The sequence below is a fragment of the Inquilinus limosus genome, assembly GCF_002195995.1.
GTDB classification, from domain to species: Bacteria; Pseudomonadota; Alphaproteobacteria; order DSM-16000; family Inquilinaceae; genus Inquilinus; species Inquilinus limosus_C.
Map to the genome: position 1 here is coordinate 1 of NZ_NHON01000012.1, position 54042 is coordinate 54042.

The 54042-nt window shown below is 69.9% G+C and carries 56 protein-coding genes (1 of these 56 only partly in view); 27 read left to right on the forward strand and 29 right to left on the reverse strand.

Annotation, left to right across the window (positions count from 1 at the left end; genetic code table 11):
* Nucleotides 1-377 precede the first annotated feature (377 nt).
* Nucleotides 378-683 carry a YkgJ family cysteine cluster protein gene (locus BWR60_RS08745; RefSeq protein WP_088150627.1) on the reverse strand — a complete coding sequence of 102 codons (306 nt, stop codon included), beginning with the start codon at nucleotides 681-683 and terminating at the stop codon, nucleotides 378-380.
* A 26-nt stretch (nucleotides 684-709) separates the two neighbouring features.
* Nucleotides 710-955, reverse strand: coding sequence for a hypothetical protein (locus tag BWR60_RS08750; RefSeq protein WP_034847433.1), 246 nt, complete (start codon nucleotides 953-955; stop codon nucleotides 710-712).
* Between the two features lie 371 nt (nucleotides 956-1326).
* Here BWR60_RS08750 and BWR60_RS08755 point away from each other — a divergent pair, with 371 nt between their 5' ends.
* The gene (locus tag BWR60_RS08755) at nucleotides 1327-1539 is read left to right on the forward strand and encodes a hypothetical protein (protein ID WP_034847434.1); all 213 of its coding nucleotides are present in this window, start codon (nucleotides 1327-1329) and stop codon (nucleotides 1537-1539) included.
* A 43-nt stretch (nucleotides 1540-1582) separates the two neighbouring features.
* Nucleotides 1583-1843: a hypothetical protein gene (locus BWR60_RS08760; RefSeq protein WP_088150628.1), complete on the forward strand. Its 261-nt coding sequence runs from the start codon at nucleotides 1583-1585 to the stop codon at nucleotides 1841-1843.
* On the opposite strand, the gene BWR60_RS08765 is transcribed toward BWR60_RS08760, so the two are convergent.
* Nucleotides 1840-2796, reverse strand: a complete 957-nt coding sequence (locus BWR60_RS08765; protein WP_088150718.1) for a threonine dehydratase — start codon at nucleotides 2794-2796, stop codon at nucleotides 1840-1842. The two genes, BWR60_RS08760 and BWR60_RS08765, sit on opposite strands and share 4 nt — an antisense overlap.
* An 88-nt stretch (nucleotides 2797-2884) precedes the next feature.
* Here BWR60_RS08765 and BWR60_RS08770 point away from each other — a divergent pair, with 88 nt between their 5' ends.
* Complete coding sequence (locus BWR60_RS08770) at nucleotides 2885-4306, forward strand: PLP-dependent aminotransferase family protein (protein ID WP_088150629.1); 1422 nt, start codon at nucleotides 2885-2887, stop codon at nucleotides 4304-4306.
* On the opposite strand, the gene BWR60_RS08775 is transcribed toward BWR60_RS08770, so the two are convergent.
* Nucleotides 4243-4725, reverse strand: coding sequence for an LEA type 2 family protein (locus BWR60_RS08775; protein ID WP_088150630.1), 483 nt, complete (start codon nucleotides 4723-4725; stop codon nucleotides 4243-4245). The genes BWR60_RS08770 and BWR60_RS08775 overlap by 64 nt on opposite strands.
* Nucleotides 4726-4822: 97 nt before the next feature.
* On the opposite strand from BWR60_RS08775, the gene BWR60_RS08780 reads away from it, so the two are divergent.
* Complete coding sequence (locus BWR60_RS08780; protein WP_088150631.1) at nucleotides 4823-5344, forward strand: cupin domain-containing protein; 522 nt, start codon at nucleotides 4823-4825, stop codon at nucleotides 5342-5344.
* A gap of 15 nt (nucleotides 5345-5359) precedes the next feature.
* Here the strand turns inward: BWR60_RS08780 and BWR60_RS08785 are convergent, their stop codons facing one another.
* Nucleotides 5360-5716 carry a YciI family protein gene (locus BWR60_RS08785; RefSeq protein ID WP_218823413.1) on the reverse strand — a complete coding sequence of 119 codons (357 nt, stop codon included), beginning with the start codon at nucleotides 5714-5716 and terminating at the stop codon, nucleotides 5360-5362.
* Nucleotides 5717-5773: 57 nt separating this feature from the next.
* Nucleotides 5774-6148, reverse strand: coding sequence for a GFA family protein (locus tag BWR60_RS08790; RefSeq protein ID WP_088150632.1), 375 nt, complete (start codon nucleotides 6146-6148; stop codon nucleotides 5774-5776).
* Between the two features lie 293 nt (nucleotides 6149-6441).
* On the opposite strand from BWR60_RS08790, the gene eda reads away from it, so the two are divergent.
* Genes eda through BWR60_RS08805 form a run of 3 tightly spaced genes read left to right on the forward strand, consistent with a single transcriptional unit; the run spans nucleotide 6442 to nucleotide 8095 of the window.
* Nucleotides 6442-7074 (forward strand): bifunctional 4-hydroxy-2-oxoglutarate aldolase/2-dehydro-3-deoxy-phosphogluconate aldolase, encoded by a 633-nt coding sequence (gene eda / locus BWR60_RS08795; protein ID WP_275542373.1) that lies wholly within the window; start codon nucleotides 6442-6444, stop codon nucleotides 7072-7074.
* Complete coding sequence (locus BWR60_RS08800; RefSeq protein WP_088150634.1) at nucleotides 7071-7592, forward strand: GNAT family N-acetyltransferase; 522 nt, start codon at nucleotides 7071-7073, stop codon at nucleotides 7590-7592. The genes eda and BWR60_RS08800 overlap by 4 nt, the downstream gene beginning before the upstream one ends.
* On the forward strand, nucleotides 7589-8095 hold the full coding sequence (locus BWR60_RS08805; protein ID WP_088150635.1) for a GNAT family N-acetyltransferase: 507 nt from the start codon (nucleotides 7589-7591) through the stop codon (nucleotides 8093-8095). Before BWR60_RS08800 ends, BWR60_RS08805 begins: the two co-directional genes overlap by 4 nt.
* A 138-nt stretch (nucleotides 8096-8233) precedes the next feature.
* Here BWR60_RS08805 and pgmG read toward each other — a convergent pair whose 3' ends face one another.
* The 7 genes from pgmG to BWR60_RS08840 form a co-directional block, all read right to left on the reverse strand.
* Complete coding sequence (pgmG, locus tag BWR60_RS08810) at nucleotides 8234-9625, reverse strand: phosphoglucomutase/phosphomannomutase PgmG (RefSeq protein WP_088150636.1); 1392 nt, start codon at nucleotides 9623-9625, stop codon at nucleotides 8234-8236.
* 34 nt (nucleotides 9626-9659) lie between these two features.
* Complete coding sequence (locus BWR60_RS08815) at nucleotides 9660-10982, reverse strand: UDP-glucose dehydrogenase family protein (protein WP_088150637.1); 1323 nt, start codon at nucleotides 10980-10982, stop codon at nucleotides 9660-9662.
* A gap of 45 nt (nucleotides 10983-11027) precedes the next feature.
* Entirely contained in the window at nucleotides 11028-11897 is an 870-nt protein-coding gene (locus BWR60_RS08820; RefSeq protein WP_088150638.1) for a UTP--glucose-1-phosphate uridylyltransferase, read from the reverse strand.
* A gap of 103 nt (nucleotides 11898-12000) precedes the next feature.
* A complete protein-coding gene (locus BWR60_RS08825; protein WP_088150639.1) occupies nucleotides 12001-12573 on the reverse strand; it encodes a hypothetical protein in 573 nt (190 codons plus the stop codon).
* Between the two features lie 181 nt (nucleotides 12574-12754).
* A complete protein-coding gene (locus BWR60_RS08830; protein ID WP_088150640.1) occupies nucleotides 12755-13645 on the reverse strand; it encodes an Hsp33 family molecular chaperone HslO in 891 nt (296 codons plus the stop codon).
* A gap of 2 nt (nucleotides 13646-13647) precedes the next feature.
* On the reverse strand, nucleotides 13648-14574 hold the full coding sequence (gene argF / locus BWR60_RS08835) for an ornithine carbamoyltransferase (RefSeq protein ID WP_088150641.1): 927 nt from the start codon (nucleotides 14572-14574) through the stop codon (nucleotides 13648-13650).
* Nucleotides 14567-15757, reverse strand: a complete 1191-nt coding sequence (locus tag BWR60_RS08840; RefSeq protein WP_088150642.1) for an aspartate aminotransferase family protein — start codon at nucleotides 15755-15757, stop codon at nucleotides 14567-14569. Before BWR60_RS08840 ends, argF begins: the two co-directional genes overlap by 8 nt.
* 199 nt (nucleotides 15758-15956) lie before the next feature.
* Here BWR60_RS08840 and rpmI point away from each other — a divergent pair, with 199 nt between their 5' ends.
* The 4 genes from rpmI (at nucleotide 15957) to pheT (ending at nucleotide 20159) form a co-directional block, all read left to right on the forward strand.
* A complete protein-coding gene (gene rpmI / locus BWR60_RS08845) occupies nucleotides 15957-16157 on the forward strand; it encodes a 50S ribosomal protein L35 (protein WP_034836893.1) in 201 nt (66 codons plus the stop codon).
* Nucleotides 16158-16175: 18 nt separating this feature from the next.
* Entirely contained in the window at nucleotides 16176-16541 is a 366-nt protein-coding gene (gene rplT / locus BWR60_RS08850; RefSeq protein ID WP_034836891.1) for a 50S ribosomal protein L20, read from the forward strand.
* Between the two features lie 116 nt (nucleotides 16542-16657).
* Entirely contained in the window at nucleotides 16658-17734 is a 1077-nt protein-coding gene (gene pheS, locus BWR60_RS08855; protein ID WP_088150643.1) for a phenylalanine--tRNA ligase subunit alpha, read from the forward strand.
* Nucleotides 17735-17756: 22 nt separating this feature from the next.
* On the forward strand, nucleotides 17757-20159 hold the full coding sequence (gene pheT, locus BWR60_RS08860) for a phenylalanine--tRNA ligase subunit beta (protein WP_088150644.1): 2403 nt from the start codon (nucleotides 17757-17759) through the stop codon (nucleotides 20157-20159).
* A 104-nt stretch (nucleotides 20160-20263) separates the two neighbouring features.
* On the opposite strand, the gene BWR60_RS08865 is transcribed toward pheT, so the two are convergent.
* Nucleotides 20264-21385 carry a D-alanyl-D-alanine carboxypeptidase family protein gene (locus BWR60_RS08865; RefSeq protein ID WP_088150645.1) on the reverse strand — a complete coding sequence of 374 codons (1122 nt, stop codon included), beginning with the start codon at nucleotides 21383-21385 and terminating at the stop codon, nucleotides 20264-20266.
* Between the two features lie 330 nt (nucleotides 21386-21715).
* On the opposite strand from BWR60_RS08865, the gene BWR60_RS08870 reads away from it, so the two are divergent.
* From BWR60_RS08870 to clpA, 3 genes are all read left to right on the forward strand, one after another.
* Nucleotides 21716-22249, forward strand: a complete 534-nt coding sequence (locus BWR60_RS08870) for a phasin family protein (RefSeq protein ID WP_179221687.1) — start codon at nucleotides 21716-21718, stop codon at nucleotides 22247-22249.
* 169 nt (nucleotides 22250-22418) lie between these two features.
* Nucleotides 22419-22757, forward strand: a complete 339-nt coding sequence (clpS, locus tag BWR60_RS08875; protein ID WP_179221688.1) for an ATP-dependent Clp protease adapter ClpS — start codon at nucleotides 22419-22421, stop codon at nucleotides 22755-22757.
* Between the two features lie 39 nt (nucleotides 22758-22796).
* Nucleotides 22797-25145 (forward strand): ATP-dependent Clp protease ATP-binding subunit ClpA, encoded by a 2349-nt coding sequence (gene clpA, locus BWR60_RS08880; RefSeq protein WP_088150648.1) that lies wholly within the window; start codon nucleotides 22797-22799, stop codon nucleotides 25143-25145.
* Nucleotides 25146-25400: 255 nt separating this feature from the next.
* Here the strand turns inward: clpA and BWR60_RS08885 are convergent, their stop codons facing one another.
* Nucleotides 25401-26816, reverse strand: coding sequence for a PLP-dependent aminotransferase family protein (locus BWR60_RS08885; protein WP_218823414.1), 1416 nt, complete (start codon nucleotides 26814-26816; stop codon nucleotides 25401-25403).
* Between the two features lie 113 nt (nucleotides 26817-26929).
* On the opposite strand from BWR60_RS08885, the gene BWR60_RS08890 reads away from it, so the two are divergent.
* Entirely contained in the window at nucleotides 26930-27805 is an 876-nt protein-coding gene (locus BWR60_RS08890) for a DMT family transporter (RefSeq protein WP_088150649.1), read from the forward strand.
* Here the strand turns inward: BWR60_RS08890 and BWR60_RS08895 are convergent.
* The 6 genes from BWR60_RS08895 to BWR60_RS08920 form a co-directional block, all read right to left on the reverse strand.
* Nucleotides 27802-28695, reverse strand: coding sequence for a LysR family transcriptional regulator (locus tag BWR60_RS08895; protein ID WP_088150650.1), 894 nt, complete (start codon nucleotides 28693-28695; stop codon nucleotides 27802-27804). The two genes, BWR60_RS08890 and BWR60_RS08895, sit on opposite strands and share 4 nt — an antisense overlap.
* A 195-nt stretch (nucleotides 28696-28890) precedes the next feature.
* Nucleotides 28891-29151: an antitoxin gene (locus tag BWR60_RS36920; protein ID WP_088150651.1), complete on the reverse strand. Its 261-nt coding sequence runs from the start codon at nucleotides 29149-29151 to the stop codon at nucleotides 28891-28893.
* 38 nt (nucleotides 29152-29189) lie between these two features.
* Complete coding sequence (gene corA, locus BWR60_RS08905) at nucleotides 29190-30167, reverse strand: magnesium/cobalt transporter CorA (RefSeq protein WP_088150652.1); 978 nt, start codon at nucleotides 30165-30167, stop codon at nucleotides 29190-29192.
* A gap of 265 nt (nucleotides 30168-30432) precedes the next feature.
* Nucleotides 30433-30936, reverse strand: coding sequence for a universal stress protein (locus tag BWR60_RS08910; protein WP_230982999.1), 504 nt, complete (start codon nucleotides 30934-30936; stop codon nucleotides 30433-30435).
* A 25-nt stretch (nucleotides 30937-30961) separates the two neighbouring features.
* Nucleotides 30962-31714 (reverse strand): TIGR02186 family protein, encoded by a 753-nt coding sequence (locus tag BWR60_RS08915; RefSeq protein ID WP_088150654.1) that lies wholly within the window; start codon nucleotides 31712-31714, stop codon nucleotides 30962-30964.
* A 4-nt stretch (nucleotides 31715-31718) separates the two neighbouring features.
* A complete protein-coding gene (locus BWR60_RS08920) occupies nucleotides 31719-32639 on the reverse strand; it encodes a sulfite exporter TauE/SafE family protein (protein WP_088150655.1) in 921 nt (306 codons plus the stop codon).
* 250 nt (nucleotides 32640-32889) lie between these two features.
* Between BWR60_RS08920 and BWR60_RS08925 the strand changes: the two genes are divergently transcribed.
* Both BWR60_RS08925 and BWR60_RS08930 read left to right on the forward strand, forming a co-directional pair.
* Entirely contained in the window at nucleotides 32890-34068 is a 1179-nt protein-coding gene (locus tag BWR60_RS08925; protein ID WP_179221689.1) for an efflux RND transporter periplasmic adaptor subunit, read from the forward strand.
* 24 nt (nucleotides 34069-34092) lie between these two features.
* On the forward strand, nucleotides 34093-37194 hold the full coding sequence (locus tag BWR60_RS08930; protein ID WP_088150657.1) for an efflux RND transporter permease subunit: 3102 nt from the start codon (nucleotides 34093-34095) through the stop codon (nucleotides 37192-37194).
* Nucleotides 37195-37220: 26 nt separating this feature from the next.
* Here the strand turns inward: BWR60_RS08930 and BWR60_RS08935 are convergent, their stop codons facing one another.
* A complete protein-coding gene (locus tag BWR60_RS08935; RefSeq protein WP_088150658.1) occupies nucleotides 37221-37667 on the reverse strand; it encodes a GNAT family N-acetyltransferase in 447 nt (148 codons plus the stop codon).
* A gap of 319 nt (nucleotides 37668-37986) precedes the next feature.
* On the opposite strand from BWR60_RS08935, the gene BWR60_RS08940 reads away from it, so the two are divergent.
* Complete coding sequence (locus BWR60_RS08940; protein WP_179221690.1) at nucleotides 37987-38232, forward strand: acyl carrier protein; 246 nt, start codon at nucleotides 37987-37989, stop codon at nucleotides 38230-38232.
* On the opposite strand, the gene BWR60_RS08945 is transcribed toward BWR60_RS08940, so the two are convergent.
* A complete protein-coding gene (locus BWR60_RS08945) occupies nucleotides 38229-38657 on the reverse strand; it encodes a DUF2000 domain-containing protein (protein ID WP_088150660.1) in 429 nt (142 codons plus the stop codon). The genes BWR60_RS08940 and BWR60_RS08945 overlap by 4 nt on opposite strands.
* A 129-nt stretch (nucleotides 38658-38786) precedes the next feature.
* Here BWR60_RS08945 and BWR60_RS08950 point away from each other — a divergent pair, with 129 nt between their 5' ends.
* Entirely contained in the window at nucleotides 38787-39260 is a 474-nt protein-coding gene (locus tag BWR60_RS08950; protein ID WP_088150661.1) for an Lrp/AsnC family transcriptional regulator, read from the forward strand.
* A 6-nt stretch (nucleotides 39261-39266) separates the two neighbouring features.
* Here the strand turns inward: BWR60_RS08950 and BWR60_RS08955 are convergent, their stop codons facing one another.
* Nucleotides 39267-39830, reverse strand: a complete 564-nt coding sequence (locus BWR60_RS08955) for a helix-turn-helix domain-containing protein (RefSeq protein ID WP_088150662.1) — start codon at nucleotides 39828-39830, stop codon at nucleotides 39267-39269.
* Between the two features lie 108 nt (nucleotides 39831-39938).
* Between BWR60_RS08955 and BWR60_RS08960 the strand changes: the two genes are divergently transcribed.
* Nucleotides 39939-40460: a GNAT family N-acetyltransferase gene (locus BWR60_RS08960; protein ID WP_088150663.1), complete on the forward strand. Its 522-nt coding sequence runs from the start codon at nucleotides 39939-39941 to the stop codon at nucleotides 40458-40460.
* Nucleotides 40460-40909, forward strand: coding sequence for a DMT family transporter (locus tag BWR60_RS08965; protein WP_088150664.1), 450 nt, complete (start codon nucleotides 40460-40462; stop codon nucleotides 40907-40909). Before BWR60_RS08960 ends, BWR60_RS08965 begins: the two co-directional genes overlap by 1 nt.
* A gap of 10 nt (nucleotides 40910-40919) precedes the next feature.
* Here BWR60_RS08965 and BWR60_RS08970 read toward each other — a convergent pair whose 3' ends face one another.
* Together BWR60_RS08970 and BWR60_RS08975 are read right to left on the reverse strand one after the other, a co-directional pair.
* Nucleotides 40920-41489: a precorrin-2 dehydrogenase/sirohydrochlorin ferrochelatase family protein gene (locus BWR60_RS08970; RefSeq protein ID WP_088150665.1), complete on the reverse strand. Its 570-nt coding sequence runs from the start codon at nucleotides 41487-41489 to the stop codon at nucleotides 40920-40922.
* A complete protein-coding gene (locus BWR60_RS08975; RefSeq protein ID WP_088150666.1) occupies nucleotides 41489-43207 on the reverse strand; it encodes an NADPH-dependent assimilatory sulfite reductase hemoprotein subunit in 1719 nt (572 codons plus the stop codon). Before BWR60_RS08975 ends, BWR60_RS08970 begins: the two co-directional genes overlap by 1 nt.
* A 122-nt stretch (nucleotides 43208-43329) precedes the next feature.
* Between BWR60_RS08975 and BWR60_RS08980 the strand changes: the two genes are divergently transcribed.
* Genes BWR60_RS08980 through cysC form a run of 3 tightly spaced genes read left to right on the forward strand, consistent with a single transcriptional unit; the run spans nucleotide 43330 to nucleotide 46769 of the window.
* Nucleotides 43330-44073, forward strand: a complete 744-nt coding sequence (locus BWR60_RS08980; protein ID WP_088150667.1) for a phosphoadenylyl-sulfate reductase — start codon at nucleotides 43330-43332, stop codon at nucleotides 44071-44073.
* A gap of 3 nt (nucleotides 44074-44076) precedes the next feature.
* Entirely contained in the window at nucleotides 44077-44871 is a 795-nt protein-coding gene (gene cysD / locus BWR60_RS08985) for a sulfate adenylyltransferase subunit CysD (RefSeq protein WP_088150668.1), read from the forward strand.
* A gap of 2 nt (nucleotides 44872-44873) precedes the next feature.
* Entirely contained in the window at nucleotides 44874-46769 is a 1896-nt protein-coding gene (gene cysC / locus BWR60_RS08990) for an adenylyl-sulfate kinase (protein WP_088150669.1), read from the forward strand.
* 270 nt (nucleotides 46770-47039) lie between these two features.
* Here cysC and BWR60_RS08995 read toward each other — a convergent pair whose 3' ends face one another.
* The 3 genes from BWR60_RS08995 to murJ all read right to left on the reverse strand — a co-directional run bounded on the left by BWR60_RS08995 (nucleotide 47040) and on the right by murJ (nucleotide 49899).
* A complete protein-coding gene (locus tag BWR60_RS08995; RefSeq protein ID WP_034837498.1) occupies nucleotides 47040-47300 on the reverse strand; it encodes a TfoX/Sxy family protein in 261 nt (86 codons plus the stop codon).
* Nucleotides 47297-48301 carry a tryptophan--tRNA ligase gene (gene trpS, locus BWR60_RS09000; protein WP_088150670.1) on the reverse strand — a complete coding sequence of 335 codons (1005 nt, stop codon included), beginning with the start codon at nucleotides 48299-48301 and terminating at the stop codon, nucleotides 47297-47299. Before trpS ends, BWR60_RS08995 begins: the two co-directional genes overlap by 4 nt.
* A 62-nt stretch (nucleotides 48302-48363) precedes the next feature.
* The gene (gene murJ, locus BWR60_RS09005; protein ID WP_088150671.1) at nucleotides 48364-49899 is read right to left on the reverse strand and encodes a murein biosynthesis integral membrane protein MurJ; all 1536 of its coding nucleotides are present in this window, start codon (nucleotides 49897-49899) and stop codon (nucleotides 48364-48366) included.
* A 649-nt stretch (nucleotides 49900-50548) separates the two neighbouring features.
* Here murJ and chvE point away from each other — a divergent pair.
* The 3 genes from chvE to mmsB form a co-directional block, all read left to right on the forward strand.
* Nucleotides 50549-51610 (forward strand): multiple monosaccharide ABC transporter substrate-binding protein, encoded by a 1062-nt coding sequence (chvE, locus tag BWR60_RS09010; protein WP_179221691.1) that lies wholly within the window; start codon nucleotides 50549-50551, stop codon nucleotides 51608-51610.
* 123 nt (nucleotides 51611-51733) lie between these two features.
* Nucleotides 51734-53269 (forward strand): multiple monosaccharide ABC transporter ATP-binding protein, encoded by a 1536-nt coding sequence (mmsA, locus tag BWR60_RS09015; protein ID WP_088150673.1) that lies wholly within the window; start codon nucleotides 51734-51736, stop codon nucleotides 53267-53269.
* Between the two features lie 10 nt (nucleotides 53270-53279).
* Nucleotides 53280-54042, forward strand: the 5' portion of a protein-coding gene (mmsB, locus tag BWR60_RS09020) for a multiple monosaccharide ABC transporter permease (protein ID WP_088150674.1). Its footprint extends 461 nt past the window's final position; only the first 763 of its 1224 coding nucleotides appear in the window; it begins with the start codon at nucleotides 53280-53282; the stop codon falls past the right edge of the window.

Consider the following 54042-nt stretch of genomic DNA (forward strand, 5'->3'; position numbering starts at 1 on the left):
CCATGCCATCCGCATCCTTGGCCGCGCATGGGCGCGCTTGTAGACGTGGGCGGCCCAGGGGCTCTGGTGTCGGGAGTTGTCGGCGAAGCAGGTGATGGCGGCGCGCAAGCGCTTGTTGCAGGCCCATCGCCATGCGACGCCGCCATCACCTGCTTCGCCGACAACTCCCGACACCAGAGCCCCTGGGCCGCCCACGTCTACAAGCGCGCCAGGGCCCGCGGCTGCGACCATCCCCATGCCATCCGCATCCTTGGCCGCGCATGGGCGCGCGTCCTCTGGCGCGCCTGGACCGATCAACAGCCCTACGACCCCGCCAAGCACACCGCCGCAAAGACCTTCAGGGCCCCGCCCACACACTCTGGTTGACACAGGAAGTCTCATGCCGCGAGCCCCAGCCCGGCCCGGGCGATCCGGCAGGCGTCGTCGCCGGGCATGCAGTCGCGGCAGACCACCGGCCGATCGGCATAGACCGCGCAGCGTGTGGCGCGGCCGACCTCGCCCTCCAGGGCGCTGCAGCGGTCGCCGTCGCAGCGCATGGCCGCGGAGGCATCATCGCGGTAGCGGCGGGGAACCCGCTCGATCTCGGCCTGGCTCTCGGTCCAGAACCGCGGCCAATCGCGGGAATAGGCGCAGCACGCGCCGCAGGTCTGGCAATCGAACGCCGCGGCTTCGGCGCGGGACATCTCACCCATCTCCGGCCCTGCCGTTCTCAGGCGCTGCGCTGCTTGCGCGGCGCGCGCTCCACGATGTCGGTGCTGCGCGGCACGGCGGAAAGATCGGCCTCGGGCACCATGCGCTCCTCGGTCCCGAGCACGCTGCGCACCCGGTAGAGCCGGCCGGAGGTTTCGCTCGGATAATGCGCCACCACGGCATAGGCGCCGGAGAGCGCGGTGCTGGGGCTGGGCCGCCGCCAGATGTAGACGGTGCTGCCCACGGCGTATCGGTTGTCGCTCATTCCTGCATTTCTGCGCCCGGCGGGGGCGCGGTCAGGGGCGGCCCGTTCCAGCGTGCCACGGCCGGAACCGGCGGCACGCATGCATACGCAAGTGCGCTCCGTCGCCACGGGCACTTCAGCACATCGGGCTCTCAATAAATTCCGAGAAAACCAGATTATATCGAATCCGGGATCGTGTCTGCAAAAATCGTCGATGCGAAGTTCTCCACGTATATCTCAAGACGTCATCAGCCGCGGCGGCAATCTGTTTTTCCTGATCTGCTCTGGAAATTCGTTATGACCAGGACCACGGCCGATCATTTCGAAATATTATCTGGCCAGGATCGGGTGGCCGGGTCATGCTGACCGCGAATCGATGAGGACAACTCGATATGACGGCAGGTGACATCCGGCTTCCGGCCTATGGCAAGGATCCGGGGACCGCGAGGGCGGCGGAGCGTCAGGCCCGCGAGGCGCGCCAGGATGCCGAACGCTACGCGCGGCGGGGTAACATGACCATGCATGCAATCTCGCTGCAGGCCGCCAAGGAGCTCGAGGCGGCAGCCGTCGCCCATCGCATCCCGGCGGCCAAGGACCGCCGCTGACGACGGAAAGAGGCCGGCCGGCACGGCCGGCCGAGGGAGACGGATGGCGTTCTACAAGCTGTATCCCCGCGACTGGAATGACGAGATCTGGCGCGGCGAGCCCCGGTCGGTGCTGATCGTCCGCGCCGGCAGCGAGGTGGAGGCGCGGACCCTGGCCAGCAGCTGGGACCAGCCATCCGACCATGCCGAGCAGGCGGGATGGGCGCGGCGCTGGACCTCGCCGGACGTCACCCGCTGCCTGGAGCTGGCCGTGGACGGCCAGCCCGAGGTCTTCCTCGCCGGCCGGCGGCGCCCGCCCTCCTAGCCTTCCGCCAGCACCTTCCGGGCCACCGGCAGGTCGATGTTGCCGCCGGTCAGGACCAGGCCGACGCGCTTGCCCCGCATCCGCTCCCGCTCCTGCAGCAGCGCCGCCAGGCCGGCCGCGCCGGCGCCCTCGGCCAGGTTGTGGGTGTCGGTCCAATAGGCGCGCAGGGCGGCGGCGACCTCGTCGTCGGTCACCCGCACGATGCGGTCGGCGCCAGCCCGGATGATGGCGAAGGCCTCCGGGTCCGGCACCCGGCAGGCCATGCCGTCGGCGAAGGTGCGGGCGGTCTCGGTCGTCACCACCCGCCCGGCCGCGAAGGACAGCGCCATCGCCGGCGCCTCGGTCGAGACCACGCCGACGATCTTCGTCCTCAGCCCCAGCAGGTCGCGGGTGCGGATCAGGCCGCAGATGCCCGACCCCATGCCGATCGGCACATAGACGGTGTCGAGGTCGGGCTGCGCCCGGAACAGCTCCAGCGCGTAGGTGGCGGCGCCGCGCATCAGGTCGGGATGGAAGGCGGGCGCCATCTCCAGCCCGCGCTCTTCCGAGAGGTGCCGGGCATGGGCGTAGGCCTCGTCGAAATCGGCGCCATGCTCCACCAGCTCGGCCCCGAAGGCACGCATCGCGGCGTTCTTCTCCACCGAATTGCCCTGCGGCACCACCACGGTCACGGCCAGGCCGGTGCCGCGCGCGGCGAAGGGCAGGCTCTGGCCATGATTGCCGCGGGTCGCGGTGACGATGCCGCGCAGCTCCGGCCGGCGGCGGCGCAGCGCGTCGATGAAGACCAAGCCGTTGCGCGCCTTGTAGGCGCCGATCGGGGTGTGGTTCTCGTGCTTCACCCAGGCCTCGCAGCCGGTGCGCGCGGCCAGCAGCGGCCAGGCGATCTGCGGGGTCGGCGCCATGGCGGCATGCACCAGGCGGGCAGCGTCCTCGAGGGCGGTCAGGTCGAACATGGTCGGCATTCCGGGTCGGGTGGGATTGACCTCAGCATCGGCCGCGCGGATTGTGTGGGTCAACGAAGACATTGTCTGGCAGACAAGAATGTGGGTCCCCAGCCTCGACGGGCGCAGCCCGGTGCGCTACCTCGCCATCGTCGAGGCGCTGGCCGATGCCATCGCCGCCGGCGACCTGCGGCCGGGCGAGCGGCTGCCGACCCATCGCGACCTGGCCTGGCGGCTGGGGCTGAATGTCAGCACCGTGACCCAGGCCTATCGCGAGGCGGCGCGGCGGCACCTGGTCTCCGGCGAGGTCGGGCGCGGCACCTATGTCCTGGCCGCCAGCCGCGAGGCGGCGCTGTTCGGCCTCAGGGCGGTGACGGCGGAGGATGGGGCGCCGATCGACCTCTCGACCAACGTCCCGGCGGTGGATCCGGAGGCCGCCGACCTCGCCGCCACCCTGGCCGCGGTCGCCGCCGAGGGGCGGGTCGATGCCGCCCTGGCCTATCACTCGCCGGCGCTGCTGCGGCGGGCCGGCATCGCCGGCGCCGCCTGGCTGGCGGCGCGGGGCCTGCATCTGCGCCCCGCCGACGTGGTGCCCTGCGCCGGCGCCCAGGCGGCGCTGACCGCGGTGCTGGTCCAGCTCTGCGCCCCCGGCGAGCCGGTGCTGGTCGAGGACCTGGCCTTCCCCGGCCTCAAGGCCGCCGCGCGCTGGCTGCGCCTGCCGCTGCACGGCGTCGCCATGGATGGCGAGGGCGTGCTGCCCGAGGCGCTGGACCGTGCCGTCCGCGCCACCGGCGCGCGGGTCGCGGTGCTGGTGCCGAACCTGCAGAACCCGACCGGGGCGGTGATGGGTCCGGCGCGGCAGGCCGAGGTCGCGGATGTCGTCCGCCGGCACGGGCTGTGGCTGGTCGAGGACGACGTCTACGGCGCGCTGACCGGCCGGCCGCCGCTGGCGGCGCTGGTGCCGGAGCGCGGCGTGCTGGTCACCAGCCTGTCCAAGACCGTCGCATCCGGGCTGCGTTTCGCCCTGATCGCCGGCGCCTGCGCCCCGGTGCGCGAGCTGGCCGGGCAGATCCATGCCACCAGCTGGCCGATGGCGCCGCTGCTGGCCGAGGTCGCCTGCCGCTGGATCGAGGACGGCACCGCCGCCCGGCGCCTGGCCTGGCAACGGGCGGAGATCGCGGCCCGCCATGCCCAGGCCCGCCGCGCCTTGCCCGGGCTGGTGGCCCCGGAATCAGGTCCAGGGGCGCAGCCGGCCAGCCCGCATCTGTGGCTGCCGCGGGACGGCGACGCCGACGCGCTGGCGGCCCGCTGCCGTGCCGCCGGGGTGGAGGTGGTGGCCGGCGACCTGTTCGCGGTGACGCGGGAGGCGCCGCAGGGCCTGCGCCTCAGCCTCGCCGCCGCAAGCAGCCGGGCCGAACTGGCCGAGGCGCTGGCGCGGCTGGGCCATGTGCTGGGCGGTCAGAATGGGAGCAAGGAGTCCCTCAGCGTGTCGCGCAGCGAGAACACGGTGCCCTCGTCCTGATAGGGGATCTGGCGGCCGGCGCTCAGGAACACGCCCCCGATCCGCCATTTCAGCTCGCCGCGGCGGCCGATCGTCGCCAGCTGGTCGACCAGGCCGAGGCCGGAGCCGCGCAGCGGCAGCGACAGCTGCTGCTCGCCATGGCCCGGCAGCAGGAACGGCCGGTCGACACGGCCGGTGCCGAACTCCTGGCCGTTCAGGTCGATCGTGGCGGTCATGGCGTCGACCTGCAGGCCGGTGCCGGCCTGCTCCTCCACCCGCAGCAGCACCTCCCAGCGCTGCTCGAACATCGTGGCGTCCAGGGGCCGCAGGTCGACGACGCGGACCCGCGGCGGGGGCGGGCCGAAGGACTCGGCGCAGGCGCCGAGCAGGCCGGCGGGCAGCAGGGCGAGGAGGCGGCGGCGGTCGATCGGTCGGCTCATGGTCCCGGAGGCTCGGTGGCGAATCTGTCAGCGACATGGCGTCGGCAACGGCGCTCGGCTAGCCTCGCCGGCCATAACGCCGCCCGGGGAGACGACCATGGCACCGACCGCCCGCCCGTCCTGCATCGCGCATTGGACCGAGATCGAGGGGCCGGACGACCGGCACTACAAGGGCGATGACGAGCTGATGGCCATCGGCGCGCCGCTCGGCCGGCATTTCGGCCTGGCGCGCATCGGCATCCATCACGAGCGGCTGCTGCCCGGCCGCCGCACCTCCTACCCCCATGCCGAGAGCCATGAGGAGGAGTTCGTGTATGTGATCGAGGGCACGCCGGACGTCTGGCTGGACGGTGTACTGCACCGGCTGCAGCCGGGCGACTCGGTCGGCTTCCCGGCCGGCACCGGCCAGTGCCACAGCTTCCTCAACAACACCGAGGTGGAGGTCCGGCTGCTGGTGGTGGGCGAGACGCCGAAGCCGGAGAACCGGATCACCTACCCGCGCAATCCGGAGCGGAAGCCGATGCGCACCGACTGGTGGGACGACGTGCCGGCGCGGCCGATGGGCGACCATGACGGCCTGCCGGACCAGGTCCGGGCGCGGCGGGCCGGGAAGGGTTGAGGGTCAGGGCCGTCTTCACCCGCCCAGCGGCGGCTGCTCGCGCACCTCGATCGCGCCCATCGCGGCCATCGGCGACCGGGCGGCGATGGCCACCGCCTCCTCCATGTCGCGCGCCTCGATCAGGACGAAGCCGCCGAGGTGCTCCTTGGTCTCGGCATAGGGCCCGTCGGTGACCGAGGTCGCGTCGCCGCGCCGGCGCACGATCCGGGCGGTCTCCGGCTCGGCCACCGGGCCGCAGGCGACGAGATGGCCGCTGCGGCGGAGTTCGTCGTCCTCGGCCATGCAGCGGCGCACCAGGTCGCGGCCCTCCTCGGGCGACAGCCGCCCGGTCAGGTCGCGGTCGACATGGACGATCAGCAGATAGCGCATCATGGGTCTCCCTCGGTTCCCACCCCTGGTCGCCTGTCCGGCGTCGGATTCGACAATGCCTCAGCCGGGCTCCCCGACCCAGGGGTGGCGGTGCTGCCCATGGATGGCCTGGTCCGGCGCTGGGAAGCCCGGATCGGCGAAGGTGCCGACGGCGACGGCCACCGCATCCGGCTTGCGGCGCGGCTCCCGGAACACGGTCGAGCCGCAGTTCGGGCAGAAATGGAACAGCACCGGGACGCCACTGTCCGACGGGCGCTCATAGCACCGGTCCGGCCCCTCCGCCCGGACATCCTCGCGCCGGAACAGCGCGGCGACGCCGAAGGGGCTGCCGGTGCGCCGCTGGCAGGCCAGGCAGTGGCACTGAACCACCAGGATCGGCTCGGCCGCGCAGGTCACGCGCAGGCCGCCGCAGGCACAGCTCGCCGTTCTCGCCATGGTTCCCCCTGAGAGCAGATCAAGCTTGGGTAGATCGGCTCATTCGTTCGCGCCGCGGTGGTAAGGCGTGGCCTCTCCTGCTTGCGGGACCTTTTCAGAACACATGTCGCCGTCATGGCTCCGTCGGCTTCGCCTCCTCGCAATGGCGGTGCTGGGAATTCTGAAAGGCTCTCGCAAGCGGGAGAGGCAACGCGTTGAGCCTGAATCTCGGCCATCTCGGCGGATGCCTCTCGTCCGGCCGCCGCAATTTGCTATGGTGCGGCGCAACCCGAATGACCCGATCGAGAACCGCCATGACCGTCGACGCCATCATCGCCCGCGCCCCGATCATCCCCGTGCTGACCGTCGAGACGGTCGAGGCGGCGGTGCCGTTGGCCCGCGCTCTGGTCGAGGGCGGCCTGCCGGTGCTGGAGGTGACGCTGCGCACCAAGGCCGCGCTCGACGTCATCGCCGCCATGGCGGCGGAGGTGCCGGACGCGATCGTCGGCGCCGGCACGGTGCTGAACCCGGCCGACCTCGAGGCCTCGCGCCGCGCCGGCGCCGTGTTCGGCGTCAGCCCCGGCCTGACGCCGGAGCTGGCGCGGGCGGCGGAAGGCTTTCCCTTCCTGCCCGGCGCGGTGACCCCGTCGGAGATCATGGCCGCGCGCGACCTCGGCTACGGCGTGCTGAAGTTCTTCCCGGCCGAGATCTATGGCGGCCAGTCGGCGCTGTCGGCCCTGGCCGGCCCCTTCGCCGGCATGCGCTTCTGCCCGACCGGCGGCGTGCGCGAATCCAACCTGCGGGCCTATCTGTCGCTGCCGAACGTGGCGGTGGTCGGCGGCACCTGGATCGCCGGCAAGGCCGAGGTGGCGGCCGGCGACTGGGCGGCCGTCACCGCCCGTGCCCGCCGCGCCGTGGCCATCGCCCGCGGCGAGGAGGAGGCATGAGCGAGGCGGCGCCCGCCGTCACCCTGCGGGCGCTGCGGGCCGAGGACTGGCCCGATGTCGCGGAGATGCAGGCGCAGCCCGGCTTCCGCTGGGGCACGCTGCGGCCGCCCTATGAATCGCCGGATGCCATCCGCAAATGGCTGGAGAACCGGTCGCCCGACGACCTCTATATCGTCGCCGAGGCCGGGGGGCGAGTGGTTGGCCTGACCGACCTGGTCCTCGGCCGGGGGCGCCGGCGGCACAGCGGCGGGATCGGCATGGCCGTGCATGATGCCTGGCACGGGCGCGGCATCGGCACGGCGCTGATGGCCGCGCTGGTCGACGCCGCCGACAATTGGCTCGACATCCGCCGGCTGGAGCTGACGGTGTGGGCCGACAACGCGCCGGCCCTGGCCCTCTACCGCAAGTTCGGCTTCGTCGAAGAGGCGCGGCTGCGCGCCCATGGCTATCGCGACGGGGCTTATGTCGACGCTCTGGCGATGGCACGGCTGCGGGGCCTCGGCGGGGGCGAGGCATGACCGCGCCGCCCGCCTTCGTCCTGCGGGCCAGCGGGATCGGCGACGCGGCCGGGCTGGCCGAGCTGCACAGCCAGCCGCGCTTCCGCTGGGGGACTCTGCGACCGCCCTTCCTGCCCCTCGAGCCGGTCCGGAAATGGCTGGCCGACCGGTCGCCGGACGATGTCCACATCGTCGCCGACGCCGGGGGCCGGATCATCGGCGATGTCGGAATCCGCCGCGGCAACGGCGGCCGGGCGCACGCGGCGTCGATCGGCATGGGCGTGCATGACGATTTCGCCGGCCGCGGCGTCGGCACCGCCTTGATGGCCGCCCTGATCGACACCGCCGACAACTGGCTGGACCTGAAGCGGCTGGAGCTGACGGTGTGGACCGACAACGCGCCGGCCCAGGCGCTCTACCGCAAGTTCGGCTTCGTCGAGGAGGGCGTGCTGCGCGCCTACGCCTATCGCGACGGCGCCTATGTCGACGCCCTGGCGATGGCCCGGCTGCGGGGGATCGGGTAGGGGGCAGCGAATATCCCCCTCCTTGTCATCCTCGGGCTTGACCCGAGGATCCAGGGGCGGCCAGAGCGGTTCTTCGTGGCCCCTGGATTGCCGGGTCAAGCCCGGCAATGACAGATCAAGGGAAGGATCCGACCGGCCTCAATGCGCCGAGGCGGTGAAGCTGGGTTCGGCCAGGCCGCTCAGCTTCAGCTGGTCGACGATCTGCGCCTTCAGCCGCGCCAGACCGGCCTCGTCGCCGCTCTCGGCCCGGGCCACCAGCACGTCCTGGGTGTTCGAGGCGCGCAGCAGCCACCAGCCGTCCGGCGTGGTCACCCGGGCGCCGTCGATGTCGTTCACATCGGCGCCGGCCTGGCGCAGCCGGGCCATCACCTCGTCGATCACCGCGAACTTCCGGCTCTCATCGACCTGGAACCGCACCTCGGGGGTGGAGACGGTGCTGGGGAAGGTGTCGCGCAGCGCCGCCAGCGTGCCGCCGCTGCGGCTGACCTGGGCCACCAGCCGCACGCCGCAATAGAGCGCGTCGTCGAAGCCGTACCATTTGTCGGCGAAGAAGATGTGGCCGGACATCTCGCCGGCCAGCGGCGACTTCACCTCGGCCATCTTCGCCTTGATCAGCGAATGGCCGGTCTTCCACATCAGCGGCGTGCCGCCCAGCTTGGCGATCGCGTCGAACACGGTCTTGCTGGTCTTGACGTCGGCGATCACGGTGCCGCCGGGGTATCGCGGCAGCACGTCGATGGCGTAGACGGCGACCAGCATGTCGCCCGGGATGATCCGGCCCTGGCCGTCGATCGCGCCGATGCGGTCGGCGTCGCCGTCGAAGGCGATGCCGAGATCAGCCTTCATCTCGGCCACCTTGGCCTGCAGCGCCACCAGATTGTCCGGGATGGTCGGGTCCGGATGGTGGTTGGGGAAGCGGCCGTCGATGTCGTCGAACAGCAGGATGTGCTTGCCCGGCAGCTTGGCGGTCAGGCGGCGCAGCACCTCGCCGGCGGCGCCGTTGCCGTTGTCCCAGACCACGGTCAGGTCGCGGGTGCCGTCATAGTCGCGCCGCAGGCGCTCGACATAGAGGTCGCGCAGGTCGAGGTCGCTGACCTTGCCGTCGCCCGTCTCCAGGTCGCCGGCCGTGGCGAGGCGGCCGATCTCGAGGATCTGGTCGCCATAGACCGGGCCGGAGCGCAGCACCATCTTGATGCCGTTATAGTCCGGCGGGTTGTGCGACCCGGTGACCATCACCCCGGCATCGGCGTCCAGGTGCTTCTGGGCGAAATACAGCATCGGCGTCGGCCCCAGCCCGACGCGCACCACCTCCAGCCCGGTCGAGGCCAGGCCCTGGACCAGCGCCGCCTCCAGCTCCACCGAGCTCAGCCGACCATCATAGCCGACCACCACCTGCCGGCCGCCCTTGCGCTTGACGATGGTGCCGAAGGCGGCGCCCACCGCCCGGTAGTCCGCGGCGTTCAGGGTTTTGCCGATGACGCCGCGGATGTCGTATTCGCGCAGCACGGTGGGGTGGAAGCTGTGGGTCATGATCGGGGTACGGTCCTTGCAGGGGCCTGAGGGGTCAGCCGGCCGAGCCCGGAACCGGCCGGCCGATGCTGTGATAGCGGAAGCCGGCCGCTTCCATGTCCGCCGGCTTGTAGACGTTGCGCAGGTCGACCAGGATCGGGCCGCCCATCAGCTTGACCATCCGAGCCGGGTCGAGGGCTCGGAACTCGTTCCACTCGGTCAGCACCACCGCGCCGTCGGCCCCGCGCAGCGCCTCATAGGCGCTGGTGGCGTAGTCGATGTCGGTCAGCAGCTTGGCCGCCTCCTTCATCGCCTCCGGGTCGTAAGCGCGGATCCGGGCGCCGGCCTGCTGCAGCGCCGGCACCACGGTCAGGCTGGGCGAGTCGCGCATGTCGTCGGTGTTCTGCTTGAACGCCAGGCCCAGCACGGCGATGGTCCGGCCGGCGACGCTGCCGCCGAAGGCGGCGACGACGCGCTCCGCCATCTCCTCCTTGCGCGCCTCGTTGACCTCGATCACGGTCTCGATCAGGCGCTGGCGGGCGCCGGCGTCGCGCGCGGTCTGCACGAAGGCCAGCGTGTCCTTCGGGAAGCAGGAGCCGCCATAGCCCGGCCCGGGATGCAGGAATTTCGGCCCGATCCGCTTGTCCAGGCCGATCGACCGGGCGACGTCGTGGACATTGGCGCCGACCTGCTCGCACAGATTGGCGACCTCGTTGATGAAGGTCACCTTCATCGCCAGGAAGCTGTTGGCGGCGTATTTGATCAGCTCCGCCGTCTCCAGCGCCGTGATCACCACCGGACGCTCGATCAGGTACAGCGGGCGGTAGACGTCGGACAGCACCTTCTTGGCCCGCTCGCCCTCCGCGCCGATGACCACCCGGTCCGGCAGCATGAAGTCGCCGATGGCGGAGCCTTCGCGCAGGAATTCGGGGTTCGAGGCGATGTCGAAATCGGCATCGGGCCGCGCTTTGCGGATCACCTCGGCGACCTTGCGGCCGGTGCCGACCGGCACGGTCGACTTGGTGACGACGACGGCGTAGCCGGTCAACGCCCGGGCGATCTCCTCCGCCGCGGTGAAGACATAGGACAGGTCGGCATGGCCGTCGCCGCGACGGCTGGGCGTGCCGACCGCGATGAACACCGCGTCGGCGCCGTCGACCGCCGCCGGCAGGTCGGTGGTGAAGGACAGGCGCCCCGCGGCCGCGTTCTTCGCCACCAGCGTGTCGAGGCCCGGCTCGTAGATCGGCATCTCGTTGCGCTTGAGCTGCTCGATCCGGCCGGGATCCTTGTCGACGCAGACGACGTCATGGCCGAACTCGGAGAAGCAGGCGCCGGACACCAGGCCGACGTAACCGCTTCCGATCATCGCGATGCGCATGGGGGCGCGTACTCCAAGTGTCCGCCGGTCAGCCCGGCCGGGTCATCACAGATAGGGGGCAACGGCTTCGCGCAGGGCGGCGGCCAGGTCCGGCCGGTCCAGCCCGTAGGCCAGGTTGGCGGCGATGAAGCCGACCTTGTCGCCGCAGTCGAAGCGGTCGCCCTCGAAGCGCACGCCGTGGAACGGCTGGTGGCCGATCAGCCGCGCCATCGCGTCGGTCAACTGGATCTCGCCGCCGGCACCGCGTTCCTGCCGGTCGAGATGCGCGAACACCTCCGGCTGCAGGATGTAGCGGCCGACGATCGACAGGTCGGACGGCGCCTCTTCCGGCTTCGGCTTCTCGACCAGGCCGGTGACCTCGGCCACCGTGCCGTCGTCCTGGCCGACGGCCAGGATGCCGTAGCGCGAGGTCAGCTGCTTCGGCACCTCGCGCACCGCGATCATGTTGCCGCCGCGGCCGGCATAGGCCTTGGTCATCTGCGCCAGCAGCGGGGTCCGGCACTTGAAGATCTCGTCGGGCAGCAGCACGGCGAAGGGCCGGCTGCCGACCAGGTGGCGGGCGCACCACACGGCATGGCCGAGGCCCAGCGGCTGGGCCTGGCGGACGAAGCTGAACTGGCCGGCCGGCAGCTCGGCATCCTGCGCCGCCTTCAGCTGCTCGGCCTTTTTCCGCGCCTCCAGCGTGGCGTACAGCTCGTCGTTCCGGTCGAAATGGTCCTCCAGCGCGGTCTTGCCGCGGCTGGAGACGAAGATGAACTCCTCGATCCCGGCCGCCTTGGCCTCCTCGACCGCGTATTGCAGCACCGGCTTGTCGACGACGCAGAGCATCTCCTTCGGCACCGCCTTGGTGGCGGGAAGCGACCGCGTGCCGAGGCCGGCGACGGGGAAGACGGCAACCTTGACGGGTTCAGACATGAATGCCTTCTCTGAAACTCAGGACGCCCGCTATGAACGCTTCACTCTCCGCCTTGTGCCACAGAGCGGGGCGAAAAGGAAATCGCGGCCGGGCTCACGCCGTCTAGGGCAGCACCAGCGGCGCCAGGTACTGGCGGATATTGGCCTCGAACTGGCGGTCGAACTCGCCCATCCCGTCCTGCAGCAGCCCGGCCTCGGCGCGGTTCTGATCGGCGACGCTGGAGCCGTCGGTCACGGTGGTCGATCGCTCGACCCTGACATCGGTATAGCCGCCGGTGTAATTGCCGACCGGGCCGACCTCCAGCCGGGCGGCCAGCCGCAGGGTCAGCTTCTGCGACGGCTGGTCCTTGAAGATCGAGGTCAGGCCGCCCTGGGTCGCCAGCTGTTCCCGGGTCAGGCTGGCCTCCTGGATGATCAGCTGGCCGGCGCCGGCGCGGCCGGCGGCCTGCAGCCGGGCCGTGCCCCAGCCGCGGATCGCCGTCGCCGGGCTCTGCGCCAGCATCGTCGCGGACGGCGCGGCCCGGTCGACCGTGTCGATCCGGGCGACGTTCAGCCGGATCGGCGGACGGCCGGCGAAGGACACTGGCGCGACGTTCGCCAGCTCCGGCCCGCCGCAGGCGCCGAGCAGCAGGAGGCCGGCGCCGGCGAACAGGCTGCGACGGGTCAGAAGGGGCATCGGGTCCTCCGGTTGAGGGGTACGGGTGAGAACAACGCTCCGAAAACCGAGCATACCCTTATTGTCATTGCCGGGCTTGACCCGGCAATCCAGGGGCCACCGAGAGCCGCTCTTGAAAGCCCTGGATCCTCGGGTCAAGCCCGAGGATGACAATGAATAGAGTCTTCGGCGAGGCGCGTTCTCAGGCCGCGTACAGCGCCGCCAGCTGGTCCCGGTCGAAATCGTAGCGGGTGTTGCAGAACTCGCAGGCGACCTCGACCCGGCCGTCGACGGCCAGGCTCTCGATCTCGTCCCGCGGCATCGATCTCAGCATCGACGCCACCCGCTCGCGCGAGCAGCGGCAGGAGAAGCGCATCGGCTGGGCCGGGAAGACCCGGACTCCGTCCTCATTGTAGAGGCGGTACAGTAGCGCCTCGCCGGACAGGGCCGGCTGGGTCAGCTCGTCATCGGTGGCGGAGCCGAGCAGCACCATGGCGCGGCGCCAGTCGTCCTCGCGGTCGGTCGGCACCTGCTTCTCCGGGTCGGGCAGGCGCTGCAGCATGATGCCGCCGCCGCGCCAGCCGCCCTCGCCATGCCGGACCGCGGAGCGCAGCCCGGCCTGCAGCTGCTCCGACTGCCGGAAATAATGCTGGGCGCATTCCCACAGCGTCTCGCCGGACAGGTCGACGATGCCCTGGTAGCGCTCGGTGTCGCTGCCCTGGTCGACGGTGAAGGCCAGGTGGCCCTTGCCGAGAAGCGCCGGCACCGTGGTGGCGGTGCCGGACACGCGGGACTCGTCGAACATGGCGTTGGCGCGGACGGTACCGTCGCTGGTGACGTCGGCCACCACCAGGCGCACCGGCCCGTCGCCCTTGGCCTGCAGGGTGAACACGCCCTCGTATTTCAGGGCGCTGGCCAGAAGGGCGGTCAGCACCACCGTCTCGGCCAGCAGATGGGCGACCGGCTCGGGATAGGCGTGGCGGCCGAGGATGTCGTCGAGCAGCGGGCCGAACCGGACCAGCCGGCCGCGCAGCCCCGACGCCTCGATCTGGAAGGGGAGGACGAGGTCGTCCGCCCCGGTCGCTATCGCCATCGTCACTTCGCCTCCAGCGCCCCCAGGCACCACAGCAGGATGCCCTTCTGGGCGTGCAGGCGGTTCTCCGCCTCGTCCCAGACCACGGATTGCGGCCCGTCGATCACCCCGTCCGTCACCTCCTCGCCGCGATGGGCGGGCAGGCAGTGCATGAACAGGGCGTCCGGCTTGGCCTGCGCCATCAGCCGCTCATCGACCTGGTAGGGTCGCAGCAGGTTGTGGCGCGACGGCGCGTCCTTGTCGCCCATCGACACCCAGGTGTCGGTGACCACCAGGTCGGCGCCGCGCACCGTCGTCTCCGGGTCGGTGCCGACCGAGATGCGGGCGCCTTCACGATGCGCCCACTGGATCAGGTCGGCCGGCGGCGACAGCTCGTCCGGGCAGGCCAGGCGCAGCTCGAAATCGAACATGCCGGCGGCGCGGATCCACGACCGGGCGACGTTGTTGCCGTCGCCGGTCCAGGCGGCGACGCGCCCGGCGATCGGCCCGCGCTTCTCCTCGAAGGTCATCACATCGGCCATCAGCTGGCACGGATGGGTCTCGTCGGTCAGGCCGTTGATCACCGGCACGGTGGCGTTCTCGGCCATCTCGCGCAGCCGGTCCTCGTCCGAGGTCCGCAGCATGATGATGTCGACATAGCGCGACAGCACCCGGGCGGTGTCGCCGATGGTCTCGCCGCGGCCGAGCTGGATCTCGGTGCCGGTCAGCATCACCACCTCGCCGCCGAGCTGGCGCATCCCGACCTCGAAGGAGACGCGGGTGCGGGTCGACGGCTTCTCGAAGATCAGCGCCAGGGTGCGGCCGGCCAGCGGCTTCGACGCATTGCCGCGCGGGTCGGTCTGCTTCAGCTCGATCGACCGGTCGATGATCCGGCGCAGATCGGCCTTGGACAGGTGGTGCAGGTCGGTGAAGTGCTTGACGTCAGGCATGGGCCACCGCCTTCGACGCCCGGGCGGCGCACACCGTGTCGAGGATCGAGATCGCCTCGGCGATCTCCGCCGCGCCGATGGTCAGCGGCGGCAGGATGCGGATGACGTTCTCGCCGGCGCCGACGGTCAAGAGGCCGGCGGCGCGCAGCTCGGGCACCATCTGGTCGCTCGGCTGCACGCATTTCAGGCCCAGCATCAGCCCCTTGCCGCGCACCTCCTCCAGCACCGTCGGGTGACGCTTCACCAGCGCCTCCAGCCCGGCCCGCAGCTGCTGGCCGGTGCGCTCGACCTGCTCGAAGAAGCCATCGGCCAGGACGATGTCCAGCACCGCATTGCCGATCGCCGTCGCCAGCGGGTTGCCGGCATAGGTCGACCCGTGGGTGCCCGGGGTCATGCCGCAGGCGGCCTCCTCGGTCGCCAGGAACGCGCCCAGCGGGAAGCCGCCGCCGATGCCCTTGGCGACGCACATCACATCCGGCGTGATCCCGGCCCATTCATGGGCGAAGAACTTGCCGGTCCGGCCGTAGCCGCACTGGATCTCGTCGAAGAACAGCAGCAGGCCGAACTCGTCGCAGACGCGGCGCAGCTCGCGCAGATACTCCGGCGTCGCCGTCTTGATGCCGCCCTCGCCGACGATCGGCTCGACGCAGATCGCCGCGGTCTCGTCGGTGATCGCGGCGCGCAGCTCGTTCAGGTTGCCCCAGGCCACCTGGTCGAAGCCGTCAACCAGCGGGCCGAAGCCCTTGATCAGCTTCTCGCCCTTGGCGGCCGAGATCGCGGCCAGGGTGCGGCCGTGGAAGCTGTTGGTGACGGTGATGATGCGCCAGCGCTTCGGGTTGCCGCGGGTGTAGTGGTACTTGCGCACCAGCTTGGTGGCACCTTCCCAGGCCTCGGCACCCGAATTGGTGAAGAACACGGTGTCGGCGAAGGTGCTGTCGACCAGCCGCTGGGCCAGGCGCTCGCCCTCCGGGATCCGGTACAGGTTCGAGACGTGCCACAGCTTGCTGCCCTGCTCCTGCAGGGTCTTCACCAGATGCGGGTGGCAATGGCCCAGCGCCACCACCGCGATGCCCGCCGCGAAGTCCAGATATCGTCGCCCGTCGGTCCCGAACAGATACGCCCCTTCGCCCCGCTCGAAGGCGAGGTCGGCACGCGCATAGGTCGGCATGACAGCGGGAATCATGGACAGGCTCGCTTGGAGTGAGTCTCGGTCAGAGTCTCGTGGTTGCGGGAAGGAGGCGACTAAGCCCAGCTTATGCGGCGCTTGTCAACGCGCGCCCGTGCCGTTATAACGCGCGCTCCGTTCGGGTGGCGAGGCCGGGGTCCGATCCCCGGGGCATGCCCAACCACCCATTCACCGTCTTCCTTCGGAAGGACCGAAAATGCCCAAGATGAAGACCCATTCGAGCGCCAAGAAGCGCTTCCGGCTGACCGCCTCCGGCAAGGTCCGCTACAACTCTGCCTACCGCCGCCACCGCCTGCTGACCAAGACCAAGGCGGCGAAGGAGCGGAACCAGGGCACCAAGGTGATGTGCGACGCCGACGCGACGAAGGTGAAGCGCTACCTCCTGGTTAACGGCTGAGCAGAGGAGCGCTGAGCAATGGCACGAGTTTCCCGCGGCGTCACCAGCCACGCCCGTCACAAGAAGATCCTCAAGCTCGCCAAGGGCTATCGGGGCCGCGCTTCGACCAACTATCGCATTGCGATCGAGAAGGTCGAGAAGGCGCTGCGCTATGCCTATCGCGATCGCCGCAACAAGAAGCGTGACTTCCGCGGCCTGTGGATCCAGCGCATCAACGCCGGCGTGCGCGAGCACGGCCTGACCTATTCGAAGTTCATGCACGGCATCAAGCTGGCCGGCATCGACATCGACCGCAAGGTCATGTCCGACATCGCGACGCGCGATGCGGAGTCGTTTAAGGCCTTGGTCGATCAGGCCCAGGCCGCGCTCAAGAACGCCGCTTGATCCTTGGTCCCGCCCCGGCGGGACTGGATACAGCGAGAAGAAGCGGGGGTCGGGCCTGAGGGCTCGGCCCCTTTTTTCATGGCCGCATTTGGCCAGAGCCATCGGGGATGCAGGCGATGGAACAGGTAGAGACGCTGAAGCGCGAGGTGGCCGCGGCGCTGGCCCAGGCCGGGGATCTGGCGGCGCTGGACGCCGTGCGGGTCGCGGCGCTGGGCAAGAAGGGCAGCCTGACCGGCCTGATGGCGGGTCTGCGCGACCTCGACCCCGAGGCACGCAAGGCCTTCGGCGCCGCGCTGAACGTGGCCAAGGACGAGATCACCGCCCTGCTCGACGCCCGCAAGGCGGAGCTGGAGCGCGCGGCGCTGGATGCAAAGCTGGCGCGTGAGACGGTCGACGTCACCCTGCCGCCGCGGCCGGAGCGGACGGGCCGCATCCATCCGATCAGCCAGACCCGCGACGAGATGGTCGCGATCTTCGCCGAGATGGGCTTCACCGTCGCCGAAGGCCCGGACATCGAGGATGACTGGCACAACTTCACCGCGCTGAACATCCCGCCGGAGCATCCGGCGCGGCAGATGCACGACACCTTCTATCTGCCGGACCGGCCCGACGGGAAGGCGGCGGTGCTGCGCACCCACACCTCGCCGGTGCAGATCCGCACCATGCTGTCGCAGCAGCCGCCGATCCGCATCGTCGCGCCGGGCCGGACCTTCCGGTCCGACTATGACCAGACCCACACCCCGATGTTCCATCAGATCGAGGGGTTGGTGATCGACGAGGCCATCCATATGGGCCATCTGCGCGGCTGCCTGATCGAGTTCTGCCGCGCCTTCTTCGACCTGCCCGACCTGCCGCTGCGCTTCCGCCCCAGCTTCTTCCCCTTCACCGAGCCGTCGGCCGAGGTCGATATCGGCTGCTCGCGCAAGGGCGGCGAGCTGAAGCTGGGCAATTACGGCGACTGGCTCGAGATCCTGGGCTGCGGCATGGTCCATCCGAAGGTGCTGGACGCCTGCGGCATCGACTCCACCCGCTACCAGGGCTTCGCCTTCGGCATGGGGATCGAGCGGCCGGCGATGCTGAAATACGGCATCCCCGACCTGCGCACCTTCTTCGAGGCCGATCTGCGCTGGCTGAAGCACTACGGCTTCGTGCCGCTCGACGTGCCCAGCCTGGCCACCGGCCTGACCCGCTGACTGCCGCTGCGAGACCGAGACCATGAAGTTGACCCTGTCCTGGCTCAAGGACCATCTCGACACCACGGCCTCCCTGGGCGAGATCACCGACACGCTGACCAGCCTTGGCCTCGAGGTCGACGGCGTCGAGGACCCGGCCGCCGAGCTGGCGCCCTTCACCATCGCTTACGTGAAGTCTGCGGTGCAGCACCCGAATGCCGACCGGCTGCGGGTCTGCATCGTCGATACGGGCAAGGGCGAGGTCCAGGTGGTGTGCGGCGCGCCCAATGCCCGCACCGGCATGAAGGGCGTGTTCGCGCCCGCCGGCTCCTACATCCCCGGCACCAAGGTCGACCTCAAGGCCGGGACGATCCGCGGCGAGGCCTCAAACGGCATGCTGGTGTCGGAGCGCGAGCTCGGCCTGTCGGACGAGCATGACGGCATCATCGACCTGCCGGACGACGCGCCGCTCGGCGCCTCCTTCGCCGCCTGGCGCCGCTTGGACGATCCGGTGATCGAGATCGGGCTGACCCCGGATCGGGCCGACTGCGCCGGCATCCGCGGCATCGCCCGCGACCTCGCCGCCGCCGGCCTCGGCACGCTGAAGCCGCTCGACGAGACGCCGGTCGAGGGCCGCTTCCGCACCGACCTGACGGTCGATCTCGACTTCCCGGCCGATGCCGGCGCGGCCTGCCCGATGTTCGCGGCGCGGGTGTTCCGCGGGGTGAGGAACGGTCCCAGCCCGGCCTGGCTGCAGGCGCGGCTGAAGGCGATCGGCCTCAGGCCGATCTCGGTGCTGGTCGACATCACCAACTTCTTCACCTTCGACCGCAACCGGCCGCTGCACGTCTTCGACCAGGGCAAGGTCAAGGGCGGCCTGAAGCTGCGCCTGGCCAAGGGCGGCGAGACGCTGGCCGCCCTGAACGACAAGACCTACACGCTGGGCGCCGGCGCCACGGTGATCGAGGACGACACCGGCCCGCTCAGCCTCGGCGGCATCATGGGCGGCGCCTCGACCGGCGTGTCCGATCAGACCACCGACGTGATCCTCGAGGCGGCGCTGTTCGACCCGGTGCGCACGGCGATGACCGGCCGCGCGCTCGGCATCAACAGCGATGCCCGCTATCGCTTCGAGCGCGGCGTCGATCCGGCGGCGGTGATCGCCGGGATGGAGCAGGCGACCCGGATGATCCTGGAGCTGTGCGGCGGCGAGGCTTCTCAACTCGTGGTCGCCGGGCGTGAGCCCGACTGGCACCGGACGTTGACCCTGCGCCCGGCGCGGGTGGCAAGCCTGGGCGGCCTCGACGTGCCGCGCGACCGGCAGGTGGCGATCCTGTCGGGGCTCGGCTTCGGCGTCTCCAACGGCGCCGACGGGCTGATCCAGGCGGCGGTGCCGTCCTGGCGCGGCGATGTCGGGGGCGAGGCCGACCTGGTGGAGGAGGTGCTGCGGGTCAACGGCTACGACGCCATCCCGGCGGTGCCGCTGCCGAAGCTGACCTCGCTGACCCAGCCGGCGCTCAGCCCGTCGCAGAAGGCGCGCGAGCTGGTGCGGCGCACCCTCGCCGCCCGCGGCCTGGACGAGGCGGTGACCTGGTCCTTCATGGACGGCCGCGATGCCGCCCTGTTCGGCTTCCAGAACACCGGGCTGAAGCTGCTGAACCCGATCGCGTCGGACCTCGACACGATGCGTCCCTCGGTGCTGCCGAACCTGATCCGCGCCGCCGGCCGCAACGCCGCGCGCGGCCTGCCCGACGCGGCGCTATTCGAGATCGGCCCCGCCTATCGCGACGCCACCGAGACCGGCCAGGCCATGGTCGCCGCGGCGGTCCGCGCCGGTGCCAGCGGCCCGCGCCACTGGGTGCAGCCGCCGCGACCGGTCGACGTGTTCGACGCCAAGGCCGACGCCATGGCGGCGCTGGAGGCGGCGGGCGCGCCGGTGGCCAACCTCGCGGTCTCGACCGACGCGCCGGACTGGTACCATCCGGGCCGCTCCGGCTGCCTGCGGCTGGGCCCGACGGTGCTGGCGCATTTCGGCGAGCTGCACCCGGCGATCCTGTCGGATCTCGGGGTCGACGGGCCGGTGGTCGGCACCGAGGTCTTCCTCGACGCCGTGCCGCAGCCGAAGAAGAAGGCCGGCACGGCCAAGCCGCTGCTGAAGCTCGCGGCCTTCCAGCCGGTGGTGCGCGACTTCGCCTTCGTGGTCGGGGAAGAGGTGCCGGCCGACCGCATCCTCAAGGCGGCGAAGGGGGCGGACAAGGCGCTGGTCGCCGATGTCGCCCTGTTCGACGTCTATCGCGGCCCGGGCGTGGCGGAAGGCCGCAAGTCCCTGGCCCTGGCGGTGACGCTGCAGCCGGTCGAGGCCACCCTGACCGACGAGGCGATCGAGGCCGTGGGCAAGAAGATCGTCGCCGCGGTCGAGAAGCAGGGCGGCACGCTGCGGGGGTAGGGGCCCCTCTACCCGCCATCCCTCCTGTGTCATTGCCGGGCTTGACCCGACAATCCAGGGTCAAGCCCGAGGATGACAATCGGGGAAGGGCGGCTGGACCGGCCTCAGCGGTGCCGACGCAGCGGGCGGGGCTTGGGCAGGGGCACGTCGGCCAGGGCGCGCGGCACCGGCTCGAAGGCCACCTTCTGCGCCCGGGGGCGGGCCGCGGCGTGCAGCGCGATCATCGCGCCGATGCCGTCGTTGCCGACCGCGCCGTCATCCTCGGCATCGCCCTCGCCCTCGGCTGCGGCCACCAGGGTCCCCTCCGCCAAATCGTCCGGCCGGCGGTCGGGCAGCGGCGGCGCGAACGGGCCCGCCGACGCCACCCGCGGCGCCGCCGCGGCCGGGACCTGGGCGACATAGGCGCCGGTGCCCTCATGCGACTCGAAGGCCTCGTCCAGCAGCTCCGCCATCTTGGCGTTGCGCATGATCGGGCTGGTGCCGCCGAAGATCACGCCGATCAGCCGGGTGCGGCCGCGCACGGCGGAGGCGACGAGGTTGTAGCCCGCGGCGCGGATATAGCCGGTCTTCATCCCGTCCATGCCGGCATAGGACTGCATCAGCCGGTTGTGGTTCGGGAAGTTGCGGCCGCGGTAGCGGAAGTTCTTGGTCGCGAAATAGGGGTAGTACTGCGGATAGTCACTGATCAGCGCCCGGGCCAGCACCGCCATGTCATGCGCGGTCGAGACGTTGTCCGGGTCCGGCAGGCCGTTGGTCGAGCTGAAATTGGTGCGGCTCATGCCCAGCGCCCGGGCCTGCTGTGTCATCATCCGGGTGAAGCGGGATTCGCTGCCGCCGATCGCCTCGGCCAGCACCACCGACGCGTCGTTGGCCGACTGGGTGACCAGGCCCAGCACCGCATCCTCGACCCGGATGCGCGACCCGGTGGGCAGGCCCAGCTTGGTCGGCGACTGCGAGGCGGCGTATCCCGACACCGCCAGCCGGGTGTCCAGGGTCAGGTCGCCCTTATCCAGGGCGCGGAAGGTCAGGTACAGCGTCATCAGCTTGGTCAGCGACGCCGGGTACAGCTGCTGGTTGGCGTTTTCCTCGTGCAGCACCTCGCCGGTGCGCGCGTCGATGACATAAGCGGCGAAGCGCGGTGCCGCTCCGGCCTGGGCGGGCAGCAGCAGCGCCAGGGCAAGGCAGGCAAGCAGGGCTGCCGCCGATCGCGCAAAGAAACGTGCCATGCCAAACCCCCCGCTCCACGCCACTTGCGGATCTTGGTTCAGGCGTGATTTCAGAAGTGTAAATTAACCCGTTGATTTTTGTCCATAAACCAAATCGTGAACTCGGCAAAAAGATACCGGTCCGCGACATCCGCACGGTTGCAGATATCCTGGCAGGATCACCTGTCCGCGGGCAATCGGCTTCCGGTTTCATCGGACATGTTGCACTGCACAAAAAACGTTGACAGATCGAATCGATCTGCTCATAAAGGCGGCATGTTGCAGTGCAGCATGGCTGGGCGGCGCCCCGGGCGACGACAGACGGCTGCAAGCATTATGGAGCCGCTCGTCATGACCACCGCCAAGAGCCGTGCCGGCGCGACCAAGATCGCCGCCGTCGACGCCAACATCGAGACCGTGAGGGACACCGTGAACGACACCGTCAAGGCCACCCAGGCCACCGTCGAGAAGAATGTCGCCCAGGGCCTCGCCCTGTCCAAGGACCAGTTCGAGAAGGCCACCCAGGCCGCGACCAAGGGCTTCGACGACCTCGTCGCCTTCGCCAAGGGCAATGTCGACGCCGTGTTCGCGTCGGCTTCGGTCTTCGCCCAGGGCACCGAGCAGCTGACCCGCGCCTGGTTCGCCCTGCAGCACGGCGCCGCCGAGCAGGCCGCCGAGGCGACCCGCTCGCTGTTCGCCGCCAAGACCCTGCGCGAGGTCGTCGACCTGCAGTCGACCTACAGCAAGACTGCCTTCGACGGCTTCGTCGCCGAGAGCAGCAAGCTGTCGGAGTTGGGCCTGAAGGTCACCAACGACGCCGTGGCGCCGATCGCGGCCCGCGTCAACGTCGCGGTCGAGACCCTGTCCAAGCCGATCGCCGCCTGATCCGACCTCCTCCCCGGATCAACGGCCCGACGGCCCCGGCGACTCTGTCGCCGGGGCCGTTCGCATTTCAGCCATCCGCATTCTTTCCGCATCGCGGGCCTACAACTCCGGGTCTCGCGGCACTATCATCATGGTCGGGTTCAAAACCGGCAGAACGCATCCCATATCCATGAGCGACACCGAACGGAAGGATGATCAAGGAGGCGGCAACGACGCCGGCACCGGGGTCGTCGTCCAGACCAGGCCACGGACGAAGAAGCCGTCCATGTACAAGGTCCTGATGCTGAACGACGACTACACGCCGATGGAGTTCGTCGTCCATGTCCTGGAACGCTTCTTCGCGAAGAGCCGCGAGGAAGCCACCACCATCATGCTCCATGTTCACCGTCGGGGTGTGGGCGTCTGCGGCGTTTTCACCTACGAGGTGGCGGAGACGAAGGTGGCGCAGGTGATGGACTTCGCGCGCCGCAATCAGCATCCTCTACAATGTATTCTTGAGAAGGCCTGACCAGAGGTCTGGCGGGCCCTCCCGGCATGGGGACGACCGATGCTCTCGCGGAATTTGGAGCAGACGCTGCACAGGGCCCTCGCTTTCGCCAATGAGCGACGGCACGAGTACGCCACGCTCGAGCACCTGCTGCTGGCGCTGTCCGAGGATCAGGATGCCGTGGCCGTGATGCGGGCCTGCGGCGTCAATCTCGAAAAGCTGCGCCGCGACCTCGTCGGCTACATCGACACCGAGCTCGCGACGCTGAAGATCGACGGAATCGAGGACGCGAAGCCGACCGCCGGCTTCCAGCGCGTGCTGCAGCGCGCCGCGATCCACGTCCAGTCCTCCGGGCGGGAGGAGGTGACCGGCGCCAACGTCCTGGTCGCCCTGTTCTCCGAGCGCGAGAGCCACGCGGTGTACTTCCTGCAGGAGCAGGACATGTCCCGCTTCGACGCGGTCAACTACATCAGCCACGGCATCGCCAAGGCCGGCGCCTCGGGCGGGGCCCGCAGCGGTGCCAGCGGCAACGGGGCCGGCGAATCGCGTCCGGTCTCGGGCGCGGATGAGGATGCGCAGGCGGAGAAGGTCGTGAAGAAGGGCTCGGAGGCGCTCAGGACCTATTGCGTCAACCTCAACGAGAAGGCGTCGAAGGGCAAGATCGACCCGCTGATCGGCCGTGAGGCCGAGATCGAGCGCACGATCCAGATCCTGTGCCGCCGCTCGAAGAACAACCCGCTCTATGTCGGCGACCCCGGGGTCGGCAAGACCGCGATCGCCGAGGGGCTGGCCCGCCGCATCGTCGACGGCGAGGTGCCGCCGGTGCTGGCCGACGCCACCATCTTCGCGCTCGACATGGGCGCGCTCCTGGCCGGCACCCGCTACCGCGGCGACTTCGAGGAGCGGCTGAAGGCGGTGATGACCGAGTTGGAGAACCTGCCCGGTGCGGTGCTGTTCATCGACGAGATCCACACCGTGATCGGCGCGGGCGCCACCTCCGGTGGGGCGATGGACGCGTCCAACCTGCTGAAGCCGGCCCTGGCCTCGGGCGCGCTGAAATGCATCGGCTCGACCACCTACAAGGAATACCGGAACTACTTCGAGAAGGACCGCGCCCTGGTGCGCCGGTTCCAGAAGATCGACGTCAACGAGCCGACGATCGACGACACGATCAAGATCCTGCAGGGGCTGAAGACCTATTACGAGAAGCACCACCAGGTGCGCTACACGGCCGATGCGATCCGCACCGCGGTGGAGCTGTCGGCCCGCTATATCGGCGACCGCAAGCTGCCGGACAAGGCGATCGACGTGATCGACGAGGCCGGCGCCGCGCAGATGCTGCTGCCGCCGTCGCGGCGGAAGAAGACCATCGGCATGCGCGACGTCGAGGCGGTGGTGGCCAAGATCGCCCGCATCCCGCCGAAGAGCGTCAGCCGCGACGACAAGGCACTGCTGCAGACACTGGACCGCGACCTGAAGACGCTGGTGTTCGGCCAGGACCAGGCGATCGACGCCCTCTCGGCGGCGATCAAGCTGGCCCGCGCCGGGCTGCGCGAGCCGGAGAAGCCGATCGGCAACTACCTGTTCTCCGGCCCGACCGGCGTCGGCAAGACCGAGGTGGCGCGCCAGCTGTCCAAGCTGCTCGGCATCGAGCTGGTCCGCTTCGACATGTCGGAATACATGGAGCGGCATTCGATCAGCCGGCTGATCGGCGCCCCGCCGGGCTATGTCGGCTTCGACCAGGGCGGCCTGATGACCGATTCGGTCGACCAGCACCCGCACTGCGTGCTGCTGCTGGACGAGATCGAGAAGGCGCATCCGGACGTCTTCAACATCCTGCTGCAGATCATGGATCACGGGAAGCTGACCGACCACAACGGCAAGTCGGTCGATTTCCGCAACGTCATCCTGATCATGACCACCAATGCCGGCGCCACCGAGCTGACCAAGCAGTCGATCGGCTTCGGCGCCAGCCGCAAGGACGATGCGGGGACGGAGGCGATCAACCGGATGTTCACGCCGGAGTTCCGCAACCGGCTCGACGCCACCATCGCCTTCGGCCATCTGACGCCGGAGATCGTGGCCCAGGTGGTCGACAAGTTCGTGATCCAGCTGGAGACCCAGCTGGCCGACCGGCACGTCACCATCGAGCTGTCCTCGGCGGCGCGGCAGTGGCTGGTCAAGCGCGGCTATGACGAGCTCTACGGCGCCCGGCCGATGGCCCGGGTGATCCAGGAGCACATCAAGAAGCCGCTGGCCAACGAGCTCCTGTTCGGCAAGCTGGTCAAGGGCGGCCAGGTCCGGGTCGACGTGGCGGCGGACGGCGAGACCCTGGCGTTCGAGTACATCGAGAACCCGACCGCCCCGGCCTCCTCCGACGACGCGGCCAAGGAACCCGAGCTGGCCTGACCGACGATTCGGTTTCGAAAGACAGAAGGGCGTCCCGATTGGGGCGCCCTTTTGCTTTGGGGGGTGGCCCCTGTTTTGCGGTGCCTCTCCCGCTTGCGGGACCTTTTCAGAGTCCCAACACCGTCATTGCGAGCGCAGCGAAGCAATCCATGGGTCAGCAAGAGCGGCGGCATGGATTGCTTCGTCGGCTTCGCCTCCTCGCAATGACGGCGAGGGGCAGGCGGGAGAGGCAACGCAAATTCCCCGTGCGGCGACTCACGCCCGCATCGCCTCCTCCAGCACCGCGAACACCCGCGGGCTGGCCGACTGGGCGACGTTGAAGCGCAGGTAGCGGCCGGCGCCGCGGGAGGGGCTGAACACGTCGCCCGGTGCCAGCACCACGTCGCGGGCCAGGGCGCGGCGCGCCACCTCCGCCGAATCGAGCCCGTCGGGCAAGGCCGCCCACAGGAACATGCCGCCGCGCGGCTCGACCCAGGGCATCAGGCCGAGGGCGCCAAGACGCCGCGCGGTCTCGCCCATCGCCCGCGCCAGCCGGCCACGCACCCCCTCGACATGGCGGCGGTAGCTGCCATCGGTCAGCAGCCGGTGCACCAGCCGCGCCGCCAGCGCGCCGTTGGAGAAGCTGGTGGCCAGCTTCAGGTCGGTCAGCCCCTCGACCCAGTCCGGCCGGGCGGCGATGAAGCCGCAGCGCACCGCCGCCGACAGGGTCTTGGAGAAGCTGCCGATATGGATCACGCGCTGCAGCCCGTCCAGCGCGGCCAGGCGCGGCGACGGCTCCGATTCGAAATCGGCGAAGATGTCGTCCTCGACCACCACCAGATCATGCGCCTCGGCCAGGGTCAGCAGCCGGTGCGCGACCTGCGGCGCCAGGCTGGCGCCGGTCGGGTTGTGCAGCGCGGCGTTGGTGACATAGAGCTTCGGCCGGTGCTCCGCCGCGGCGCGGGCGAAGGCGTCAAGGTCCGGCCCGGACGGGGTGCGCTTCACGCCGATCACCTTGGCCCGATGGGCGCGCAGCACGCCCAGGAAGTTGAAGTAGCAGGGGTCGTCGACCAGCACGGCGTCCCCGGGCTCCAGCAGGAAGCGGCCGATCAGGTCGATCGCCTGGGTGCCGCCATCGGCCAGCAGGATCTGCCCGGCCTCGGCGGCGATGCCGCGCTCTGCCAGCCGGCCGGCCAGGTGCCGGCGCAGGGGGGCGAAGCCGAGCGGCGAGTCGTAGTCGACCAGGCCTTCGCCCTCCGACCGGGCCAGGCCGCGCAGGGCCCGGCGGATCGCCGGGTCGGGCATCCAATCGGCCGGCAGCCAGCCGCAGCCGGGCTTCAGCGCCGGGCCGGCGCCGGGCTCCGGCGTCTCCAGCGACTGGCGGGCGATCCACAGCGGATCGATGGTCCGGTCCAGCCGCCGGCCAGGCTCGGCCAGGGTCAAAGGCTGCGCCCGGCGGGCGACGTAGAAGCCGGAGCCGGGGCGGGCGGCGATCGCGCCCTCCGCCGCCAGCCGATCATAGGCCTCGACCACGGTCGATTTCGACACGCCCAGCGCCTCGGCCAGGCGGCGGATCGACGGCACCTTGGCGCCCGGCGCCAAAGCCCGGCTCTCGATCCGCTGCCGGATCGTGTCCATCACGGTGGAAACAAGCGTGGCGCCGTCGCGCAGCGCGGGAACCAGATCGAGCATCCGTACCGGACTCCGGACCAGGACAGTTCGGTAAAACCGTACTGTACCATCTCTGGCCGGCGCCGTCGCCGGGCGCGAAGGTCACCGGCATCATGCAGGCGATACGAACGACCATGGACGGATCTTCGAACGAGGCGGCGGCGGGCTGGATCAACGGCCTGCTCGGCGTCCTCATCTTCAGCGGCTCGCTGCCGGCGACCCGGGTGGCGGTGCTCGACCTCGACCCGCTGTTCCTGACCCTGGCCCGCGCGGCGATCGCCGGCGTGCTCGGCGCCGCCATGCTGCTGGCGCTGCGGCCGCGCCGCCCGGAGCGGTCGGATATCGGGCCGCTGGTCGTGGTCGCGCTCGGCGTGGTGGTCGGCTTCCCGCTGCTGACGGCGCTGGCGCTGCGCTACGTCACCTCGGCCCATGCCATCGTCTTCATCGGCCTCTTGCCGATCGCGACGGCGCTGTTCGGCGTGCTGCGCGGCGGCGAACGGCCGCGGCCGGCCTTCTGGGTGTTCTCGGTGCTCGGCGCCGTCATCGTCGCCGCCTATGCGCTGCGCCAGGGGGCGGAGGCGTCGCCGCTCGGCGACGGGCTGATGCTGGCCGCCATCCTGGTCTGCGGCCTCGGCTATGCCGAGGGCSCCCGGCTGTCGCGCCGGCTCGGCGGCTGGCAGGTGATCTCCTGGGCGCTCCTGCTCTCGCTGCCGCTATCGCTGCCGGCATCGCTGCTGACCTGGCCGTCCTCCTGGGCCGCGGTCGGCTGGCCGGCGTTGGTGGCGCTGGCCTATGTCTCGTTGTTCTCGATGCTGATCGGCTTCATCTTCTGGTATCGCGGCCTGGCGCTCGGCGGCATCGCCGCGGTCGGCCAGCTGCAACTGCTGCAGCCCTTCTTCGGCCTGGCCCTGGCGGCGACGCTGCTGCACGAGCCGGTCGGCTGGGGCCTGGTCGGCTGTGCCGCCGCCGTCGTCCTCTGCGTCGCCGGAGCCAAGCGCTTCTCTCGTTAAGCCTCAACCATCCCTCGCACATGCTCGACGAAGCGCCGGGTCGCGCCGAGCGGCTCGGCGTCGCGGCGGGCCAGGTGCAGCGGCGCGACCGGGGGCGCGGCCAGGCGCAGCGTGGCGACGCCGCCGGCGTCCAGCCGGGCCATCGAGGCCGGAACGATCGACACGCCCAGCCCGGCCTCGACCAGGCTCAGCGTCGACACCAGCCGCGGCGCCTCCTGCGCGATGCGCGGGCTGAAGCCGGCGGCACGGCAGGCGGCGATGATCGAATCGTAGAGTCCCGGCCCGCTCGGGCGGCGATACAGCACGAAGGGCTGCCCGGCCAGAGCGGCCAGCGGGATCGGGTTGGCCTCCCCGGCCAGCGGGTGGCCGGCCGGCACCACCGCGACCATCGGCTCGTCCAGCAGCGGCTCGACCACGAGGCCGGCGGCGTCGCCGACCGGCGAGCGGATGAAGGCCGCATCCAGCCGCTCTGCCCGCAGCGCCGCGACCAGCTCGCCGGTGCTGCCTTCCTCCATCGCCATCTCGACCCCGGGCGCGGCCTCGCGGAAGCCGCGGATGGCGGCGGAGACGAAGGGGTGGAAGGCGGCGGAGCTGGTGAAGCCGACGGCGACGCGCCCCAGCTCGCCCCGCCCGGTGCGCCGCACCGTCTCCAGCGCGCGGTCGAGCTGGGCCAGGACGGCGCGGGCCTCGGCCAGCAGCACCAGCCCGCTCTCGGTCGGCCGCACGCCGCGCGGCAGCCGGTGCAGCAGGGGCACGCCCAGCGCCTGCTCCAGCGCCTTGATCTGCTGGCTCAGCGGCGGCTGCTGCATGCCCAGCCGCTCGGCCGCGCGGGTGACATGCCCCTCCTCGGCCACGGCGACGAAGTAGCGGAGATGGCGCAGCTCGATCATCGGCTCAGCGAGTCCCCCCTCCCCTTGCGGGAGGGGGCTAGGGGGAGGGGGTTTTCGCAGTCTGCTCCGGCCCAGACCGCCGTGGACCAGGCTGGACGGAAAAGCGGATTCCATACGCATTTGCGCGCGGACGCGCGCAGACCCCTCCCCCTGCCCCCCTCCCGCAAGGGGAGGGGGGACAAGGAAGAAGCAGGGCTATTTTGGGAAGATTTCATCCCGCGGGAGAGCATTCATCGGACGCTCGGTCATGAAATCGTCGGGGACGTCGATCGTGCGCATCAGCTCGAAGAACTGTTTCCAGCTATCAGCACCTGGCCGCTCGGACAGAGTGACATCGCCCGTGCGGGCATCGCGGGACGCATAGACCGTGTCGCCGTTGAACCGGAAGTCCGCCGGCAACCGGACGATCTGGCCGGCGTCGGTTCCGAGCAGCTTCAAGACGCGGGTCTTGGACATGGACACCTCCCGCCTATCTTCAGATCGTTCCGGCCAGTCTACAGCCAGCCCTTCCGCTTGAACCATAGATACGGCAGGACGGCGGACAGGACCATCAGCCCGAGGGCGAAGGGATAGCCGACCGCCCATTTCAGCTCGGGCATGATGTCGAAGTTCATGCCGTAGATGCTGGCCACCAGCGTCGGCGGCAGGAACACCACCGCGGCGACCGAGAAGATCTTGATGATCGCGTTCTGCTCGATGTTGATCATCCCCATCGAGGCGTCGAGCAGGAAGGTGATGTTGTTGCCGATATAGGTGGCGTGGTCGGTCAGCGACAGCACGTCCCGGCTCAGGCTCTTCTGATGGATGCGGAAGGCCTTGTCCTTGGTGGCGTCGCCGACCGCCAGGAAGCTCAGCAGCCGGGCCAGGCTGACCAGGCTCTCGCGCACCTTCGACACCAGGTTCTGGCTGCGGCCGATCTGCTTGAGATTGGCCTCCAGCTCCTCGTTGGTGGTGCGGCGGTGCACCGACTCGTTCACCTTGAAGATCCGCTGTGACAGGACGTCGACCTCGCCGCCGACCCGCTCCAGGATGTCGGCGGTGCGGTCGACGATGGCCTCCAGCAGGCCGATCAGCGTGGCCGAGCCGGTCGGGCACAGCATCGGCTGGCGCTCGGCATGGGCGATGAAGCCGGCGAAGGATTTCGGCTCGGCATAGCGGATGGTGACCAGAGTCTGGCCCTTCAGCACGAAGGTGATCGGGGCGGTTCCCGGCGCGTCGGTCTCGGTGGCGTAGAGCACGCTGGCGGTCATGAACATGCCGCCATCCTCCTGGTACAGCCGGCTCGACGCCTCGATCTCCTGCATCTCCTCGCGGGTCGGCAGGAACAGGCCCAGCTGCTTCTCGGCCAGCCGCTCCTCCTCGGCGGTCGGGTTGAACAGGTCGATCCAGACCGTATCCGTGGGGAAGCCGGCGCCCTCCACCGGCTCGACCGGGGTGAAATGGGTGTTCGAAAGCGTGTAGATGCGCAGCATCGCGGTCTGTCCCCTGCGGCCGGCGCATCACCGGGCCGGGGGCCGCGGTGTCTAGCGGGGCCCTTCGGCCGGCGCGGCGCTGGGCCGTCCGTTCCCTGGCGGGGCGATCCGGTCGGGTCGCCTCTGTGGTTCGTCCCGGTCGGGACGACTGTCTGGCTCGTCCATGTCTCGATTCGTCGAAGGCAGGGCCTGCCGGCACCCGTCACGCTCGGATGCCACCGCGGGATGGCGGCGTCAAGCGGCCGGCCGTGCGGAAGCGGGCGGGTCAGGTCAGCGCGTCGATCGCGTCGGTCGTCAGGTTGCCCGGCACGATGGTCAGCGGGATCCGCAGCCGGGCGATGGCCTTGCTGCTGGTCAGGTACTGGATCAGCGGTCCGGGGCCGGCGGAGGAGGTGGTGTCGGCGCCCAACACCAGCACCGAGATCGACGGCTCCTCGGCGATCAACGCCAGCAGCTCGTCCCGCGCCGCGCCCTCGCGGATGTGCAGGATCGGGATGGTGCCGGTCAGCTGGTTGACCTCGCGCGCCACCCGCTGCAGCCGCTGCTCGGCCTCGTGCCGGGCCTCCTCGCGCAGCACGTCCTCGATCGCGCCCCAATGCTGGATCTCGCTGGGGCTGATGACGTGCAGCAGGGCCACCCGGCCGCCGGTGTGCTGGGCCCGGCGGCAGGCGTAGCGCAGCGCCGCCCGCCACTCCTCGGTGTTGTCGACGACCACGAGGAAGATGCGCGGCATCTCCGTCTTCGGGGTCTCTGGGGCGTTGTCTGTCATGGTTCCCTCGATAGATGGGAAGGGATCAGGCGCGGCGGAAGACGACGCTGGCCAGCCAGCCGGCGGCGACGGCCACGATGATGGCGGCCAGCCCGTACAGCGCCGGCTCGTCCTGCGCGAACTCGTAGATCTCGGCGCCCAGCCCGACCTTGCCGACGATCAGCGGCGTGGTCTGGGCGTCGACCACCTGGCCGCCGCGGAACAGATAGGCCTCGACCTGGTACTGGCCGGTCGGGACATTGGCCGGGAAGTCGATCCGGGTGCGGAACAGCCGGCCGCTGAGGAAGCTGACCTGGCCGGTGTCGGTGACATACAGGCCGTTGCGCTGCTGGCCGCGGATCAGCGCGTCGCGATAGGCGCCGATCGCCTCCGGCCCGGCCTCGCGGTCGTCCTCGCTGACCGTCAGCTGCAGGTATCGCAGGCCGATGCCGGCGCGCTCCAGCACATTGGGCGGCGCCAGCTGCTCCAGCGGCTTGCTCGCGGCGACGGCGTAGAAGCCGGGCACGTTGCTGAACTTCATGCTGGCATGGTTCAGCCAGATGCCGGCGACGCGGTCCTTCTCGCGCACCGTGGCGCGGTCGACCGGGCCGCGCACCACCACCGCCACGTCGCCCTCGCCCTCGGTGGCGCCGAACAGCAGCACCTTGGTGCCGGTGAAGCCGGTGTTGATGGCGATGACGTGGTCGGACAGGTCGGCCACCAAATCCTGGGCGGCGCCGGGCCGGCACAGGCCCAGCGCCGCGGCCCAGACGGCGACGGCGAGGAGGAGGTGCCGCACGGCCTCAGCCCCCCCGGCGCATGGCGACGGTGAACAGGTCGGCGGGCGTGCCGATCAGGTCAAACCCCACCTTGACGCAGATGATCAGCACCAGCGTGGCCAGCAGGGCACGGGCCTGGTCGCCGCGCAGCCGGCCGCTGGCATGGGTGCCGAACTGGGCGCCGATCACGCCGCCGGCCAGCAGCAGCAGGGCCAGCAGCACGTCGACCGTCTGGTTCTGCAGCGCCTGCAGGAAGCACACCAGCGCGGTGGTGAAGATGATCTGGAACAGCGAGGTGCCGGCCACCAGCGAGGCCGGCATGCCCAGCAGGTAGATCATCGCCGGCACCAGGATGAAGCCGCCGCCGATGCCCATGATCGCGGTCAGGAAGCCGCCCAGCGCGCCGATCGCGATCGGCGCCAGGGCGCTGATGTAGAGCCGCGACTTCGGGAACCGGGTCTTGAACGGCAGGCCGTGGAACCAGCCATGCTTGTGCAGCTTGCGCCGCTGCCCGGGCGACCGGCGCTGGCGCAGCATCGACCGCACGCTCTCGACCAGCATCAGCCCGCCGACGCCGCCCAGGAACAGCAGGTAGAACAGGTTGATGGCCAGGTCGATCTGGCCCAGCAGCTGCAACAGGCCGAACAGGCGCACGCCCAGCACGCTGCCGATCACGCTGCCGGCCAGCAGCACCAGCCCCATCTTCACGTCGACATTGCCGCGCCGCCAATGCGCCAGCATGCCCGAGACGCTGGCCGCGACCAACTGGTTCGCCTGGGTGCCGACCGCGACCGCCGGCGGGATGCCGATGAAGATCAAGAGCGGCGTCATCAAAAAGCCACCGCCGACGCCGAACAAGCCGGACAGGAACCCGACGAGCCCGCCCATGCCGAGAATCAGCAGGGCGTTCACCGAGACCTCGGCGATCGGCAGATAGACTTGCATGGCGCGGGGTCCCGTCCAGTCCCACCGGCACCTTAGTCGGTGCGAGGGCGGATGCGAAGGCCGATGGCGCCGGCGCGGCAACGGTGCCGAAGCGATGCGATCCGCGCATGGATCTGTCGGTTACCTATGACGTACAGGCATGTATGTTTCCGATTATGTCAACTGTAACAGTCTGGTGTATGGTGGCGCGCCTCTCGATTCACGGCATGGCCCGGCAACGATCTGCTGCAGGCAGGGAGACGGTTCCCACATGATTCTCCGCTTCTTCCTGGTCGGGATCGGCCTGGTCATCGTCGTCGGCGCGCTGGTCGGCATGAACGTGATGCGCGACCAGGGCGTGGCGGCATTCTTCGCCGGCCAGCAGATGCCGCCGGTGCCGATCTCGGCCGCCAAGGCGGAGGCGAAGACCTGGACCGACTATCTCGAGGGCATCGGCTCGATCTCCGCGGTCGAGGGCATCGACGTCGCCTTCGAGGTGCCGGGCACGGTCAAGTCGATCGACTTCAAGGCCAACGACACCGTCCAGGCCGGCCAGCGGCTGGTCCAGCTTGACGATTCGATCGATCAGGCCGATCTGCGCCTGTACCAGGCGGCGATGGACCTGGCGAAGCGCACCCTGGACCGGGTGTCGTCGCTGCGCTCGCGCGGCAACGCCCCGCAATCCGACCTCGACAACGCCAATGCCGAGCTCCTGAAGGCCCAGGCCCAGATCGCCCGCGCCCAGGCGACGATCGACAAGAAGGCGGTGGCGGCGCCGTTCCCCGGCATCGTCGGCATCCGCAAGATCGATGTCGGCCGCTATGTCGCCGCCGGCGACCCGCTGGTGACGCTGCAGCGCCTGGACCAAGTCTATGCCGACTTCACCCTGCCGGAACAGGCGTTCAGCCGGATCAGCCAGGGCCAGAAGGTCGAGATCCGGGCCGACGCCTTCCCGGACGAGGTGTTCCACGGCCAGGTCAGCGGCATCGAGCCGGTGGTCGACGCCGCCAGCCGCATGGTCAAGGTGCGGGCCACCATCGACAATCCCGGCCTGAAGCTGCGACCGGGTTTCTTCGCCAATGTCCGGCTGATCCTGCCCGAGCGGCCGAACGTCGTGACCGTGCCGCAGACCGCGATCACCTTCAGCCTCTACGGCGACACCGTCTTCGTGATCCGCGAGAAGAAGGCCGAGGACGGCCAGCCGGCGCAGCCAGCGGCAGCGGGCGGCGAGGGTGGCCAGCAGGGCCAGGCGCCGGCCGGGCCGCAGCTGACGGTCGAGCAGGTCTTCGTCCGGGTCGGCCAGCGCCAGGGCGCCATCGCCGAGATCGTCGAGGGCGTGAAGGTCGGCGACCAGGTCGTCACCTCCGGCCAGCTCAAGCTGCAGAACGGCTTCCCGGTGGTGATCGACAACTCGGTCGACCCCACCCGCCCGGCGCAAGCCGGGTCGTAATCCCGGCCGGGAAGGGGGACCGCCATGAACTTCACCTCGATCTTCATCCGCCGGCCGGTGCTGGCCTCGGTGATCAGCCTGCTGATCCTGCTGCTAGGGCTGCAGGGCCTGGCCTCCCTGCCGGTGCGCCAGTTCCCGAAGACCGAGGAGACGGTGATCAAGATCACCACCTCCTACCCCGGTGCCAGCGCCGACCTGATGCAGGGTTTCATCACCACCCCGATCGCGCAGGCCGTGGCCAGCACCGAGGGGCTGGACTACGTCACCTCCTCCTCGGTCCAGGGCGTCAGCACCGTGTCGGTGCACATGAAGCTGAACGCCAACCCGGATGCGGCGCTGACCGAGGTGCTGACCAAGGTGCAGCAGGTCCGCAACGACCTGCCGACCGAATCGAAGGACCCGGTGGTGCTGAAGGGCACCGGCCAGGAGATCGCGATCCAGTACATCGCGCTGAACAGCGACCGGATGTCGCCCGAGGAGGTGACGGAGTACATCACCCGCGTGGTGCAGCCGCAGCTGGCCACCACCGAGGGCGTGGCCGACGCCCAGATCCTGGGCGCCAAGAGCTTCGCCATGCGGGTCTGGGTCGACCCGGTGCGGCTGGCGTCGCGCAAGGTCACGGCGGCCGACGTGGTGACCGCGATCCGGGCGAACAACTTCCAGTCGGCGCCGGGCCGCACCGAGGGCGAGCTGGTCACCTTCGCCATCCGCACCGACACCACCCTGCGCACGCCCGAGGCCTTCGGCGACCTGGTGGTGCGGTCGGACGGCACCAACATCGTGCGGCTGAAGGACGTGGCGAAGGTCGAGCTCGGCAGCGAGAGCTATGATGCCCGCGTCACCTTCAACGGGCGCGAGGCGATCTTCGTCGCCATCAACCCGACCCCGGCGGCCAACCCGCTGACCACGGCGGCCAATGTCCGCGCGGCGATGGTCGACATCGAGCGGCAGATGCCGGAGGGCATGCACGCCGAGATCGTCTACGACGCCACCGAGTTCATCGAGGCCTCGATCTGGGAGGTCGGCAAGACCATCCCCGAGGCGGTGGTGATCGTCGTGGTCGTGATCCTGCTGTTCCTCGGCTCGTTCCGCGCCGTGGTCATCCCGGTCGTCACCATCCCGCTGTCGCTGATCGGCGTGCTGTTCTGCCTCTACGCCCTGGGATACTCGGTCAACACGCTGACGCTGCTGGCGATGGTGCTGGCGATCGGCCTGGTGGTCGACGACGCCATCGTGGTGGTGGAGAACATCCACCGCCATATCGAGGAGGGGCTGACGCCCAGGCAGGCGGCGCTGAAAGGCGCGGCGGAGATCGCCGGGCCGGTGGTGTCGATGACCATCACGCTCGCCGCCGTCTATGCCCCGATTGGCTTCGCCACCGGCCTGACCGGGGCGCTGTTCCGCGAATTCGCCTTCACCCTGGCCGGCGCCGTCATCATCTCCGGCATCGTCGCGCTGACCCTGTCGCCGATGATGACCAGCAAGCTCCTGAAGCCGCACGGCCAGGGCGGCGGCCGGTTCCAGCGCGCGGTCGACGGCTTCTTCACCCGGCTGCAGGGCTGGTACGGCCGCCGGCTGCACCATTCGCTGAATTACCGCCCGGTCACCGCCTTCCTGGCGATCGTGCTGCTGGCCACCTCGGTCTTCCTGTTCATGAAGACGCCGAGCGAGCTGGCGCCGAAGGAGGACCAGGGCTTCGTGTTCATGATCATGAACGGCCCGCGCTACGCCAATCTCGAATACATGAACCGGTTCAGCGACAAGCTGATCAAGGACCTGCAGGCGATCCCGGAGCATGACGCGATCTTCGCCGTCACCGGCGCCGAATCGCTGTCCTCCGCCTTCGGCGGCATGACCTTCAAGCCGTGGAGCCAGCGCACCCGCAGCGGCGCCGAGATCGAGGCCCAGGTCCAGGGCGTGGTCGGCGGCATCGCCGGGGTCGAGGGCTTTGCCACCGCTCCGCCGGCGCTGCCCGGCTCCGGCGGCGGCCCGCCGGTGCAATTCGTGATCAAGGCCCCGGGGTCGCCCCAGCTGGTCTACGAGCTGGCGGAGCAGGTCGCCAACGAGGCCCGGAAGAGCGGCATGTTCCTGTTCGCCAGCGCCACCCTGGCCTTCGACCGGCCGGAGCTGTCGGTCGAGATCGACCGCAACAAGGCGGCGGCGCTGGGCATCAACATGGACGATGTCGGCACCACGCTGAACGTCATGCTCGGCGGCAACGACATCGGCCGCTTCGACCGCGACAACCGCAGCTACAAGGTGATCCCGCAGGTGGCGCAGGAGAGCCGGCTGAACCCGGAGGAGCTGAACAAGTACTTCGTCCGCACCTCCGGCGGCGACCTGGTGCCGCTGTCCTCGGTGGTGACGCTGAAGACCCAGGCGACGGCGAACTCCTACGACCAGTTCAACCAGCTGAACAGCTCGACCATCCAGGCGGTGCCGACGCCGGTGATCGTCACGCTCGGCCAGGCGCTGACCTTCCTGCAGCAGACCGCCGACCGCATCCTGCCGCGCGGCGTCACCTACGACTATGAGGGTGATTCCCGGCAGTACATCACCGAGGGCAACACGGTGATGATCGCCTTCGCCTTCGCCGTGATCGTGATCTTCCTGGTGCTGGCGGCGCAGTTCGAGAGCTTCCGCGACCCGCTGATCATCATGATGTCGGTGCCGCTGTCGATCTTCGGCGCGCTGGCGGTGCTGAATGTCGGCTCGATCCTGCAGCTCACCGGCGCCAGCCTGAACATCTACACCCAGATCGGCCTGATCACGCTGGTCGGGCTGATCACCAAGCACGGCATCCTGATGGTGGAGTTCGCCAATTCGCTGCAGGAGCGGCAGGGCCTGTCGCGGCGCGAGGCGATCGAGCAGGCGGCGGCGATCCGGCTGCGGCCGATCCTGATGACCACGGCGGCGATGGTGCTGGGCGTGGTGCCGCTGCTCTACGCCACCGGCGCCGGCGCCGCGGCGCGCTTCTCGATCGGGCTGGTGATCGCGTCGGGCATGTCGATCGGCACGCTGTTCACCCTGTTCGTGGTGCCGATGGTCTACACCTACCTCGCCCGCGACCATCACCGCATGGTCGAGGAGGACGAGCCGGCCGCCCATCCCAAGCCTGCGGAATAGCCGGGGCTCAGCCCCGGCTTCGCGCCTCAGCGGAGGTCTTTCCGCAGCGCCGAGGCGGACTCGAGATCGGTCGTCACCGCGCCGGTGACCCGGAAGCCGCAGCGCTCGTAGAAGGGGCGGGCCCGGTCGCCGGCGACAACGTGCAGGGCGCGGGCGCCGAGCCGGGCGGCGCGCGCCTCGGCCTCCGCCACCAGCCGCCGGCCGATGCCCCGGCCCCAGGCAGTGGGGTCGACGAACAGGTCCTCCAGCTCGGCCCCGCCGTCGTCGCGTGGCAGCACCGTGGCGAAGCCGGCGATCGCGCTGTCCCATTCCGCGACGATGATCGCCGGCAGATGCTCGGCGGGGACCTGCCCCGCCTCGGGCATCGCCCGCAGCGCCTCGACATGGTCGCCCCAGGCCAGCGAGGCGCGCAGCTTCAGGGCGCCGAGGGGCTCCCGGTCCTCCGGCCGTGCGGTGCGGGTGCGGATCGTCATTCGGACCTCCTACCAGGATAGCCGCCGCAGCGCATGAACGGGTGCGCCCTGCAGGGCCGAGCCGACCGGCGGGCCGGTCCGCCGGTCATCGCTCCGATTATCCCGCGGCGCTGGATTTCGACATCGCCGGGTATGATGTTTTTTGCACTGATTTCAATTTTATTGAAATTACTTCGGATCTGATAGTTAAAGGCGGATGGCATTGCACGATCTTCTATGTCCGCAGCGGATTTCTTGGTAATGAAACTGGACGAATTACCAGCAGCCGCGATACCCACGGCCCTCATAGTCCTCCACATTGGCGCAAAGGAACATGAGCATGAGCACGCCGACCAAAGAGCAGATCCAGGCGACCGCCGGAGGCCTTCTGGCCAATCTTCTGGGCGTCGAGGCCAAGGATATCGACCCCCATGCGAGCCTCTTCGGTGGCGGTTTCAATTCCATATTGGCGGTGCAGCTTGCCGCCCAGCTGACCGAGACGCTGGGGTTCGACGTCCGCCCCGACGTGGTCCTCCGGAGCGATTCGCTCGACGGCCTCTCCGCCGCCCTGGCGGCGCAGGCCTAGCGCAGCAGCTTCAGCGCGCCGGTCAGCGAGCGGACCCATTTCGCCGGGCCGGCGAGGCCCAGCCCGTCGATCGTCTCCTCGGCCAGGTCGCGGTCGGGGAAGCCGGCCTCGTACTCGGCATAGACGTGCTGCGACCGGGCGAAGGCCGGGAACGGCACCACCGCGTGCTCGCCGGCCCCTTCGTCGCGTCCTGCCAGCGCCTTCAGCAGCAGCGCCCGGATCGCCGCCGCGTTGGCCTGCAGGATCGGCACGGGCTGGCTGGAGATGATGTCGACGCTGCGGTCGCCGCGATCGGTCAGCCGGCGCGCGGCGAGGGCCGGCACCGTGGCGCCCAGGCCGATGGCGATGGCGCCGGCGGTGTTGGCGACCAGCCCCAGCGGCAGCTCCGGATTGACGACGATGGCGAGGCGCAGATCCTGGGTCATGGCGGCTTTCGGGGCGATGGATTTGCCTGGAAGGATAGCGCCGGCTTGCTGGATGATCCTGCCTATGATTGTGCTGGAGTCGACGATTTCGGTAAGATCTACCCATATTACCCTGTATCCAGGTAGATCATGTCCAGCCCGCTCGAGCCGGTCGACCTTCGCATCCTCGCCGCCCTGCAGCAGGACGGCCGCCTGACCAACCAGGCGCTGTCGGCCGCGGTCGGGCTGTCGACCTCGCCCTGCTGGCGCCGGGTGCGGCAGCTGGAGGAGGAGGGGGTGATCCAGGGCTACCGCGCGGTGCTGGACCGGCGGCGCATCGGCCTCGGCGTCCTCGCCTTCATCCGGGTCAGGATCGACAGCCACAGCGCCGAGGAGGCGGAGGAGTTCTCCGAGAGCGTCCGCCAGATCCGCGAGGTGGTGGCCTGCTACAGCATCGCCGGCGATTCGGACTTCCTGCTGCAGGTCGTCGCCCCCGACCTCGACAGCTATGCCGATTTCGCCATGGCCGTGGTCCGCCGCCTGCCCGGGATCAAGGAGATGCAGACCATGTTCGTGCTGAAGGAGATCAAGCCGTTCCAGGGCTTCCCGCTCGCCGGACCCTGACGCCGCTCACGGCTGGCGCAGCACCACCACGGCATAGGTGCAGGGTCGGTCGCTGTCGTTGCGGAAGACGCAGTCGACCGGCGGGCCCAGCTCCAGGCAGTCGCCCACGGCCATCTCGTGCCGCACGGCGCCCTCGACGAAGACGAGTTCCCCCTCCAGCACCCAGATCAGCTGGCGCTGGAAGGCGTAGGCCGAGGCCGGCATCGGCACCTCGCGCCCGGCCGGCAGCTCGATCCGCACCAGGTCCAGCGGCAGGTCGGTGCGCGGCGAAACATGGCGGCGCAGATAGCCTGTCTGCGGGTCGGTCCACACCGGCTGATCGGCCTTCCGCGACAGCCGGCCCTGCTGCATCTCGGCCCGCGCCATCAGCGTCGACATGCTCAGGCCGAAGGCGCCGGACAGCTTGCCCAGCAGGTTGGCGGTCGGGCTGCTGTCGCCGCGCTCGACCTTGAACACCATGGCACGGGAGATGCCGGCGCGGGCGGCGAGGTCGGACAGCGACCAGCCGCGGCTCTCGCGCTCGATGCGGATGCGGGCGCCGATGCGCCGGTCGATGCCGTCGGGGCTCATGGTATGGTCCACTATAGTGGACCATAGGCGCCATGCGTATCACTAAAGTGCACTGCGCAGCGGGACGCGCGATATCTGGAGCGTGTTGAAAGCCGCAGGCAGGGTGAGATGCGCATCCGCGACGCCGAGACCGGGGACATCCCCGGCATCCTCGAGATCTACAACGACGCCGTGGTCCACACGACGGCGATCTGGAACGAGACCGTGGTCGACGCCGCCGACCGCGCCGCCTGGCTGGCCGACCGCCGGCGCCTGGGCTATCCGGTGCTGGTGGCGGTCGATGATGACGGGCAGGTGGCGGGTTACGCCTCTTTCGGCGACTGGCGCGCCTGGGACGGCTATCGCCACACCGTCGAGCATTCGGTCTATGTCCGCCGCGACCGGCGCGGCGGCGGGGTTGGCCGGGCGCTGATGCGGGAGCTGATCGTGCGGGCCGCGGCCCTGGGCAAGCATGTCATGGTCGCCGGCATCGAGGCGGGCAACGCCGGATCGATCCGGCTGCATCAGAGCCTCGGCTTCGAGCCGGCCGGGGTGCTGCGCGAGGTCGGGGCGAAGTTCGGCCGCTGGCTCGACCTGGCCTTCCTGCAGCTGCGGCTCGACGGCCGCGCCAGCCCGGGCGGGCGGGGCTGATGGGCGCCGTCGCCACCGTCGCGCTGCTGGCCGCGGCAGGAATCTGCCTGGTGCTGCAGAACCTGCTGATGGTCCGGATCACGCTGTCGGCCCCGACCGTGCTGGTCGCGTTGGTGGCCAATTCCGCCGTCGGGCTGACGCTGCTGCTCTCCCTGCTGCTGCTGCGCACCGGCCCGGGCGGCGTGGCCGAGGCCGCGTCGGCGCTGCGCCCCTGGGCCTTGCTGCCGGGGCTGCTCGGCTCCTTCTTCGTCTTCGCCGGGATCCTCGGCTACCAGCGGCTGGGCGCGGCGCCGACCATCGCCGTGCTGGTGGCCAGCCAACTGGTGGCCGGGCTGGCGGCGGACCAGCTGAAGCCCGGCGCCCCGGCGCTGTCGGCCCAGGCGCTGCCGATCCTCGGCGCGGTGCTGCTGGTACTGGGCGCTGTGCTGGTCGCTCGGCGCGGCGGCTGAGGCCGAAGGGTCAGGCCCCCGGACGCCCCAGCCAGCCTTCGCCGTCGATCACGGCGTCGACGGCGCGGGAGATCTCGTGCGGGGCCTTGCCCTGGGCCCGCAGCTCGGCGCGCAGCAGGCCCAGCCGGGCCAGGCGGCCGCCCCAGTCGCGATGGATCAGCCGCTCGGCGAACAGGCGCAGCCGTCCTGCCAGGCGCGGGCTCTGCCCGCCGGTCGAAATCGCCACCACCAGGTCGCCGCGGCGCACGATCGCCGGCAGGTGGAAGTCGCACAAGGCCGTGCGGTCCTCGACATTCACCAGCAGGCCAAGCTGGCGGGCCAGGATGGCCAAGTCGGCCGACGGCGCCTCGTCCAGGTCGGCCACCAGCAGCAGCCGGTGGGTGCTCAGATCCGCCGCGCCCGGCAGCCCTCGTCGCAGCCGGTCGCCGGCGGCCAGCACCAAATCCGGCGACGGATTGTCCGAGAACACGGTGACGGTGAAGCCGCCCTCATCCAGCTGCGCCAGGCGGCGCACCGCCTTGTCGCCAATGCCGACCAGGGCGACCGACACCGCCTCGGGGCACAGCGAGATCGGCAGCATCAGAGCGCCTTTCCGCCCGGCAGCAGCGTGGCCAGCCGGTCGATGCCCTGGCGGTGGCACCAGTCGCCGAAGCCCTCGCCCGGCTGCCGCTCCTGCGCGAAGGCGCCCAGCAGCGGGTCCAGCGTGTCGGCGATCGCCGCCTCCGGCACCTTCTCGGTCAGCTTGGCGTTCAGCCGCGTGCCCTCGAAATCGCCGCCGACGAACAGGGCGAATGTGCCGGGGGTGCGGCCGACCAGGCCGATGTCGCCGGCATAGGGGCGGGCGCAGCCATTCGGGCAGCCGGTGATGCGGATGCTGATCCGCTCCTCGATCAGCCCGTGCTTGCGCAGGGCGGCCTCGATCGAATCGACCAGCGGCTCGCGGATGCGCTCGGCCTCCGACAGGGCCAGGCCGCAGGTCGGCAGGGCCGGGCAGGCCAGGGTCCAGCGGCGGACGGCGGTCAGGTCCTCGGCGAAGACCACGCCATGGCTGCGCAGATGCGCCTCGATCTCATCGCGCTCGCCGGGGGCGATATCGGCGATCAGGATGTCCTGCTGCGGCGTCAGCACCGACGGCTTGGCCCAGTTCTCGAACAGGGCGCGCAGCGCGGTGCGCAGCCGCACCCTCGGGCCGTCCTCGATCCGGCCGCTGGCGACCGGCAGGCCCAGCCAGAAGCGGCCGTCGCCCTGCTCGTGCCAGCCGAGATGGTCGGGCACCTGGAACGGCCCGTGCGGCAGCGGGTCGGCCAGCACCCGGCCGAACTGGCGCTCCAGCTCCTTCCTGGTCCAGTCCAGCCCCATGTCGTCCAGCACGTATTTCAGCCGGGCGCGCTTGCGGTCGGCGCGGTTGCCGTGGTCGCGATACAGGCGGATCACCGCCTCGGCGCCCTGCAGCAGTTCGCCCGGGCCGACCGAGGCGATCGGCGAGGCCATGCGGGCATGGGTGCCCGCCTTGGTGTGGGTCAGCCCCTGGCCGCCGCCGAGATTGAGGTTGTAGCCGACCAGGTGATCGCCCTCGAACACCGAGAGGATGCCGAGATCCTGGGTCAGCAGGTCGATCGAGTTGTCCTCGGGCGTGGCCAGGCCGACCTTGAACTTCCGCGGCAGGTAGGTGGCGCCGTACAGCGGCTCGTCGACCGATTCGGCCGGCGCCTGGTTCTCCTCGTCGAGGAACAGCTCGTAATAGGCCCGGCTCTTCGGCAAGAGCCGCGTCGACAGGAAGCGGGCATCCGCCTCCAGCCGCGCATGCACCGCGTCGCGGATCGGCGCCGGGGTGGTCATGACGTTGCGCACCACGTCGCCGCAGGCGGACATGGTGGTCAACATCGAGTGGTTGATGTCGGCGATCGTCGCCTTCAGATTTCCCTTCAGAACGCCGTGGAACTGGATTCCCTGCCGCGTGGTAATCCGCAGCGTTCCGTTGGAGTACCTGTCGGCGATGGCGTCGAGCGCCAGATACTGCTCGGCCGTCAGCCGCCCGCCCGGGATGCGGGCGCGGACCATGAACTGGTATTCCTTCTCCAGCCCCTGCTTCTTCCGCGGCGTCGCGGTGTCACGGTCGTACTGCTCGTAACTGCCGTGGAATTTCAGCAGGTTATAGCTCTCCTCGGTGACCGAGGGGCCGGGCGTGAGCAGGTCGGCGGCGATGCCGCCGCGCAGGAATCGGCTCTGTTCCTTCACGCCTTCGACGGCGGAAAGCTTCGGCGTGGCCGCGGGAGCGGCGGATTGTTCGGCGGACATCGGCGGCGGCGTTCTATCCACAAATGATGGTTGACATTAGTCTCCAGATTCACACACAGTCAACCAGCAAATGCGCTCCATTTTACAGTGAAATTGGAGAATTTGCCGACCATGAGCACCCGATGTCCGCCTCTGCCGCTGCATCATCGCAGCCCGATCAGGAGCTGATCGCCGCCGAATTCGACGGGCTGGACGGGCGTGCATTGATCGAAAGGGTGCTGGCGGATCCGCGGCTCGGGCCGGTCGCGCTGGTGTCGTCCTTCGGGGCCGAGGCGGCGGTGCTGCTGGCCCTGGTGGCGGAGGTCGCGCCGGCCACGCCGGTCGTCTTCCTCGACACGCTGCGGCATTTCGGCGAGACTCTGCGCTATCGCGACCGGCTGGTCGCGCAGCTCGGACTTGTGGATGTGCGCTCGGTCAGACCCGACCCCGCCGAAATCGCCAAGCGAGACCCAGACCTGCTGCTGTTCCAGCGCGACCCGGACGCATGCTGCGCCCTGCGCAAGGTCGAGCCGCTGGAGCGGGCGCTGGCCGGCTTCGGCGGCTGGATCACCGGCCGCAAGCGCTTCCAGGCGCTCACCCGCGCGGCGCTGCCGGCGGTGGAATGGGCGGCCGATGAGGGGCGCTACAAGATCAACCCGCTGGCCGGCTGGTCGCCCGACCGGATCGCCACGGCGTTCGAGGCCAGGGACCTGCCGCGCCACCCGCTGGAAGCCGACGGCTTCCTGTCGATCGGCTGCATGCCCTGTACCGAGCGGGTCGAGCCCGGCGCCGACCCGCGCTCAGGCCGCTGGTCTGGCCAGGCCAAGACCGAATGCGGTATCCACCGCCCTGCCGATCCCGTCCCCTCCCAGGTCACGCTCCTTTAAGACATGACTCATCTCGACGAACTCGAAGCGGAGAGCATCACCATTCTCCGCGAGGCCTTCGCCCGCATCGATCGGCTGGCCATGCTCTGGTCGATCGGCAAGGATTCGACGCTGATCCTGTGGCTGCTGCGCAAGGCGTTCTTCGGCCATGTGCCGTTCCCGCTGGTCCAGCTCGAAACCCATATGGAACTGCCGGAGGTCTACGAATTCCGCGACCGGCTGGTGCGCGAGTGGAACCTGCCGCTGATCGTCGAGGACTGCCCGCCGGAGGAGGAGATGGACCAGACCCTGGCGCCCGGCGGCCGGGCGGCGGCCCGCAAGACCGAGGGGCTGAAGGCGGTGATCCAGCGCGAGGGCTTCGAGGGCATCATCGTCGGCATCCGTCGCGACGAGCAGGGCACCCGGGCGAAGGAGCGGGTGTTCAGCCCGCGCAGCTTCGAGGGCGCCTGGGACGTGTCCGACCAGCCGGCGGAGTTCTGGGGCCAGTACAAGACCCGGTTCGAGCCCGGCACCCATGTCCGGATCCATCCGATCCTGAAATGGACCGAGATCGACGTCTGGCGCTATACCCAGCGTGAGGGCATCCCGATCGTGCCGCTATATTTGGCCAAGGACGGGCTGCGCTACCGTTCGCTGGGCGAGAAGAACATCACCCTACCGGTGGCCAGCGACGCCGACACGATCGAGGCGATCATCGCCGAGCTGGAGACCACCAAGGTCTCCGAGCGCTCCGGCCGGATCATCGACAACGAGACCGAGGACGGCTTCGAGCGCCTCCGCAGCGCGGGGTACATGTGAGAATGGACGGAATCGTCGCCCTGCACCCGGCGCTGGCCGCCGCCCGCACCCTGCGCGTCGTCATCGCCGGCCATGTCGACCATGGCAAGTCGACCCTGATCGGCCGCCTGCTGCACGACACCGGCACGCTCGGCCCCGAACGCGTCACCGCGGTCGAGGCGATGAGCAAGAAGCGCGGCATGCCGTTCGAATGGTCGTTCCTGATCGACGCGCTGCAGTCCGAGCGCGACCAGGGCATCACCATCGACACGGCCGAGGTGCAGTTCCGCACCCCGCGCCGGCGCTATGTGCTGATCGACGCGCCGGGCCATGCCGAGTTCCTGAAGAACATGGTCTCCGGCGCCGCCGGGGCGGATGCGGCGCTGCTCCTGGTCGATGCCCGCGAGGGCACGCTGGAGCAGTCGCGCCGCCATGCGCTGATCCTCGGCCTGCTCGGCATCACCCAGGTGGTGGTGGCGATCAACAAGATGGACCTGGTGGACTACGACCAGTCCCGCTTCCAGGCGGTGACCGACGAGATCTCGGCCTATCTCAGCAGCGTCGGCATCACCCCGGCGGTGGTGGTGCCGCTGGCCGCCCGGCACGGCGAGAACATCGCCAGCCGCTCGGCCCTGATGCCCTGGCATGACGGGCCGTCGCTGGTCGAGGCGCTGGACGGGCTGGAGGCGGCGCCGGCGCCGACCGAGCAGCCGCTGCGCCTGCCGGTGCAGGATGTCTACAAATTCGACGAGCGGCGCATCGTGTCGGGACGGATCGAGAGCGGTGCGCTGGCGGTCGGCCAGACCCTGCGCTTCGCCCCGTCGGGCAAGATCGCCCGCATCGCCACGATCGAGAGCTGGCCGGCGGCGGAGATCACCTCGGCCAAGGCGGGCCAGGCGGTCGGCCTGACACTCGACCCGCCGGTCTTCGTCGAGCGCGGCCAGGTCGCGACGTTGGTCGAGCAGGCGCCGCCCACCGCCACCCGGCTGAAGCTGCGGCTGTTCTGGCTGGCGCGCGAGCCGCTGCGTCCCGGCGCCCGGCTGACGCTGCGCCTGGCCACGGCCGAGCACACGGTGACGGTGGAGCGCATCGCCCATGTGGTCGAGGTGCACACGCTGGAGACCCGGACGGCGGAGCTGGTGCGCCGCAACGAGACGGCGGAGATCGAGGTGGTGGGCCGCACCGCCATCGCCTTCGACCGCCATGCGGAGCTGCCGGGCACCGGCCGCGGCGTGCTGGTCGACGGCTACGACATCGTGGGCGGCGTCACCATCCTCGACGCCACGGGCGACAGCCGCCTCCTGTTCCCGACCGAGCGGCGGGTCGATGCCGCGGCCCGGCGCGTGGCCAACGGCCATGGCGGCGGCGTGGTCTGGCTGACCGGCCTGTCCGGCTCCGGCAAGTCGACCCTGGCGACGGCGCTGGAATCGCGCCTGTTCGCTCGCGGCTGGCAGGCAACGGTGCTGGATGGCGATTCGCTGCGCACCGGCCTGGGCCGCGACCTCGGCTTCTCGACCGAGGACCGGGCCGAGAATGTCCGCCGCGCGGCCGAGGTGGCGCGGCTGTTCGCCGAGGCCGGGCTGATCGCGATCGTGGCCCTGATCTCGCCGGAGCGCTGGCACCGCGCCTTGGCCGGCGACGTGATCGGCGACGGCTTCCGCGAGGTGTTCGTGAAGGCGGATCTCGCGATCTGCGAGCAGCGCGACCCGAAGGGCCTCTATGCCAAGGCGCGCCGCGGCGAGATCCAGGGCTTCACCGGGGTCTCGGCCCCCTATGAGGCGCCGGAGACGCCGGACCTGACGATCGACACCGGCGCGATGCCGGTGGATGCCGCCATCGACCTGCTGGAATCCTTCGCCATCACCAGCTTCGCCGGCTCCGCCAAGCGGGTGGGCGAGGACGCGGATCCGTCGATTTAGGGTCTTTCCCGGCAAGTGCGTGACCTCTCCCGCTTGCGGGAGAGGTCGGGCGTCCGCAGGACGACCGGGTGAGGGCCAGCGGTCCCGCAGCCTTCACGGTTGCCGCCGCGAGCGAGCACGTGAGTCCGTCCTGAAATAACGATCTTGGTGAGGCTGCCGGAATGCCCTCACCCGGAGCCGCTTCGCGTCTCCGACCTCTCCCGCAAGCGGGAGAGGCTACGCGATTGCATCCAGTGGTCCGAGACTGTCATCGATAGTCACCAGCCCGCCTCACTCCACCCCGGCGTCCTTGCGCAGCAGGGCGCGCAGGTCCTGGGGCAGGGCGGCCCAGTGCTGGTTGGTCAGGGCGCCGTGCAGGGCATACAGCGCGTTGACCGTGATCAGCTCCGGCTGCGCCGCCTTCAGGCGCTGCCAGGCCTCCACCGGGCCGATGGCGCGCAGCTCCGCCTCGCTGGTGATGCCGACGGCGGCCAGCCACTCGGCGGTCTTGGGCCCGAGATTGGGCAGGGCGGAAATGGGACGCTCTCTCACGGCCGCAGCAGCCCCATGATGTCCTGGGTCTCGGCCAGCACCGGCGCGGCGATCGCCGCGGCCTTCTCGCCGCCACGGCGCAGCACCGCGTCGACATGGCCGGGATCGGCCATCAGCCGGCGCATCTCGCCGCCGATCGGCGCCAGCACCGCCACCGCCACATCGGTCAGCGCGCCCTTGAAGGTCGAGAACGGCGCGCCGCCGAACTCGGCCAGCACCGCGCCGACATCCTTGCCGGCCAGGGCGCCGTAGATGGCGACCAGGTTCTCGGCCTCCGGCCGGCTGGCCAGCCCCGCGGCCTCGGTCGGCAACGGCTCCGGGTCGGTCTTGGCCCGGCGGAACTTCAGCGCGATGGTGTCGGCGTCGTCGGTCATGTTGATGCGGCTGTAGTCGGACTCGTCCGACTTGCTCATCTTCTTCGACCCGTCGCGCAGGCTCATCACCCGGGTGGCGGAGCCCAGGATCTGCGGCTCCGGCAGCGGGAAGAAGTCGACGCCGTAGCGCTGGTTGAAGGACTGGGCGATGTCGCGGGTCAGCTCCAGATGCTGCTTCTGGTCCTCGCCGACCGGCACATGGGTGCCCTTGTACAGCAGGATGTCGGCGGCCATCAGCACGGGATAGGCCAGCAGGCCGTGCATCGCCGTGTCCTGCTGCTTGCCGGCCTTGTCCTTGAACTGGGTCATGCGCCGCAGCCAGCCCAGCGGGGTGACGCAGGAGAACAGCCAGGCCAGCTCGCTGTGGCCGGGCACCTGGCTCTGCGCGAACAGGATGCTGCGCTCCGGGTCGATGCCGACGGCCAGCAGCGTCGCGGTCAGCTCGCGGATATGGGCCCGCAGCTCGACCGGGTCTTGCGGCTGGGTCAGCGCGTGCAGGTCGACGACGCAGTAGATGGTCTCGAACTCCGCCCCGTCCTGCAGCGCCACCCAGTTCCGCACCGCGCCGAGATAGTTGCCGAGATGCATGTTGTGGGTGGGCTGGATGCCCGAGAAGATGCGCTTCATGTCCGCCGGTGCCGCAGAGGGGTGGGGGAAGGCTGGGTTATGGCCGGCCCGGTGCGGGCGGGTCAACCCGGCAGATGCTTGCGGCGGCGGAACCTGGCGAGTTCGTCGCGGTCGACCGCCCCCAGCAGCAGGCACAGCACGGCGTAGAGCGCGGCGCCGCCCGCGATCAGCGCCGCCAGGGCCGCGCCGCCGGCTGCCGTCAGCCCCTGCCGGGCCAGCAGCAGCCCGGCCGCCATGCCCAGCGCCGCCAGCAGGATCCGCCCGCCACGCCGGCGCAGCCCGGCATCGACCGGCAGGGCGCCGCGGCGGCGCAGCGACCAGGCCAGCAGGCCGGCATTGGCCCAGGCCGAGACGGCGGTCGCCAGGGCGATGCCGACATGGCCCATCGGCCGCATCAGCAGCACCGCGCCGGCCACGGCCAGGATGGTGGCGACAAGGGCGGTGCGCATCGGCGTCGCCGTGTCCTGCCGGGCGAAGCACAGGGTCGAGAGCACCCGGATCAGGATGTAGGCCGGGATGCCGGCGGCATAGGCGCCCAGCGCGCCGGCCACGGCCACCGTCTGCTTCGGCCCGAAGGCGCCGCGCTCGAACAGCCCGTGCACGATCGGCTCGGCCAGCAGGATCAGCCCGGCCGCGGCGGGCAGGCCCAGCAGCAGCCCGTATTCGATCGCCCGGCTCTGCGTCGCCGCGACGTCCTCCGCCCGGTTCTCGACCAGCAGGCGGGTCAGGGTGGGCAGCAGGGCGGTGCCCAGCGCGATGCCGACGATGCCCAGCGGCAGCTGGGTCAGCCGGTCGGCATAGTAGAGGGCGCTCACGGCCCCGGCCGGCAGGAAGCTGGCGATCAGCGTGTTCAACACCATCTGGATCTGGGTGATGCCGGTGCCGATGGCGCCCGGCCCCATCAGCACCACCAGCCGGCGCAGCCGCGGCCCGATCCGCGGCGGCATCAGCCGCACCGGCACGCCGTGGCGGCGGCAGGCCAGGGCCAGCCAGGCCAGCTGGACGATGCCGGACAGGGTGACGCCGACCGCCAGCGCCCGGCCGGGCGACCCGGCCAGATGCGTGCCGAACAGCAGCGCCGCGATCAGCACCAGGTTGAACAGGATCGGCGCGGCGGCGAAGGGGGCCAGCCTCTCCTGCGCGTTCAGCACGCCGCCCAGCAGGGCCGCGACCGACATCAGCAGCAGATAGGGGAAGGCCAGGCGGGCATAGTCCAGCGCCAGCGCCTCGCGCACCGGGTCGGCGACGAAGCCGGGGGCGATCACCGCCAGGATGGCGGGCATGGCCAGCAACGCCAGCAGGGTCAGCGGGATCAGCACCGCCAGCAGGGCGGCCAGCACCTCGCCGGCGAAGGCCAGCGCCGCGGCGCGGCCGTTTTCGCCGCGCTCGGCCGCGTATTGCGGCACGAAGGTGACCATGAAGGCGCCGTCGGCGAACAGGCGCCGGGCCAGGTTGGGCAGCTTGACCGCGATCACGAAGGCGTCGGCCATCGGCCCCGCGCCCAGCAGCGAGGCGGTCAGGATATCGCGGGCGAATCCGGCGATGCGGCTGACGGCCGTCAGCCCCCCGACCGTCGCCATGCCGCGGAGCAGGGACATGGGCGGGAGCTTTAGCCGGGTTTTGCGGCGGCGGGAAGGTGGCTCCCTATCCCCCCTGCCGTCATTGCGAGAAGGCGAAGCCGACGAAGCAATCCAGGGGGGCCACGCCAAACGGCCCTGGATTGCTTCGCTGCGCTCGCAATGACGGTGTTGGGATTCTGCGAGACGGGGACGCCTCCAGCGCGGCAGCCCTGTAGTTGGGACCTAGAACAAGCGACTGCCCCTATCAATTCAATCGATTACCATGCCCTGGCGGCGGCGCTTGACAGCGCGGCGACGTGGCGAGAGATTACGCCAAATTGTATGAGGATTGGATCGGCCGAGCCGGCCCCCCAACAGCCACAAGGCGTCGCAGTCGCGCTTCACAGGGAGGAGCTTATGGATTTCACCACATCGACGAGGCGTCGGGCTTGATCGTCCGGCGGGAGGTTGAGCGGCGTTCCGTCAGGAGCGCGCGCGGAGGCTCGCCCGCCGATCGGCGCCTCGCGGTCCTGCCGGCGCCGGACCACCATCGATGCCACAGTCACGGGCGGCCCGGCTGGAACGGCCGGGGTGGCTGCGGCATCATCTGCCGTCATGCGGCAACAGCGCGCCGGGACCACACCCGAACGGCAAGCCCGGGCGCAGAAGAGAGCAGAGGGAGAAAACGGTGAAGCTGATCACATCCATCACCGCGCTGGCGCTGGGGCTGTCCGCCTTCGCGCTGTCCGCGCAGGCGGCCGACAAGGGCCTCGTCGGCGTGTCGATGCCGACCAAGACCTCGGCGCGCTGGATCGCCGACGGCGACAACATGGTCAAGTCGCTGCAGGCCAAGGGCTATGACGCCGACCTGCAATATGCGGGCGACGACATCCCGACCCAGCTGTCGCAGATCGAGAACATGGTCACCAAGGGCGCCAAGGTGCTGGTGATCGCCGCGATCGACGGCACCACCCTGACCTCGGTGCTGCAGCAGGCGCACGACGCCGGGATCAAGGTCATCGCCTATGACCGCCTGATCCGCGACACGCCGAATGTCGACTACTACACCACCTTCGACAACTTCCAGGTCGGCGTCCTGCAGGCCGGCTCGCTGGTCGACGCCCTCGGCCTGAAGGACGGCAAGGGCCCGTTCAATGTCGAGCTGTTCGGCGGCTCGCCGGACGACAACAACGCCTTCTTCTTCTACAACGGCGCGATGTCGGTGCTGCAGCCCTACATCGACAGCAAGAAGGTGGTGATCCCCAGCGGCCAGATGGGCATGGACAAGGTCGGCATCCTGCGCTGGGACCCGAACACCGCCCAGGCCCGCATGGACAACCTGCTGTCGGCCTATTACGGCGACAAGAAGGTCAACGCCGTGCTGTCGCCCTATGACGGCCTGTCGATGGGCATCATCGCCTCGCTCAAGGCGGTCGGCTACGGCTCGGGCGACCAGCCGCTGCCCTTTGTCTCCGGCCAGGACGCCGAGGTGCCGTCGGTCAAGTCGATCCTCGCCGGCGACCAGTACTCCACCGTGTTCAAGGACACGCGCGACCTCGCCAAGGTCACCGTCGACATGATCGACGCCGTGATGGGCGGCAAGGAGCCGCAGGTCAACGACACCAAGACCTACAACAACGGGGTCAAGGTGGTGCCGTCCTACCTGCTGACGCCGGTGCCGGTGACCAAGGCCAACGTCCAGAAGGTCCTGGTCGACAGCGGCTACTACACCGCCGACCAGCTGAAGTAACCTGATGAAGCCCCAGGGCCCCGCGTCTCCGGGCGCGGGGCCCTGCCGTTGCATCCGCCACCCTCCGGGGCGGCGGATCGGCGCCCGTGGCGAGCGGAGCCTCGAGTGGATACAGTCAATCCCATGGTCGATACGATCCTGGAGATGCGGGGGATCACCAAGACGTTCCCGGGCGTGAAGGCGCTCAGTAACGTCAACCTCGCGGTCAAGCGCGGCGAGATCCATGCCGTGGTCGGCGAGAACGGCGCCGGCAAATCGACGCTGATGAAGGTGCTGTCCGGCGTCTACCCGCACGGCTCCTATGAGGGCGAGATCCGGTTCGAGGGGAAGGAGCGGCACTTCCGCTCGATCTCCGACAGCGAAGAGACCGGCATCATCATCATCCATCAGGAGCTGGCGCTGGTGCCGCTCCTGTCGATCGCCGAGAACCTGTTCCTCGGCAACGAGGTGGCGAAGCGCGGCGTCATCGACTGGAACGAGACGCTGACCCGGGCCCGGGCCCTCTTGGCCAAGGTCGGGCTGAAGGAGAATCCGGCGACGCTGGTCACCAATATCGGCGTCGGCAAGCAGCAGCTGGTCGAGATCGCCAAGGCCCTGTCGAAGGAGGTCAAGCTCCTGATCCTCGACGAGCCGACGGCCAGCCTGAACGAGAGCGACAGCGACGCGCTGCTGGACCTGCTGCTGGAGTTCAAGCGCCAGGGCATCTCCTCGATCCTGATCTCGCACAAGCTGAACGAGATCACCAAGGTCGCGGATTCGATCACCATCCTGCGCGACGGGTCGACCATCGAGACGCTTGATGCCCAGGGAGGCGCGGTCAACGAGGACCGCATCATCAAGGGCATGGTCGGGCGCGACCTGACCGACCGCTATCCCGAGCGCGAGCCGAAGCTGGGCGAGACGCTGTTCGCGGTGAAGAACTGGAGCGTCTATCACCCGCTGCATGCCGACCGGCAGATGATCAAGGGCATCGACCTGACCGTCCGCGCCGGCGAGGTGGTGGGCATCGCCGGGCTGATGGGCGCGGGGCGGACCGAATTCGCCATGAGCGTGTTCGGCAAGTCCTACGGCCAGAAGATCACCGGCACCGCCACCATGCGCGGCCAGGCGGTCGACCTCGGCACCGTGCCGAAGGCGATCGACGCCGGCCTCGCCTATGTCACCGAGGACCGCAAGTCGCTGGGGCTGGTGCTGATCGACTCGATCCAGCACAACATCCCGCTGGCCCATCTTCCCGGCGTGGCCCGCCGCGGCGTCATCGACGACATGCGCGAGCTCGGGGTCGCGACCGACTACCGGCGCAAGCTCAACATCCGCTCCTCCGGCGTGCAGCAGCGGACGGTCAACCTGTCCGGCGGCAACCAGCAGAAGGTGGTGCTGAGCAAGTGGCTGTTCGCGGAGCCCGAGGTGCTGATCCTCGACGAGCCCACCCGCGGCATCGACGTCGGCGCCAAATACGAGATCTACACCATCATCAACCAGCTGGTGGCGGCCGGGAAGGGCGTCATCATGATCTCGTCGGAGATGCCGGAGCTCTTGGGCATGTCCGACCGGATCTACGTCATGAACGAGGGCCGCTTCGTCGCCGAGATGCCGGCCAAGGAAGCCTCTCAGGAAAGCATCATGCGGGCGATCATGCGCTCGAAAGAACGGGCCTAGGAACACGGCAATGACAACCGATACCACCGCCCTGCAGGGTCGCGCGAACAGCCGGATCGGCGAGTTCCTGAAGAACAACATTCGCGAATACGCGATGCTGCTGTCGCTGGTCGCGATCATGGTGTTCTTCCAGTTCGCGACCGACGGCCGGCTGTTCACGCCGCTGAACCTCAGCAACCTGATCCAGCAGAACGCCTATGTGATCGTGCTGGCCTTTGGCATGCTGCTGGTCATCGTCAGCGGCCATATCGACCTGTCGGTCGGGTCGATCGCCGGCTTCGTCGGCGCGGTCGGCGGCGCGCTGATGGTGTGGCAGGGCATCGACCCCTGGCTCACCGCCATCGCCTGCCTGGCGCTGGGCGCGGTGATCGGGGCGGCCCAGGGCTATTTCATCGCCTACCGCAAGATCCCGTCCTTCATCGTCACCCTGGCGGGCATGCTGGCCTTCCGCGGCCTCTGCATCATGGTGCTGAACGGCGAGCGCGCCGGGCCGGTGCCGGTCGATTTCCAGAAGATGTCCTCGGGCTTCATCGCCGAGCCGTTCGGGTCGATGACCGAGCTGTTCACCGGCAACGGCAAGGTCTGGATCACCACGCTGCTGATCAGCATCGCCGTGCCGCTGATCCTGGTCTGGTTCAACGTCAAGAACCGGCGCAACGAGATCCAGCACGGGGTGGAGCAGGAGCCGCTGCTGTTCTTCGTCATCAAGAACGTGGCGACGGTGGTGGCGCTGGCCGGCCTCGGCTACCTGCTGGCCACCTATAACGGCCTGC

Excerpts from the sequence above, each read along its gene's own strand:
- BWR60_RS08940 (WP_179221690.1), top strand. The coding sequence starts at position 37,987 with ATGAGCACGCCGACCAAAGAGCAGATCCAGGCGACCGCCGGAGGCCTT.
- argF (WP_088150641.1), bottom strand. The coding sequence starts at position 14,574 with ATGCCTGACGTCAAGCACTTCACCGACCTGCACCACCTGTCCAAGGCC.
- BWR60_RS08930 (WP_088150657.1), top strand. The coding sequence starts at position 34,093 with ATGAACTTCACCTCGATCTTCATCCGCCGGCCGGTGCTGGCCTCGGTG.
- BWR60_RS08800 (WP_088150634.1), top strand. The coding sequence starts at position 7,071 with ATGAGCGAGGCGGCGCCCGCCGTCACCCTGCGGGCGCTGCGGGCCGAG.
- BWR60_RS08960 (WP_088150663.1), top strand. The coding sequence starts at position 39,939 with ATGCGCATCCGCGACGCCGAGACCGGGGACATCCCCGGCATCCTCGAG.
- mmsA (WP_088150673.1), top strand. The coding sequence starts at position 51,734 with ATGGTCGATACGATCCTGGAGATGCGGGGGATCACCAAGACGTTCCCG.
- BWR60_RS08815 (WP_088150637.1), bottom strand. The coding sequence starts at position 10,982 with ATGCGCATCGCGATGATCGGAAGCGGTTACGTCGGCCTGGTGTCCGGC.
- BWR60_RS08750 (WP_034847433.1), bottom strand. The coding sequence starts at position 955 with ATGAGCGACAACCGATACGCCGTGGGCAGCACCGTCTACATCTGGCGG.
- clpS (WP_179221688.1), top strand. The coding sequence starts at position 22,419 with ATGAGCGACACCGAACGGAAGGATGATCAAGGAGGCGGCAACGACGCC.
- BWR60_RS08945 (WP_088150660.1), bottom strand. The coding sequence starts at position 38,657 with ATGACCCAGGATCTGCGCCTCGCCATCGTCGTCAATCCGGAGCTGCCG.
- BWR60_RS08925 (WP_179221689.1), top strand. The coding sequence starts at position 32,890 with ATGATTCTCCGCTTCTTCCTGGTCGGGATCGGCCTGGTCATCGTCGTC.
- rplT (WP_034836891.1), top strand. The coding sequence starts at position 16,176 with ATGGCACGAGTTTCCCGCGGCGTCACCAGCCACGCCCGTCACAAGAAG.
- cysC (WP_088150669.1), top strand. The coding sequence starts at position 44,874 with ATGGACGGAATCGTCGCCCTGCACCCGGCGCTGGCCGCCGCCCGCACC.
- pgmG (WP_088150636.1), bottom strand. The coding sequence starts at position 9,625 with ATGACCCACAGCTTCCACCCCACCGTGCTGCGCGAATACGACATCCGC.
- BWR60_RS08885 (WP_218823414.1), bottom strand. The coding sequence starts at position 26,816 with ATGCTCGATCTGGTTCCCGCGCTGCGCGACGGCGCCACGCTTGTTTCC.
- BWR60_RS08970 (WP_088150665.1), bottom strand. The coding sequence starts at position 41,489 with ATGCTGCCGATCTCGCTGTGCCCCGAGGCGGTGTCGGTCGCCCTGGTC.
- BWR60_RS08980 (WP_088150667.1), top strand. The coding sequence starts at position 43,330 with ATGTCCGCCTCTGCCGCTGCATCATCGCAGCCCGATCAGGAGCTGATC.
- BWR60_RS36920 (WP_088150651.1), bottom strand. The coding sequence starts at position 29,151 with ATGTCCAAGACCCGCGTCTTGAAGCTGCTCGGAACCGACGCCGGCCAG.
- eda (WP_275542373.1), top strand. The coding sequence starts at position 6,442 with ATGACCGTCGACGCCATCATCGCCCGCGCCCCGATCATCCCCGTGCTG.
- trpS (WP_088150670.1), bottom strand. The coding sequence starts at position 48,301 with ATGAAGCGCATCTTCTCGGGCATCCAGCCCACCCACAACATGCATCTC.
- BWR60_RS08745 (WP_088150627.1), bottom strand. The coding sequence starts at position 683 with ATGTCCCGCGCCGAAGCCGCGGCGTTCGATTGCCAGACCTGCGGCGCG.
- BWR60_RS08895 (WP_088150650.1), bottom strand. The coding sequence starts at position 28,695 with ATGATCGAGCTGCGCCATCTCCGCTACTTCGTCGCCGTGGCCGAGGAG.
- BWR60_RS08755 (WP_034847434.1), top strand. The coding sequence starts at position 1,327 with ATGACGGCAGGTGACATCCGGCTTCCGGCCTATGGCAAGGATCCGGGG.
- BWR60_RS08965 (WP_088150664.1), top strand. The coding sequence starts at position 40,460 with ATGGGCGCCGTCGCCACCGTCGCGCTGCTGGCCGCGGCAGGAATCTGC.
- BWR60_RS08865 (WP_088150645.1), bottom strand. The coding sequence starts at position 21,385 with ATGGCACGTTTCTTTGCGCGATCGGCGGCAGCCCTGCTTGCCTGCCTT.
- BWR60_RS08935 (WP_088150658.1), bottom strand. The coding sequence starts at position 37,667 with ATGACGATCCGCACCCGCACCGCACGGCCGGAGGACCGGGAGCCCCTC.
- murJ (WP_088150671.1), bottom strand. The coding sequence starts at position 49,899 with ATGTCCCTGCTCCGCGGCATGGCGACGGTCGGGGGGCTGACGGCCGTC.
- BWR60_RS08785 (WP_218823413.1), bottom strand. The coding sequence starts at position 5,716 with ATGATGCGCTATCTGCTGATCGTCCATGTCGACCGCGACCTGACCGGG.
- BWR60_RS08765 (WP_088150718.1), bottom strand. The coding sequence starts at position 2,796 with ATGTTCGACCTGACCGCCCTCGAGGACGCTGCCCGCCTGGTGCATGCC.
- BWR60_RS08950 (WP_088150661.1), top strand. The coding sequence starts at position 38,787 with ATGTCCAGCCCGCTCGAGCCGGTCGACCTTCGCATCCTCGCCGCCCTG.
- BWR60_RS08920 (WP_088150655.1), bottom strand. The coding sequence starts at position 32,639 with ATGCAAGTCTATCTGCCGATCGCCGAGGTCTCGGTGAACGCCCTGCTG.
- BWR60_RS08825 (WP_088150639.1), bottom strand. The coding sequence starts at position 12,573 with ATGCCCCTTCTGACCCGTCGCAGCCTGTTCGCCGGCGCCGGCCTCCTG.
- BWR60_RS08820 (WP_088150638.1), bottom strand. The coding sequence starts at position 11,897 with ATGTCTGAACCCGTCAAGGTTGCCGTCTTCCCCGTCGCCGGCCTCGGC.
- BWR60_RS08870 (WP_179221687.1), top strand. The coding sequence starts at position 21,716 with ATGACCACCGCCAAGAGCCGTGCCGGCGCGACCAAGATCGCCGCCGTC.
- pheS (WP_088150643.1), top strand. The coding sequence starts at position 16,658 with ATGGAACAGGTAGAGACGCTGAAGCGCGAGGTGGCCGCGGCGCTGGCC.
- BWR60_RS08955 (WP_088150662.1), bottom strand. The coding sequence starts at position 39,830 with ATGAGCCCCGACGGCATCGACCGGCGCATCGGCGCCCGCATCCGCATC.
- BWR60_RS08760 (WP_088150628.1), top strand. The coding sequence starts at position 1,583 with ATGGCGTTCTACAAGCTGTATCCCCGCGACTGGAATGACGAGATCTGG.
- BWR60_RS08910 (WP_230982999.1), bottom strand. The coding sequence starts at position 30,936 with ATGACAGACAACGCCCCAGAGACCCCGAAGACGGAGATGCCGCGCATC.
- BWR60_RS08830 (WP_088150640.1), bottom strand. The coding sequence starts at position 13,645 with ATGGCGATAGCGACCGGGGCGGACGACCTCGTCCTCCCCTTCCAGATC.
- BWR60_RS08840 (WP_088150642.1), bottom strand. The coding sequence starts at position 15,757 with ATGATTCCCGCTGTCATGCCGACCTATGCGCGTGCCGACCTCGCCTTC.
- BWR60_RS08770 (WP_088150629.1), top strand. The coding sequence starts at position 2,885 with ATGTGGGTCCCCAGCCTCGACGGGCGCAGCCCGGTGCGCTACCTCGCC.
- BWR60_RS08780 (WP_088150631.1), top strand. The coding sequence starts at position 4,823 with ATGGCACCGACCGCCCGCCCGTCCTGCATCGCGCATTGGACCGAGATC.
- cysD (WP_088150668.1), top strand. The coding sequence starts at position 44,077 with ATGACTCATCTCGACGAACTCGAAGCGGAGAGCATCACCATTCTCCGC.
- BWR60_RS08775 (WP_088150630.1), bottom strand. The coding sequence starts at position 4,725 with ATGAGCCGACCGATCGACCGCCGCCGCCTCCTCGCCCTGCTGCCCGCC.
- BWR60_RS08805 (WP_088150635.1), top strand. The coding sequence starts at position 7,589 with ATGACCGCGCCGCCCGCCTTCGTCCTGCGGGCCAGCGGGATCGGCGAC.
- corA (WP_088150652.1), bottom strand. The coding sequence starts at position 30,167 with ATGCTGCGCATCTACACGCTTTCGAACACCCATTTCACCCCGGTCGAG.
- BWR60_RS08975 (WP_088150666.1), bottom strand. The coding sequence starts at position 43,207 with ATGTCCGCCGAACAATCCGCCGCTCCCGCGGCCACGCCGAAGCTTTCC.
- clpA (WP_088150648.1), top strand. The coding sequence starts at position 22,797 with ATGCTCTCGCGGAATTTGGAGCAGACGCTGCACAGGGCCCTCGCTTTC.
- pheT (WP_088150644.1), top strand. The coding sequence starts at position 17,757 with ATGAAGTTGACCCTGTCCTGGCTCAAGGACCATCTCGACACCACGGCC.
- rpmI (WP_034836893.1), top strand. The coding sequence starts at position 15,957 with ATGCCCAAGATGAAGACCCATTCGAGCGCCAAGAAGCGCTTCCGGCTG.
- BWR60_RS08790 (WP_088150632.1), bottom strand. The coding sequence starts at position 6,148 with ATGGCGAGAACGGCGAGCTGTGCCTGCGGCGGCCTGCGCGTGACCTGC.